Annotated in this window: 48 protein-coding genes and 2 pseudogenes (1 of these 50 running past the window's edge); 36 read left to right on the forward strand and 14 right to left on the reverse strand. The window is 74.4% G+C overall.

The features are described 5' to 3' along the window. The first annotated feature begins 1375 nt into the window (after positions 1-1375). A complete protein-coding gene (locus ABD284_RS15740; RefSeq protein WP_344143975.1) occupies positions 1376-2227 on the forward strand; it encodes a tetratricopeptide repeat protein in 852 nt (283 codons plus the stop codon). Between the two features lie 440 nt (positions 2228-2667). Here ABD284_RS15740 and ABD284_RS15745 read toward each other — a convergent pair whose 3' ends face one another. Next, positions 2668-3882: an NHL domain-containing protein gene (locus ABD284_RS15745; protein WP_344143978.1), complete on the reverse strand. Its 1215-nt coding sequence runs from the start codon at positions 3880-3882 to the stop codon at positions 2668-2670. Positions 3883-4054: 172 nt separating this feature from the next. Then, entirely contained in the window at positions 4055-5302 is a 1248-nt protein-coding gene (nhaA, locus tag ABD284_RS15750; RefSeq protein ID WP_344143981.1) for a Na+/H+ antiporter NhaA, read from the reverse strand. Between the two features lie 271 nt (positions 5303-5573). Here nhaA and ABD284_RS15755 point away from each other — a divergent pair, with 271 nt between their 5' ends. Continuing rightward, a complete protein-coding gene (locus ABD284_RS15755; protein ID WP_344143984.1) occupies positions 5574-6002 on the forward strand; it encodes an NUDIX domain-containing protein in 429 nt (142 codons plus the stop codon). Positions 6003-6096: 94 nt separating this feature from the next. Here ABD284_RS15755 and ABD284_RS15760 read toward each other — a convergent pair whose 3' ends face one another. Then, positions 6097-7122, reverse strand: a complete 1026-nt coding sequence (locus ABD284_RS15760) for an MBL fold metallo-hydrolase (protein WP_344143988.1) — start codon at positions 7120-7122, stop codon at positions 6097-6099. A gap of 747 nt (positions 7123-7869) precedes the next feature. Here ABD284_RS15760 and ABD284_RS15765 point away from each other — a divergent pair. Together ABD284_RS15765 and ABD284_RS15770 are read left to right on the forward strand one after the other, a co-directional pair. Then, positions 7870-8046, forward strand: a pseudogene (locus tag ABD284_RS15765) (hypothetical protein); the annotation flags it as partial. A 407-nt stretch (positions 8047-8453) separates the two neighbouring features. Further along, a complete protein-coding gene (locus tag ABD284_RS15770; protein ID WP_344143991.1) occupies positions 8454-8981 on the forward strand; it encodes a single-stranded DNA-binding protein in 528 nt (175 codons plus the stop codon). Between the two features lie 378 nt (positions 8982-9359). On the opposite strand, the gene ABD284_RS15775 is transcribed toward ABD284_RS15770, so the two are convergent. From ABD284_RS15775 to ABD284_RS15790, 4 genes are all read right to left on the reverse strand, one after another. After that, a complete protein-coding gene (locus tag ABD284_RS15775) occupies positions 9360-10394 on the reverse strand; it encodes an HAD-IIA family hydrolase (protein ID WP_344143994.1) in 1035 nt (344 codons plus the stop codon). Positions 10395-11137: 743 nt separating this feature from the next. Then, positions 11138-11443, reverse strand: a complete 306-nt coding sequence (locus tag ABD284_RS15780; protein ID WP_344143997.1) for a DUF1015 domain-containing protein — start codon at positions 11441-11443, stop codon at positions 11138-11140. Beyond that, positions 11374-12486, reverse strand: coding sequence for a DUF1015 domain-containing protein (locus ABD284_RS15785; RefSeq protein ID WP_344144000.1), 1113 nt, complete (start codon positions 12484-12486; stop codon positions 11374-11376). Before ABD284_RS15785 ends, ABD284_RS15780 begins: the two co-directional genes overlap by 70 nt. A 259-nt stretch (positions 12487-12745) precedes the next feature. Continuing rightward, a complete protein-coding gene (locus ABD284_RS15790) occupies positions 12746-13096 on the reverse strand; it encodes an SCP2 sterol-binding domain-containing protein (protein WP_344144002.1) in 351 nt (116 codons plus the stop codon). Positions 13097-13304: 208 nt separating this feature from the next. On the opposite strand from ABD284_RS15790, the gene ABD284_RS15795 reads away from it, so the two are divergent. Both ABD284_RS15795 and ABD284_RS15800 read left to right on the forward strand, forming a co-directional pair. Further along, positions 13305-14216: an accessory factor UbiK family protein gene (locus tag ABD284_RS15795; RefSeq protein WP_344144004.1), complete on the forward strand. Its 912-nt coding sequence runs from the start codon at positions 13305-13307 to the stop codon at positions 14214-14216. Positions 14217-14320: 104 nt separating this feature from the next. Continuing rightward, entirely contained in the window at positions 14321-14554 is a 234-nt protein-coding gene (locus tag ABD284_RS15800) for a hypothetical protein (protein ID WP_344144362.1), read from the forward strand. A gap of 144 nt (positions 14555-14698) precedes the next feature. On the opposite strand, the gene ABD284_RS15805 is transcribed toward ABD284_RS15800, so the two are convergent. Continuing rightward, entirely contained in the window at positions 14699-15652 is a 954-nt protein-coding gene (locus ABD284_RS15805; RefSeq protein ID WP_344144006.1) for a helix-turn-helix transcriptional regulator, read from the reverse strand. 64 nt (positions 15653-15716) lie between these two features. On the opposite strand from ABD284_RS15805, the gene ABD284_RS15810 reads away from it, so the two are divergent. The 12 genes from ABD284_RS15810 (at position 15717) to ABD284_RS15865 (ending at position 32059) form a co-directional block, all read left to right on the forward strand. Then, positions 15717-17993: an ATP-binding cassette domain-containing protein gene (locus tag ABD284_RS15810; protein ID WP_344144008.1), complete on the forward strand. Its 2277-nt coding sequence runs from the start codon at positions 15717-15719 to the stop codon at positions 17991-17993. Positions 17994-18293: 300 nt separating this feature from the next. After that, on the forward strand, positions 18294-19094 hold the full coding sequence (locus ABD284_RS15815; RefSeq protein WP_344144010.1) for a TlyA family RNA methyltransferase: 801 nt from the start codon (positions 18294-18296) through the stop codon (positions 19092-19094). A gap of 148 nt (positions 19095-19242) precedes the next feature. Beyond that, a complete protein-coding gene (locus ABD284_RS15820) occupies positions 19243-19665 on the forward strand; it encodes an SDR family oxidoreductase (protein ID WP_344144012.1) in 423 nt (140 codons plus the stop codon). A 111-nt stretch (positions 19666-19776) separates the two neighbouring features. Continuing rightward, complete coding sequence (locus tag ABD284_RS15825; RefSeq protein ID WP_344144014.1) at positions 19777-20715, forward strand: NAD kinase; 939 nt, start codon at positions 19777-19779, stop codon at positions 20713-20715. 77 nt (positions 20716-20792) lie between these two features. After that, positions 20793-22493, forward strand: a complete 1701-nt coding sequence (gene recN / locus ABD284_RS15830) for a DNA repair protein RecN (protein WP_344144016.1) — start codon at positions 20793-20795, stop codon at positions 22491-22493. A gap of 177 nt (positions 22494-22670) precedes the next feature. Further along, the gene (steA, locus tag ABD284_RS15835; protein ID WP_344144018.1) at positions 22671-23885 is read left to right on the forward strand and encodes a putative cytokinetic ring protein SteA; all 1215 of its coding nucleotides are present in this window, start codon (positions 22671-22673) and stop codon (positions 23883-23885) included. Continuing rightward, positions 23882-25003, forward strand: a complete 1122-nt coding sequence (locus ABD284_RS15840) for a copper transporter (protein WP_344144020.1) — start codon at positions 23882-23884, stop codon at positions 25001-25003. Before steA ends, ABD284_RS15840 begins: the two co-directional genes overlap by 4 nt. A gap of 233 nt (positions 25004-25236) precedes the next feature. Next, a complete protein-coding gene (locus ABD284_RS15845) occupies positions 25237-26025 on the forward strand; it encodes a hypothetical protein (protein ID WP_344144022.1) in 789 nt (262 codons plus the stop codon). A 680-nt stretch (positions 26026-26705) separates the two neighbouring features. After that, positions 26706-27722: a TerC family protein gene (locus ABD284_RS15850; RefSeq protein ID WP_344144024.1), complete on the forward strand. Its 1017-nt coding sequence runs from the start codon at positions 26706-26708 to the stop codon at positions 27720-27722. A gap of 235 nt (positions 27723-27957) precedes the next feature. Further along, a complete protein-coding gene (gene uvrA / locus ABD284_RS15855; RefSeq protein ID WP_344144027.1) occupies positions 27958-30792 on the forward strand; it encodes an excinuclease ABC subunit UvrA in 2835 nt (944 codons plus the stop codon). Positions 30793-30843: 51 nt separating this feature from the next. Next, on the forward strand, positions 30844-31383 hold the full coding sequence (locus ABD284_RS15860; RefSeq protein WP_344144029.1) for an RDD family protein: 540 nt from the start codon (positions 30844-30846) through the stop codon (positions 31381-31383). Between the two features lie 49 nt (positions 31384-31432). After that, positions 31433-32059 (forward strand): RDD family protein, encoded by a 627-nt coding sequence (locus ABD284_RS15865; protein WP_344144032.1) that lies wholly within the window; start codon positions 31433-31435, stop codon positions 32057-32059. A 213-nt stretch (positions 32060-32272) separates the two neighbouring features. On the opposite strand, the gene ABD284_RS15870 is transcribed toward ABD284_RS15865, so the two are convergent. After that, positions 32273-32614, reverse strand: coding sequence for a hypothetical protein (locus ABD284_RS15870; protein WP_344144034.1), 342 nt, complete (start codon positions 32612-32614; stop codon positions 32273-32275). A 669-nt stretch (positions 32615-33283) separates the two neighbouring features. Between ABD284_RS15870 and ABD284_RS15875 the strand changes: the two genes are divergently transcribed. Further along, complete coding sequence (locus ABD284_RS15875) at positions 33284-33697, forward strand: Rieske (2Fe-2S) protein (RefSeq protein ID WP_344144346.1); 414 nt, start codon at positions 33284-33286, stop codon at positions 33695-33697. A gap of 44 nt (positions 33698-33741) precedes the next feature. Here the strand turns inward: ABD284_RS15875 and ABD284_RS15880 are convergent, their stop codons facing one another. Beyond that, entirely contained in the window at positions 33742-34935 is a 1194-nt protein-coding gene (locus ABD284_RS15880; protein WP_344144037.1) for a mechanosensitive ion channel family protein, read from the reverse strand. A gap of 255 nt (positions 34936-35190) precedes the next feature. Between ABD284_RS15880 and uvrC the strand changes: the two genes are divergently transcribed. The 10 genes from uvrC (at position 35191) to ABD284_RS15930 (ending at position 45697) form a co-directional block, all read left to right on the forward strand. Continuing rightward, positions 35191-37320, forward strand: a complete 2130-nt coding sequence (uvrC, locus tag ABD284_RS15885; RefSeq protein ID WP_344144039.1) for an excinuclease ABC subunit UvrC — start codon at positions 35191-35193, stop codon at positions 37318-37320. Then, positions 37310-38209, forward strand: coding sequence for an RNase adapter RapZ (rapZ, locus tag ABD284_RS15890; protein ID WP_344144042.1), 900 nt, complete (start codon positions 37310-37312; stop codon positions 38207-38209). Before uvrC ends, rapZ begins: the two co-directional genes overlap by 11 nt. 121 nt (positions 38210-38330) lie before the next feature. Then, positions 38331-39356 (forward strand): gluconeogenesis factor YvcK family protein, encoded by a 1026-nt coding sequence (locus tag ABD284_RS15895; RefSeq protein ID WP_344144044.1) that lies wholly within the window; start codon positions 38331-38333, stop codon positions 39354-39356. Positions 39357-39439: 83 nt separating this feature from the next. Further along, a complete protein-coding gene (locus ABD284_RS15900; RefSeq protein WP_344144046.1) occupies positions 39440-39868 on the forward strand; it encodes a DUF488 domain-containing protein in 429 nt (142 codons plus the stop codon). A 331-nt stretch (positions 39869-40199) separates the two neighbouring features. Further along, complete coding sequence (whiA, locus tag ABD284_RS15905; protein ID WP_344144048.1) at positions 40200-41180, forward strand: DNA-binding protein WhiA; 981 nt, start codon at positions 40200-40202, stop codon at positions 41178-41180. A gap of 289 nt (positions 41181-41469) precedes the next feature. Then, positions 41470-42474 (forward strand): type I glyceraldehyde-3-phosphate dehydrogenase, encoded by a 1005-nt coding sequence (gene gap, locus ABD284_RS15910; protein ID WP_344144051.1) that lies wholly within the window; start codon positions 41470-41472, stop codon positions 42472-42474. A 110-nt stretch (positions 42475-42584) separates the two neighbouring features. Next, on the forward strand, positions 42585-43772 hold the full coding sequence (locus ABD284_RS15915) for a phosphoglycerate kinase (protein ID WP_344144054.1): 1188 nt from the start codon (positions 42585-42587) through the stop codon (positions 43770-43772). A 66-nt stretch (positions 43773-43838) separates the two neighbouring features. Beyond that, positions 43839-44615 carry a triose-phosphate isomerase gene (gene tpiA, locus ABD284_RS15920; RefSeq protein WP_344144056.1) on the forward strand — a complete coding sequence of 259 codons (777 nt, stop codon included), beginning with the start codon at positions 43839-43841 and terminating at the stop codon, positions 44613-44615. Positions 44616-44948: 333 nt separating this feature from the next. Then, the gene (gene secG, locus ABD284_RS15925) at positions 44949-45185 is read left to right on the forward strand and encodes a preprotein translocase subunit SecG (RefSeq protein ID WP_311545597.1); all 237 of its coding nucleotides are present in this window, start codon (positions 44949-44951) and stop codon (positions 45183-45185) included. Between the two features lie 140 nt (positions 45186-45325). Next, entirely contained in the window at positions 45326-45697 is a 372-nt protein-coding gene (locus ABD284_RS15930) for an RNA polymerase-binding protein RbpA (protein ID WP_311545596.1), read from the forward strand. Positions 45698-45746: 49 nt separating this feature from the next. Here ABD284_RS15930 and ABD284_RS15935 read toward each other — a convergent pair whose 3' ends face one another. After that, on the reverse strand, positions 45747-46514 hold the full coding sequence (locus tag ABD284_RS15935; RefSeq protein WP_344144061.1) for an IclR family transcriptional regulator: 768 nt from the start codon (positions 46512-46514) through the stop codon (positions 45747-45749). A 30-nt stretch (positions 46515-46544) separates the two neighbouring features. Then, positions 46545-46730 (reverse strand): hypothetical protein, encoded by a 186-nt coding sequence (locus ABD284_RS15940; RefSeq protein ID WP_344144063.1) that lies wholly within the window; start codon positions 46728-46730, stop codon positions 46545-46547. Between the two features lie 74 nt (positions 46731-46804). Here ABD284_RS15940 and ABD284_RS15945 point away from each other — a divergent pair, with 74 nt between their 5' ends. The 7 genes from ABD284_RS15945 to ABD284_RS15975 all read left to right on the forward strand — a co-directional run bounded on the left by ABD284_RS15945 (position 46805) and on the right by ABD284_RS15975 (position 56994). Further along, positions 46805-47800: a LysR family transcriptional regulator gene (locus tag ABD284_RS15945; protein WP_344144065.1), complete on the forward strand. Its 996-nt coding sequence runs from the start codon at positions 46805-46807 to the stop codon at positions 47798-47800. A 128-nt stretch (positions 47801-47928) separates the two neighbouring features. Further along, the gene (hutH, locus tag ABD284_RS15950) at positions 47929-49476 is read left to right on the forward strand and encodes a histidine ammonia-lyase (protein ID WP_344144067.1); all 1548 of its coding nucleotides are present in this window, start codon (positions 47929-47931) and stop codon (positions 49474-49476) included. A gap of 25 nt (positions 49477-49501) precedes the next feature. Then, positions 49502-51172 (forward strand): urocanate hydratase, encoded by a 1671-nt coding sequence (hutU, locus tag ABD284_RS15955; protein ID WP_344144349.1) that lies wholly within the window; start codon positions 49502-49504, stop codon positions 51170-51172. A 68-nt stretch (positions 51173-51240) separates the two neighbouring features. Beyond that, positions 51241-52476 carry an allantoate amidohydrolase gene (locus tag ABD284_RS15960; RefSeq protein WP_344144069.1) on the forward strand — a complete coding sequence of 412 codons (1236 nt, stop codon included), beginning with the start codon at positions 51241-51243 and terminating at the stop codon, positions 52474-52476. Positions 52477-52830: 354 nt separating this feature from the next. After that, entirely contained in the window at positions 52831-54288 is a 1458-nt protein-coding gene (locus tag ABD284_RS15965; protein ID WP_344144071.1) for a formimidoylglutamate deiminase, read from the forward strand. A 180-nt stretch (positions 54289-54468) separates the two neighbouring features. Further along, entirely contained in the window at positions 54469-55701 is a 1233-nt protein-coding gene (gene hutI / locus ABD284_RS15970) for an imidazolonepropionase (RefSeq protein ID WP_344144073.1), read from the forward strand. A 201-nt stretch (positions 55702-55902) separates the two neighbouring features. Then, positions 55903-56994 carry a GNAT family N-acetyltransferase gene (locus ABD284_RS15975; protein ID WP_344144075.1) on the forward strand — a complete coding sequence of 364 codons (1092 nt, stop codon included), beginning with the start codon at positions 55903-55905 and terminating at the stop codon, positions 56992-56994. A 159-nt stretch (positions 56995-57153) separates the two neighbouring features. On the opposite strand, the gene ABD284_RS15980 is transcribed toward ABD284_RS15975, so the two are convergent. Then, positions 57154-57453 carry a hypothetical protein gene (locus ABD284_RS15980; RefSeq protein WP_344144077.1) on the reverse strand — a complete coding sequence of 100 codons (300 nt, stop codon included), beginning with the start codon at positions 57451-57453 and terminating at the stop codon, positions 57154-57156. Continuing rightward, positions 57380-57671 (reverse strand): annotated as a pseudogene (locus ABD284_RS25810) (type II toxin-antitoxin system RelE family toxin) (its annotated part continues 110 nt past the right edge of the window); the annotation flags it as partial. The pseudogene ABD284_RS25810 and the gene ABD284_RS15980, both read right to left, overlap by 74 nt.

Here is a 57671-nt window from a genome sequence, read left to right on the forward strand (position 1 = left end):
TCTCTTTGCGCCGATGGTACTGCCTTCATGGTGGGGGTGGGAGAGTAGGTTGCTGCCGCATTTTTTGTTGGTGGGGGTGTGGCCCGTTTGTTCGGGTTGCGCCCCCGCCTTTTTTTATGCCCGAAAACAGCGGGCGGAGCCGAAGAGAAGCTGTGTGCGCGAACCCGCCGCCACCTGCACTTTCACTTCGTGGGTGTTGTATCGTGTTCGTAATCGGACCGACGGTGATCACCGGCTCGTCACGTCTAGCCACTGACGATGCGGGGGGCACAGCCATGTTTTCGTCGGTTACTTTCTGTCATGTTGCGAATACTGATCCGCGTTCCGGCTGCGTGCCGGAGATCGCGTCAAGAAGGGAATCAGGTGCACGTTCAGGCGCCGATGCGCGGCGTTATCTGGGAGCTGGTCGGCGGTACGGACCGACCGCTTGAGCGGCATGGATCCATCGGTCTCTCGCCGATGGCACGCACTGCGGGGTCGGTCGCGACCGCAGCCTGCGCTTCCGTACAGAGCAGATGAGCCCTCCCGGTCCGCTGCCACCCGTGCCGGAGCGCCGGAGTTCGCCGCGTCGGTGACCGGCTGAACAGCCAAGCGTGGTCAAGGCACGGGGTCCGGTCCGGAAACCGTTCTTCCCCCAGGGGCCGTCCCCGGTCTTGTGGGCTGCCGCCGGATCTCAGTGGTGACGAGGCGTTCATCGCCGCGGTCCGGCGGCAGGACGGGCGATTCCGGCACCGCATGCGGGTAGAGTGAGAGACCTGGGATGAAACAACGCGCTGCTACCGACGAGTGGCAGCGCTTTTGACTGTTTACGGACGGAAGCATGACTGACGACAGCCGCGGGAGCCGCAACGGCTCGGGACCACGCAACTCTGGAGGCGGCCATCGTTCCGGTGGTCCGAGCGGCGGCGGCCGAGGCGCGGGCAACGGGGGGCGGCCCCGGTCCGGCGGCGGTCGTTCTGGAGGCTTCCGCGGCGGCCGTGACGGCGGTCGAGAGGGAGGGCGCGACGGCGGTCGCGGCTTCGGCCAGTCTGGCCGTGGCGGCGGTTCCGGCCGCCGCGACGACGGCGGCGCAGGCGCCGGACGTCCTCGCGGAGAAGGCGGCGGGCGGCGCGACGAAGGCCGCGGCGACCGGGAGTTCCGCGGTGGCGGCCGTGACGGCCGTGCGGGGGACCGCCGCTCCGGCGGACGCCCCGACCGGGACCGGGGCGACGCCCGCGGCCGGCCCCAGCGCGGTCCGGGCGGCGGCCAGGGCGGCGCGCGCTCTGGCTCTCAGCAGCGGGGGCCCCGTGAAGGCGCCCCCCAGCTCCCCGACGACGTCGCGTTCAGTGAGCTTTCCCCGGAGGTCCGCAGGGAGCTGAACAGCCTGCCCAAGTCGTTGGCCGAGATCGTGGGCCGACACCTGGCCGCGGCCGCCCGGCTCCTGGAGGACGAGCCCGAACGAGCCTATGAGCACGCCTCCTTCGCCCGGCGCAGGGCCTCGCGCCTGGGCGTGGTGCGGGAGGCCGCAGGCATCTCCGCCTACACCGTCGGCAAATGGCAGGAGGCCCTCTCGGATCTGAGAGCGGCCCGCCGGATGACCGGCCGCGACAACTTCCTGGCGATGATCGCCGACTGCGAGCGCGGTCTCGGCCGGCCGGAGAGGGCGCTGGAGATCGCCCGCGAACCGGAGGCCGACGACCTTCCCGTGGAGGACCGCGTCGAGCTGCGCATCGTCGCGGCCGGCGCCCGGCACGACCTCGGGCAGCCCGAGGCCGCCGTGGTCGAGCTGCAGATCCCCGAGCTGAAGGAGCGGCGGGCCCGCCCGTGGGTCGCCCGCCTCTTCTACGCCTACGCCGACGCCGTCCTCGCGTGCGGCCGCCGGAAGGACGCCCGCGAGTACTTCGCGCGCGCCTCGGCGGTGGACCGCGAAGGACTGACCGACGCCGACGAGCGGCTCGCGGAGTTGGAGGGTGTCGAGATCGTCGACATCGGTGAGGACGTCGTCTGGACCGACGCCGAGGACCCCTTCGCCGACGACGGCGAGGAGTTCGAGGAGCAGGAGCCGGAGGAGCCGCGTCCACCCCGCCGTGCGGATCAGGCCACCGCGCCCGCGACCGCTCCGGCACCTGAGGACCACGCGCCCCCGTCCCCGCCCGAACCGGGGGAGCCCGGCGCCGCTGAGGACAGCGGCGCCGAGGAGGCCGCGGACGGGCTCCACGGGGCCCCGGGGAGCGGCTCCGAGCGCTGACCGGGCGCTGCCGCCGTCACCGCGTGGGCGCCGGCCGGTCCCGCCCTCCCCGCGCCTCCGCCCGTGGAACGGCGCTGACGGCGCCGACTCCGCCTACTTCCCGAAGCCGGCTGCGCTCGCCCGGTCATCTGCCCCCACCGGGCGCAGGGAGCCGATCGGCGACGCCGCTTGGCCGGTCGAGGACGTACCCGGTTCGGACGCCGTCAGCACCTGCCTGCGCGAGCCGGCAGTGCTCGGCGGCCTGAACCCGTCCGGTGACCTCGAGGTTCTCGCCGTCCTCCGGCGGAGTCCGGACGACGTCCGGCGGCGCGCACCGTCCGACGGGCTCGGGCTCCCGGTTCCCCGGGGGCGCACGCCCCGTAGAACCGGCGGTCCGGCGGTCGCGGTCCGGTCGCGGCTCCTCCCGCGGTGCTGCCCGCCGTCTGCCCCTGCGCGGCCGTTCAGTCCGTCAGCTCTCCCACGGCCACTGCCACGTCGTTGACGACCCGGATGCGGTGGTTGTGCGTGTCGGCGATGTAGAGATCCCCGCCGGCGCTGATCGCGAGGCCGCCGGGGGAGTCCAGGGCCGCCTGCCGGGCGGGTCCCCCGTCGCCGCTGAAGCCGTGGGCCCCGGTGCCGGCGACGACGACCGGCTGCCGGCGGCCCGGCACGTAGGCGAGGACGCGGTTCCTCGCGCCGTCGGCCGCGTAAAGCGTGCCGCTCTCGGGCGCGACCGCGAGCGCCTGCGGGTTCCTCGGCAGATCCGGGTTCCACGCCGGGCCGACGGTGTGGTCGTAGCCGTCGATCTTGCGCAGGCCCAGCGTGGCGTCGACGAAGTAGACGGATCCGTCGTCGCCGACGGTCAGCCGTCCGAGATCGCCGAACTCGCCGTCCGGCGGGGTGCCGCCCTCCCAGGAGCCGGCGTCGGGGGCCGCGGCGCCGTTGCCGGCCACCACGCGGATGTGTTCGGCGTCGGGGTGCCCGGTGTCGCGCCCCCGGTGCGGTCCGACCGCGACGACGCGGCCGTTGCCGCTGTCGGCGATGTAGAGGGTGTCGTCGGGTCCGACGGCGACGCCCGAAGGCCACCACAGCCCGCGCAGGCGTTCGGCCTCGCGCTCGCGCATGTCGATCGCCGTGCCGTCGTCGCGGCCCGCCAGGATCTCGATCGAACCGTCCGTGAGGTCGACCGCGGCCACCTGGTTCTCCAGCATCGCCGCGATGTAGAGGGTGTCGCCGTAGGCGTCGACCGCGAGGTCGGTGACCTCGGGCAGCGCCACCTCCGTGGCGCTCTCCGCTCCGGCCCAGTCGCGGCTGCCGCCGCCGGCGACGGTGTTGACGGTGCCGCTGTCGGGGTCGACGCTGCGGACCCGGTTGTTGTCCGTGTCGGCGATGTAGAGCGTGCCGTCGGCGGAGAACGCCAAGGCGCGGGGCGCGTTCAGCCGGGCCGATCGGGCGTCGCCGGCATCGCCTCCGTACCCGCCTTCGAGCCACCCGGTCTGCCCGCTGCCCACGACGGTGTCGATGGTGCCGGGCTCGTCGGACTCGGTCGGCGCCCCGCAGCCCGCCGGCGCGAGGGCGAGGGCCGCGAGCGCCAGCGCGCGGATCCGGCGGCGCGCACCGGCGCGCACCGCGCCGGACCCGCTGCGGGAGCGGGCGGCCGACCGGCCGAGGGGCATCGGCGGATCCTCCGGGGAGAGGCGCACAGGCGAACGGGGCGGATCAAGGTCAAAGTACCCGGATCCGGTCCGGCCATTCCACCGGGAGGCGCTGCCGGCACGGGTGCCGCGCCGGTCGTGCGCGCGCAGAGTGCGCCGAGTCCACCGGCGGGGCGGCCACCCGTGTGCGGTCTCAGCCGCTGTGCGCCTCTGCGCTGTCAAGGACCCCGTTGCGCTGGTAGTGCGCGCTGCGCCAGCCGAGCATGCCGGCGGAGAGCAGGGTCGCGGCCAGCGACGCGAACAGCACACCGCCCTTGGCGTTGTCCAGCATCGCCTCCGCGCCCGGGTAGGCCAGCTCGGTGATGAGCAGCGAGACGGTGAATCCGATCCCCGCCAGCACTGACATGCCTGCGAGGTCCCACCAGCTCAGCGTCGGGTTGAGCTCCGCCCGGGTCAGCTTCGTCGTGAGCCAGGCGCCGCCGAGGATGCCGACGAGCTTGCCGACCACCAGACCGAAGAAGACGCCCAGGGCGACGGTGTCGGTGATCATCCTCCCGAGTTCGCCGAGCGCCACGCCCGCCGACATCAGGGCGAAGATCGGCAGCGCCAGGGCCGTCGACCAGGGGCGCAGCATGTGCTCGGCCCGATGCAGGGGCGACTCGCGCTCGCCCGCGGCGGTGGAACTGCGCATCAGCATGCCCATGGCGACGCCCGCGATCGTGGCGTGGACGCCGCTCTCGTGCATCAGCGCCCAGATCGCCAGCGCCAGCGGCACGTACACGACCCAGTTGGGCACGGGCGAGCGGTCGAGGGCGCCGGCGGGCCCGCGTCCGCGCTGGAGGTAGCCGAACACGCCGAGGAGCCCCAGGGAGCCCAGGAGCGCCGGGAAGTGCAGTTCGTCGGTGTAGAAGACGGCGATGACCATGATCGCGCCGAGGTCGTCGACGATGGCCAGGGTGAGCAGGAACGTGCGCAGCGCCGGCGGCAGATGGCGGCCGATGATCGCCAGGACGGCCAGCGCGAACGCGATGTCGGTGGCCATCGGGATGCCCCAGCCCGAGAGGCCCGCGGGCTCGGCGGCGTTCACGCCGACGAAGATCAGCGCCGGAACGGCCATCCCTCCCGCGGCGGCGACGATGGGCAGCATGGCCCGGCGCGGGTTGCGCAGCTCGCCGTGGACGAACTCCTGCTTGAGCTCGGCGCCGATGATGAAGAAGAACAGGGCCAGGATTCCGTCGGCGGCCCAGTGCTCGATGGTCAGATCCAGGTGCAGCGGCGCCGAGGGGCCGACGGTGTAGCCCCGGATGGTCTCGTAGAGCTCCGCCCACGGGGAGTTGGCCCAGACGAGCGCCACCAGGGCCGCGCCTATGAGCAGGAAGCCTCCGACGGAGTCCTTGCGAAGGGCGTCGGCGAGCGCGTTCGCGCCCGTCTTGGTCACCATGGTCGAACTCCCGAGTCGTCAGTACGCGTTGCAGTACATCGCCGACCAGACTTCCCGGCACACCATGCGTGTCTCTTCTCGACTTCGCCTGGACAACCTTGCCGTATGGCGAGGGATCTGTCCAAGTCGTCCCAGCTCACGCAGTATCGAAAAGCGCGGGTGAACAGGGAGTTCCTGAATTCTAGGAGAATACGGTTACACCGCACCGCCCGGGGCCGCCCCCGGAGGGCGGGCGGGTCCGCACCGCCAGCCACCGCCGAGGTAGCCAGCCATGACGCAGCAACCGCCGCTGAACGGCGCCGCCGTGCACCTGGGCCGGCTACCCGCCGCCCACGACTCCGTGGTGTGCCTGCTGTTCGACGGCGCGCGGCCGGTCCTGGTGCGCCACAGCAGGCGCGCCTGGGAGTTCCCCGGCGGCCACGCCGAGGCGGGCGAGGACGTCGAGACCACCGCCCGCAGGGAGGCGCGCGAAGAGGCCGGCGCCGAGCTCGGCGAGGTCCACGTCGACGGCTACTACGTCCTGGCCGGCGGACACACCACGGTCGTCACGCACGCGCCGGTGGCGGCGCGACGGCCGCTGGACGGCGCGTTCGAGACCGACGAGGTCCGCGCGTTCGACGTCCTGCCCGCTGAGCTGTCCTGGGACGACGGGATCTACGCCTACCTGCTGCGCGAGCTGGGGCTGCCCGGCGCGCCGTGAGCGGCCGCGGCGCCGAAGCGGAGTCCGGGGCGGCGCCGCGGCCGCGGGAGCGCACCGCGAGCCGGCTGTGCGGACGCCCCGCGACCCCCGCGGCTCAGCCGCGTCCGGAGTCCCCTCCGGCCTCTCCGGCGCTTCCGGTCTCGGCCGCCTCGCGCTGGTCGGCGGCGACCCGGTCGAGCCAGTGCGCGATGCCGGAGACGTTGCCGTGCACCCCGCTGAGGACCTCCATGACCTCGGCTGAGTCCGCGGAGAGGGTGTCGGGTGCGGGTGCGTAGCGGTCGCGGACCTGCTCGCGGACCATGGCCACCGCGTGGTCCAGGTCGGGGGAGTCGGCCCGTGCTCCGCGCACCGCCTCCACCCACACCCGCAGCTCCTCCTCGGCGGCCGCCAGCGTCTCGCCGACCGCATCGACCGCGCCGAAGTGCGAGAACATCAGCCGCTGCGCCCCGATGCCGTCGAACAGCCGCAGCGACGCCAGCGCCGCCTCCAGGTCGAAGTCCGGCGGCGGGGTCGCGGGACGCACGTCGCCGGTGGCGGGGTTGTAGACGCCCAGGGCGTCGCCCACGTACAGGTCGCCGGTGGCGGAGTCGACCAGGCCCATGTGGTGCTTGGCGTGGCCGGGCGTGTAGTGGCTGACCAGGCGCCGGCCGCCGCCCAGGTCCACCTCGCCGGTCTCGGCGACCGAGCGGATGCGGGCGGCGTCGGTGGGGCGCAGGTCGCCGAAGAGGACGTCGAGCCGGTCGCCCCAGACCATGCGGGCGCTGCGCATCAGCCGCGAGGGGTCGGCGAGGTGCCGGGCGCCGCGTTCGTGGACGACGATCTCGGCGTCGGGGAACATCGCCGCGATGTCGCCGACCCCGCCCGCGTGGTCGAGGTGGATGTGCGTGACGACGACGGTCGCCAGGTCGCGGACGCCGATCCCGAGCGCTTTCAGCGCGTCCCGCAGCACCGGGGCGGACCCCGCGGTGCCCACCTCGACGACGCACGGCCGCTCGGTGCGGAGCAGGTAGCTGGAGGTGATTCCGGGATAGCCCGCCATCAGGGTGTCGATTGCGAAGATGTCGTCGCCCAGGGGGGTGATCCCGCCGGGCAGTGCGTTGAGGTCCACGTCGTCGTGCACCTGGCGTCTCCTTCCGCTCGCGAACGGCGGCCCGCCGCACGGGCCGACGCGGGTCCTCGGACCCGGTCCGTGCGAGCGCGCGGATCCCTTTGCGCAGGCCCGGCCGGGTGTCCGGTGCCGAATCTAGTTCACCGGCGGTCGGCCCGAACCGGTCGGGGGCGGCCGCAGACCGCCGGGAACGGCTGTGCCGGCCCGTGCCAGGGCGCGGCGCCCGAGCGCGGCCGGAAGGCAGCGCGCGCGGCCCGCCGCGCGTACCCGACCCGGTGGGCGATCGCGGCCAGGGTGGCGTCGGTCTCCTTGAGTAGACGGGCGCCCCGACTGAGGCGCCAGCGGTTGGCTCATCGGCGGCCGGCCCACCACCGCCGCCCACCACCGCGGTGAAGCGCTGCGAGAACGCCGCGCGGGACATCCCCGCGGCCTCGCTGAGCCGGCTCACCGTCCACTGCCGCTGAGGGGCCTCATGGATCTCCCGCAAGGCGGCGGCGATCGCCGGGTCGTCGCTTTTCGGCCACCCGGCCGCGCCGTCCTGTTCGCGATGACGGTGCTCGGCCCGGTGGCGGGTGCCGCCCGGGGCGCGTTCGACGGGACCGACGCTGTCGCCTCGTACCGCAAGCCGTTCCTCGGCGCCTACTCCCCGGATGGGGAGGTTCCCCGGGGGCCGGCTCTGGTCGGCGGAGGCGGCCCACCTCGTGAACCGCGGCGAGAGCACCATGCTCGCCGTCGCCGGGGAGGCGGACGCATGCCGGGCGGGACTGCCGGGCCGCGGTCGAGCGGATGCTCGACCTGCACGGCGCGAGCGGCTTCGACAACGCGAACGTGCTCCAGCGGTGTTGGCGAGACGTCGCCGTCGGCAGCCGCCATCCCCACCTGCCCCCCTACCTCGCGGCCGAGACCTTCGGCACGGGGCTTGCCGCAGCGGCGTGAGACTCGCCTGGAGCAGTCCGCCGGACACCGCTTTTGGGGGCGTAGTGGACGGACGTGGCGGACGGGAACCCGGTCCGGCTGCGTGAATTGCGGTGTGCTCGGCCGGTTCACGCAGGTCCCGGACCCCGCGGCGAGGACGGGCCCCGATCCGGTCCGACGCGACGCGTTCGCCTCGGACGGCGACGCGCACGAGGCCGACGCGCGTGGACCTCACCGGACGCCCCACCGAGTCCGATCGCGCGCCTGCACCGATATGCGGACCCCTCCTCGAAGCGGGTTTTCCACAGGAAGCGAATCGCGCTTTCCGCCGGGGGTGTGCGCGCCGGATTCTGGACGTGCCCGGCCGGTCCGCCCCGGCGGCCCGGCCGCCGCAGCGGACCTTCGACGCTCCAACGCAGGGAGGAACCATGCCTGACACGACCGCCACCACGGCCGCCACCCCGGTACCCGCGACCGTTCCCGCCGAACCGGCCGCCGCCGGCGGCCCCGGCACCGGACGCTCCGCCAAGACGGCGCCTGCTCGCAGGGCGGCCGGCGGGGCGGCCGGCAGGACTGCCCGCGGGAGCGGGCGCGAGCCCGGCCACCGCAACGAGGTCGTCGTCGCCGGACGCATCACCGCCGAGCCCTGCGTCCGCGAGCTCGCCAGCGGCGACCGCCTGACGACCTGGCGGGTCTCGATCGCCCGCGCTCCCGCGCAGCAGCGCCCCAACCAGGCGGCCGATCCCATCACCTGCGTCAGCTTCCAGGAGGCCGTCGAGGAGCGCACCCGCGAGTGGCGGCTCGGCGACGTCGTCCAGGTCAGCGGCGCGCTCCGCCGGCGCTTCTGGCGGTCGCCGAAGGGTTCGGCCAGCGTCGTGGAGATCGAGGCCCGCACCGTCCAGCGCATCAGCCGCTGCCCCGACCCCGCCGCCTCGGCAAAACCCTCCCAGAGCTGACACCGAGTTGGCCCCTGCCCCGGGCACCCGGTGCCCGGGGCAGGGGCGGGCCGCGGTCGGCGATTCCCGGAGCGGCTGCCGTGCGCGCCGGACGCTGATGGCCGGACCGGCCGGGGCGCCTCTGCGGGGAACAGCGGGCGGGCCAGGCCCCGTGCCGGCGGCGACGAGGCCGCTGCGCGAGGTGCGGCTCGCGCAGCGGCGCGCCGCGGATTTCCGTCGCGGCGGTCCGCCGGTGGTGCGGACCGCGTCGGAGGGCGCCCCGTTCGCGCGGGGGCGAGCCCCTTCGTCCGCCGGGGCCCGTGCGGCGCCCGGGCACGTGCAGCCGCCCGGAAAGCGGAAAGCGGAGTCCGGTCCGGGGGAGGGGCCCGGAGGCCCGTCTCAGGCTTCGTCCGGGAGTCCCAGTTCGGCGAGGGCGTCGTCGGCGAGGTCCTGCCGAGGCGCGGAATCCGGATGGGCGGCCCATGCGCACGCGCACACGGCGCGCAGGCCGTCGAGGCGCCCGCCCCGACCCGACAGGCGGAGCCGGTCCTTGCGCAGCTCGGCGGTCCACCCGCCGCACACCGCTCGACCGGGCTCGGTACGGACCGCGGGATGGGTCTGGTTCAGGCCCGACAGGTCCCAGGCGAGATAGGCGGGGCGGTGCTTCGGGGAGGCGGCCACGGCTCGGGCGGGCGTCGTCACGCCGGAGAAGACCAGCAGGCTCGCGACACCGCGCACGGCGGCGCTCTCGACGTCGGTGTCGAGCCTGTCGCCCACCACCAGCGGAGTCTGCGCACCGGTGCGCAGCACGCCCTCCTCGTGCAGCGGCCGCTGCGGTTTGCCCGCCACCAGCGGCTCCTGGCCGGTGGCGTGGGCAATCACCCGGGTGGCCGCTCCGTTGCCCGGCTGAACGCCGAAGTCCAGGGGCGCGGTCGCGTCGCCGTTGGTGGACACGAACAGCGCGCCCGCGGCCACTGCGAGGGCGCCCTGGACCATCAGGTCGTAGTTCAACCGGGGGGAGTAGCCCTGAACCACGGCAGCCGGCCGGTCCGAGGCCACCGACACCGGACGCAGGCCGTGTCGGCGCAGCGCCAAGCGCAGCCCCGTGTCCCCCACGACCAGAACCGCCGAACCGGCCGGGACGTGCTCGGCGATCAGCCGCGCGGCGGCGTCCGAGGAGGTGACCACGTCCTGCGGCGCGGCGGCGACGCCCATCCCGCTGAGCCGCTCTGCGACGCGCGCCGGTGTGCGCGCGGCGTTGTTCGTCACGAACGCCACCCGCATGCCGGCCGCCCGCGCCTTGTCGACGGCCTCGGGCGCGGCGGGCACGGCGCGGGAGCCGACGTAGACGACCCCGTCGAGGTCGAGCAGGGCCGCGTCGTACAGCTCGTTCAGCGGCCTCTCGGCGCTGAGCAGGGTCGTACCCTCGGTCATCTGACTCCTTCGTGGTCGCCCCGCCTGCGGGCGGGTGCGGGACCGGTTCCGGCGGGGCGGCTGCCGGATCCGGCGGTCCGGCGTCCGGCCGAGCGCGACGCGGTGGACGCGCCCCGCGAGCCGCCGCCCTGTCCCATCCGGCCGGCAGCATCGCGGACGGGACGCCGCGAGGCCTCGGGGTCTCGCAGCCGGAGCCGCGTTCCAGACCGATCGGCCCGGTCCGGCCGGACGGCGCGGGCACCCTCCGCACGCCGGTCCCGCCCGCGGACGGGCGGCGCCTGCCCCCGGCTCCCACCTTAGCCAGGGCGCCGCCCAGGGCTGGGTGTCGGCCCGTATCACGCCGCTGGTTTGGCAGCCGGCAGACCGGTGGACCCAAGTGCCGCCCGGTCGCTGCGGGCGCCGGCTTGTCCATGGTGGACTGCGGGGCCCCTGCCTCGCCTGTGGGCCGTGGCCGCGGATCGGCCACCCGGGGAAACGGCCCCCGGCCGCGCCGCCCGTGCGGCCGCCTCGGCGCTGCGGCGCCGCAATGCCGGCGGCACCGGCGTCCGGCGGTCGTGGGCGACGCCGCGCCGATCCGGACGGGCCGGCCCCTGATCGGCGACCCCCTCCTGTCCGAGGAGGACGGTGACCGCCGGCTACGGCACCGCGCACCATGGCGTCCGTTGCCTTCACCTGCTTCGGTGAGCTGGTGGGCGCCGCCGTCTCGGTGGTCGTTGCAGTCGGCCCGCCGCTTGGTCGCGGGATCAGCTGAAGCCCGTCCCCCCGGTGCGCAGGACGAGGCCGGTGCGGGGCTTGGGGCCGAAGGACGTCGTCTTGCGCGGTGTCAGCTCGCCGCCGGCGGCGACGGCGTAGACGTCCTTCACCGGGACGGGGCCCAGCAGGACCGCGGTGTCGGTGTCCGGCCGTGCCGCGGCAACCGCGGCCGCGGGGTCGTCGTGCACGAGGTCGACGTCGTCCTCGCCCAGCCCCCACACCCCCATCAGGAACTGCAGGGCGGCGGTGGGCAGCGCACGCCAGCCGGGGGAGCGGTCGGGATAGGCCGCGGCCATCCGCGCGGGGTCGACACGGAGCAGGAACCGCTGCCCGCGGGACGGGTCGGCCAGCACCAGCGCAGGGCCGTCGGCGTCGGCCGGCAGAGCGCCCCGCCGGCCGCCGCGGCCGGTGCCGGGTGCCCCGCGGCGTCCCCGTGCAGCGGCACGGCTTCGGCCACGGCGGAGGCCGCCGCCACCGCGGCCTCCGTGGCCAGTCCGCGCAGGACCCGGTGGATGGCCCCCAGGTGGGGCGGCGAGGAGTCTGAGTCCACCAGCAGCGCGAGTCCGTGGTCCCAGGGTCCCGGTCCGTGGCGGCGGGCCTTGAGCCGCTGGTAGGCGGCGTAGCGGTGGTGCCCGTCGGCGATGAGCGCGGTGCGGGCGGCCAGGTCTGCGGCGATCTCGCCGTGCAGCCCGGTGTCGGTGACGGCCCACAGCCGGTGGGCGGCCCCGTCCGCGGTCGCGGTGTCCACGATCGGGTGCGGCCAGGTGCCGGCCACCGTGTCGGTGATGCGTGCGGCGGCTCCGGTGCCGCCGCGGTACAGGAGCAGGATCGGTTCCAGGTTGGCCTGGGTGGCGGCCATGAGCCGCGCGCGGTCGAAGACCGGGCCGGGTGCGACGTGCTCGTGCGGCCGCACGACCGGGCTCGACGGGTCGGGCAGCCGCAGCGCTCCGATCAGCCCGCGCTGGCGCTCGCCGCCGGGCAGGGACTGCTCGTAGACGTAGACGGCCGGTTGCCGGTCGCGCACCAGGATGCCGTCGGCGAGCCAGCGGCGCAGCGTCCGCGCGGCGGCGGCGTAGCGGTCGGCGGCGGTGATGGGCGGGCCCGACCCCGGCCGCTGGCCCACGGTGACCGGCGGCACGGTCAGCCGCGCGGCGTTGTGCGGTTCCGCGCGGGTCAGGTCCGCGAAGGAGGCCGCGTCCAGCACGTCGTAGGGCGGCGCCAGCACCCGGGCGATGTCGAAGTCGGGGGAGTCGAGCATCCGGCCCGCGTCGGGGTCGGCGTAGCGCACCCCGCGCAGCGGCGCCAGTTCGAGGGCGTCCGCGCCCCTGTGTGTCCGCACGCTGGCACGATACCCGTCCGCGTGCGGCGTCTCCGCCGCCCGCGGGAAGCGCGCGGGAGCGGCCGGTGCCGGCCGGCGGCGCAAGCTTCGGCGGCCGTGGCCCCCTGGGGCCGCACCTATGTGCCGCCTCGGCGCCCGCAGCGGCGAGCAGCCGATTGCGGGCCGCCGCTTGCAGGCCACCGGGGACTCGGGCGACGGCGCTGCGGTGTCCACGGGGACCGGGAACGACCGCCCTCGATCGAGAAGGACGGTCCGACGGTCACAGGAGCTTGCGCAGCCGCATCAGGTCGCCGAAGCTGGCGTCCAGCTTGACCCGGCCGCCGAACATGGCCTTGGCGAAGTCCAGCCGGTCCTCGGACAGCGCCACGAGGTCGTCGCTGGAGACGCTGATCCCCACCTGGGCGCGCCGCGCGGCCGCGTCGGTCCCGCGTTCGACCACGTCCTGCAGTCCGTCCTCGGTCAGCCGCATGTCGAAGACGGCGTCCAGGTCGGTGACCGTGAGACTGACGGTCCGCTCGGCGATGTGCTTGCGCCGGTCGGCGGGGTCGACCTCCATGATGCGCTCCGAGACCTTGCCGACCGCCGCGCGGCACTCTTCAAGACTGGCCATGGGCCCAATGATGCCTTACCGCCCGTGCCCGGGCGCCGTCGTGCGCTTTCGCGCCCCCGAGGGTGCGCGGGCGTCGGGAAGGCCGCTCGACCCTGCGAAGTCGCGCCCGTAGAGGCCGCACGCCCGGTAGCGTTTACGGCTGCGTCCCACTCCGCTGTGGAACCGCCGATTCTTCCGCTTCTCAGGCATCAGCAAGGAGCAAGCCACCATGCTCGTCGACGCGGTGCGCGCCTATTTCGAAGCCGTCAACGGACTCACCGAGCTGACCCGCAAACGCGCTGTCGCCGCGGCCAAAGTCATCCTCAAGGCGGGCGAGGAGCGTCCCGCCTCCGCGGCGCCGCCCGGCGGGCCGTCCGCGGCGGGGGAGCCCGCCGAAGGCGGACCGCGCGCGGGCTCTCCCATCCAGTCGCTGGCCGGCGAGCTGATCGAGACCGCCGATGCCAACCGCGACGCGCTGAACTCGCTGGTCAGCAGCGAGGTGGAGCGCGCCCTGGAGCGCATGGAGCTCGTCAGCCGCGCCGACTACGACCGCCTGGCCCGCCGCGTCGCCGAGCTGGAGCGTCGCCTGGCCGCCCAGCGCGCGCAGCCGCGGCCCGTCCCGCTGCAGCCCGCCGTGCAGCCCGCTGTGCAGGCCCGCGCGGAGGCCGCCGCGCCGGCGCCGGAGCCGCAGCCGCAGCCGGGCACAGACTCGGCGACCGCGGCACCCGCGGAAAGCGCCGAGGAGGAGGCGGCGCGGGCCGCGGCGGATGCCGAGAACGCCGCACCGGCCGTTGAACCGGCGGAGGAGGCTCCCGCGGACGGCGGCGCGTCGGCCACCTCCTCCGGCTCCGGCGATGCCGCGCAGTCCACCGGCGAAGGCGCGCCCTCGCCGGCCGACGGCGCCGAGGCGGAGGCAGCCGACGGTGACGGAGGCGAAGGCGGCGAGCCCGGTTCCTCGGCGCGCAGTAGCGGTTCGGAAAACGGGCAGGCCGCCAAGAAGAAGCCGTCGTCCACCGCAAAGGGCCAGCAGCGCTCCACAAAGGCCAAGGCCGGTTCCGGCCGCGGCGGGACCGCCACCAAGACCAGCGGCGCTAAGCGCACCGGCAGCCGTGGTAAGAACAGCACGAAGAACGACCAATAGCCACAGCACGGCCGGAATCGCACAATAGGACCGGTGCCGCGGCAGCGCGTCGGCTCCGCGGCGGCAGCACGGCAATGCGCGCACAGATGAAGGGCGGCGCGGAAGTGACGGACGCAACCCCCCTGGCCCACACGGAAAAGGCCGGAGACGCACACGCGGCCACTGAGGAACAGCAGGCGGCGGGAATCGCCGAACGCACCCTGCAGATGGCCCGCGATCGCCTGGCGGCCCTCGACGACATGCCCACCGCCGACCACGTCGCCGTCTTCGACGAACTGCACCAGAAGCTGTCCACCGTCCTCAACGGCCTCGAACAGGACGACGGTCCCCGAGGCTGACGGCCGGTCCCTGTGACCCCGCCGATTGCACGGCGCTCGGCCGCGGGGCCCGTGTGCGCCGGCCGCTCGAGGAGTCCGAGCGGCCGGCCCGCGGAGGCGACCGCGCCCCGTGCCCGCTGCCGCGCCCGGTCCCCGCGGCGCGGTTCAGCCGGCGGCCCGGGAGATGCGCTCGGCGAGCTCGCGGGTGAACTCCACCAGCTGCGGGGGACCCTCGACGGTGTAGGGCACGCCGACCATCGCGACGGTGATCGCGATCCACTCCCACGAGTCGGCGGCGGTCACGAAGCGGCAGGAGTCGGGGCCGACGGCCTCCAAGGAGCCGGCCTCGGCCGTCAGCCGCTCCGAGACACGCTCCACGGGAGCCGCGAACCGCACCACTCCGCGGTGCCGGCTGATCGGGAAGCGTGCGCTGTCCTGCACGAAGCTGACGGCGTCGCCGCTGGGAAGCGCGCGCGGAGCGAACGTGGTGGGCTGCACGGCGAGGTCGGCCATACGGTCGAGCCGGAAGGTGCGCCAGTCCCGGCGGTCGCGGTCCCAGCCCAGCAGGTACCAGCGCCGTCCCAGCAGCACCTGTCGGCAGGGCTCGACGCGGCGCTCGCCGCGGAGGCCGGAGCGGTCGACGTAGGAGAAGCGCACGTGGTTGCGCGCGTGGGCGGCCGTGGCCAACCGCTCCAGGGTGCGCAGGTCGGGGGAGGCGGGGGCGCGGGCGGCGGTCTCGGTCGAGGCGGAGACGGCTTCGACGCGGTACCGCAGCCGGGGCGGCAGCACCTGCTCCAGCTTGGCGAGGGCGTTGCCCGCGGCGTCCGCGGCGTCGGCGACCCCGGCCCACGAGGCCAGGCGCAGCCCGACCACCGCGGCCACCGCCTCTTCGTCGGTGAGAAGCAGCGGCGGTATGGCCCGACCCGCCACGAGCCGGTAGCTGCCCCCCGGCCCGCGCGTGGACTCGACCGGATAGCCCAGGTCGCGCAGCCGGTCGATGTCGCGCCGAAGCGTCCGCGGTGACGCGCCGACGCGTTCGGCCAGCTCCCGCCCCGTCCATGTTCGGCCGCTCTGCAACAGCGACAGCAGCTCCAGCATGCGCCCGCTCGGTCCGCCCATCACACTCCAAGTGTGCGCCGGATTGCGGCCGGAATCCGACCGCAACTCCTCCTACCGTCGCCGCATGGCACACGACCGCATCCGCATCGCCGGTGCTCGCGAGCACAACCTCAAGGACATCGCCGTCGACATCCCCAAGGGCCGCCTGACAGTCGTGACCGGCGTGTCCGGATCGGGCAAGTCGTCGCTGGTGTTCGCCACGATCGCCGCCGAGTCCCAGCGCCAGCTCAACGAGACCTTCACCGCCTTCGCGCGCAACAGGCTGCCCCGCTACGGCCGGCCCGACGTCGACGAGATCGACGACCTGGCGCCGGCGATCGTCGTCGACCAGCGGCGGCTGCGCGGCGACGCCCGCTCGACGGTGGGCACCGCCACCGACATCTACTCGCTGATGCGGCTGCTGTGGTCGCGCGCGGGCCATCCCCGCATCAGCCCGTCCAACCGGTTCTCGTTCAACGACCCCCGGGGCATGTGCCCGCGGTGCGCCGGTCGCGGCACCGTGCGCACCGTCGACGTGGACGAGCTGGTGGATCGCGGCCGCTCGCTCAACGAGGGGGCGATCCGGTTCCCGACGTTCCACGTCGGCGGCTGGATGTGGCGCACCTACGCCGACTCCGGGCTGTTCGACAACGACAAGCCCCTGGCCGACTACACCCCCGCCGAATGGGAGGCGTTCCTGCACGGTGCCGCGGCCGAAGTGCACCTGCCCAGCCGGGGCGGGCCGGTGCCCACCGCCTACGAGGGGCTGCTGCCCCGGTTCGAGCGCATCTGGCTGCCCAAGGACCCGGACGCGCTCAAGCCCAAGGCCCGCGAGGCCTTCGACCGGGTGGTCACCGAGGCCCGGTGCGCGGACTGCCGGGGCGCCCGGCTCTCCCGGGAGGCGTTGTCGAGCAGGATCGACGGGCTCGGCATCGCCGAGGGCGCCGCGATGGAGGCCGAGGAGCTGGCGGAGGCGGTGCGGGGCCTGCGCGCGGGCGACGCCGCCCCCGTGGCCCAGGCGCTCGCGGACCGGTTGGACCACATGGCGGGGATCGGGCTGGGATACCTGTCGATGGACCGTCCCACCTCGACGCTCTCCGGCGGGGAGTCGCAGCGGGTGAAGACCGTCCGCCACCTCGGCAGCAGTTTGACCGGCATGCTCTACATCTTCGACGAGCCCAGTGTGGGCCTGCACCCGCACGACGTCGCCCGGCTCACCCGGCTGCTGGGCCGGCTGCGCGACAAGGGGAACACGGTGCTGGTCGTCGAGCACGACCCCGACGTCGTCGCGGTGGCCGACCACGTCGTGGACATGGGCCCGGGCGCCGGCGAAGCCGGAGGGCGGGTGGTCTACCAGGGCGGAGTGGCGGGGCTGTCCGACGCCGCCACGCCCACCGGCCGGGCGCTGCTCGACCGGCCCGCGCTCAAGACCGCGCCCCGCGGCCCGACGGGCCTGCTGCCGATCCGCGGTGCGGACCGGCACAACCTGCGGGGCGTCGACGTGGACATCCCCCTCGGCGTGCTCACGGCCGTGACCGGTGTCGCCGGCTCGGGCAAGAGCACCCTCGTCCACGGTTACCTGCCCCGGGTCTGCCCGCAGGCCACCGTGATCGACCAGCGCGGCATCAGGGTCTCGCGCCGCTCCAGCCTGGCCACCTACACCGGCGTCCTGGACACCGTCCGCCGGCTGTTCGCCCGCGAGAACGGGGTGAGCGCATCGCTGTTCAGCTCCAACGCCGAGGGCGCCTGCCCGGCGTGTGACGGGCTCGGGCGGATCTACACCGACATGGCGTTCCTGGACCCGGTCGTCAGCTCCTGCGAGGCCTGCGGAGGCACCGGCTACACCGCCGAGGCGCTGCGGTACCGCCTCGGCGGACGCACGGTCGCCGAGGTGCTGGCCCTCAGCGTCCGCCGGGCACTCGACGTGTTCCCGCAGCCCGCGGTGCACGCCGTGCTCGCACGACTGGACGAGGTGGGGCTGGGGTACCTGGCGCTGGGGCGGACCCTGAACACCCTCTCCGGCGGCGAGCGGCAGCGGCTCAAGCTGGCCGACGAGCTGAGCGGCGGCGGGGGCGGCGTCTACGTGTTCGACGAGCCCACGACCGGGCTGCACATGTCCGATACCGCCGACCTCGTCGCACTGCTGAACCGGATGGTCGACGGGGGCGCGACGGTGGTCGTCATCGAGCACGACCTCGACGTGGTCGCCCGGGCCGACTGGATCATCGACCTCGGGCCCGGACCGGGACGCCACGGAGGCGAGGTGGTGTTCCAGGGCACGCCCGCCGGGCTGCTCGCCGAGGCCGGGTCCGAGACCGCGCGGCACCTGAGGCGCGCGGTCGGCACCGCGCAGCCGGCGTAGGCCGGCGGCCGCGGCGGGGGCCGCCGCCCCGCGCGTGTGCGGCACCGGGCGGCGCCGACCGCCGGGCCGGCGCCGCGGCCGGACGCCCCCGGGATCTCGTATGCTTTGCCCTACCGGTGTCGCGCCCTGCGGCGCCGCAGGCGTGTGCCGGCCGGAGGGCTTCCCGCGCGGCACCGCGCGGCCCCGGTCGCGCGTGAGCGGGTGAGTACGCGCCCGCCCGAGGCAGCGGGCGCGCCGCCCCGCCCCGCCGGTGCGGGGAGCGTCCCGCAGATCCCCGAAAGGTGGGTGCACTCGATCCCCATGGTCAGGCGCAGCCGGCTGGACGCCGAACTCGTCCGCCGCGGCCACGCGCGCTCGCGCGGCCACGCGGGCGAGCTGATCGAGGCCGGGCACGTGCTCGTCGGCGGCGTGCCGGCCGGCAAGGCCGCCACGCAGGTCGGCCTGGACCAGGCGATCGTGGTCAAGGCCCCCGAGGACGAGCCCGCCTACGTCTCGCGCGGCGCGCACAAGCTGGTGGGCGCGCTGGAGGCGTTCGGGATCGACGCCGCGGGCCGGCGCTGCCTGGACGCCGGCGCCTCCACCGGCGGTTTCACCGACGTGCTGCTGCGGCGCGGCGCCGCGTCGGTGGCCGCGGTCGACGTCGGGTACGGGCAGCTGGCGTGGTCGCTGCGCAGCGACGACAGGGTGGCCGTCGTCGAACGCTGCAACGTGCGCGACCTGGAGCCCGCGCAGGTGGGTGAACCATTGCCCGACCTGGTGGTGGGCGACCTGTCGTTCATCTCGCTGACGCTCGTGCTCGCACCCCTCGTGCGCTGCGCCGCGCCCGGCGCCGACTTCGCGATGATGGTCAAGCCCCAGTTCGAGGTCGGCAAGGAGCGGGTGGGCGCGGGCGGCGTGGTCCGCGAACCCGACCTGCGCGCCGAGGCGGTGCGCACCGTGGCCGAACGGGCCCGCGAGCTGGGACTGGGCACGGCGGGGGTCGCGGCGAGCCCGCTGCCGGGCCCCTCGGGCAACGTGGAGTACTTCCTCTGGCTGCGCGCGGGCGAGCCGCCGTTGTCGGAGGAGCGCCTGCGCCGCGCGGTGGCCGAGGGCCCGCAGTAGCGGACCCGGCCCACCGGGCCGCCCGGCGCCCGCGGCCGGAACCGCGGCCCGAACTGCGGCGCGCCGCGGCGCCCTGGGGCCGGGGCCGCGGCGCCCGCCCTCGGCCCCGGCGCCTGCCCGGTCGCAGCGGCGGACCGGTGAGCGCCGTGTGGCCGGTTCCGGCAGCCGCGGGGCCGCCGTCGACCGCTGCGCGGCGGAGCCGGGCAACCCCGAGCCGCTGGGGAAGGCGGTCTCCGACCTCGGCGGCGCGGGCACCGCCGTGGGCGTCGCGGGCAAGGCGCACGACGCCGAGCACCGCGACGAGGTCGTCCGGCGGACGCTTGCCGAGTTCGGCTGCATCGACGTCCTCGTCAACAACACGGGCACCAACCCCGTGTTCGACGCGATCGTCAACGCGGACCCCGCCGCGATGGCCAAGATCCGCCGCGCGGCGGAGCCGGGCCGGTGCGCGGTGCCGGATCCGAAGTCCATACTTCGAGTCAAGCGGGCCTTTCCCCTCCGGCGCCACCCCGGATCGGCGGATGTGGATAACGTCGTTGTGGGACACGCCCACCCAGGGCGGGTAGCGTGACCCGGCCGGTGCGAGCCGGTGCCGCGGACCCCGCACCGCCGGTCGCGCCGTGGCACGCCCGGGCCGCCGGCGGTCGAGGGCGGTGTTGCCAGGAGAAGTTGAGGAGACCCGATGACCAGCCCCGTATCGGACGGACGCAGCGTGCTGCTGCTGGCGCACACCGGCCGCGCGGCGGCCATGCGGAGCGCTCAACTGGTCCACCGCAGCCTCACCGAGGCGGGGCTGACCGTGCGGATGCTGGCCTCAGAGGTCGACGAACTGAAGCTGGCCGGCTGCGACCTCGACCCGGTCGAGGCGGTGGGCGGGCTCGACGCGGCCGAAGGCGCCGAGCTGGTGATGGTCCTGGGCGGCGACGGCACCCTGCTGCGCGCCGCGGAGATCGCGCGCCCCGCCGGCGCCCCGCTGCTGGGCGTCAACCTCGGGCATGTGGGCTTCCTCGCCGAGGCCGAGCGCGAGGACCTCGGCGCCACGGTGCGCAGCGTCGTCGACCGCGACTACGACGTCGAGGAGCGCATGACCCTCGACATCGCCGTCTACAACGGCGGCCGCAACGCCACCGCGCCCCCCGTGCGCACGTGGGCGCTGAACGAGGCCACTCTGGAGAAGGCCAGCGCCCGGCGGATGCTGGACATGGTCTTGGAGATCGACGGCCGCCCGCTGTCCCGCTGGGGCTGCGACGGCGTGGTGTGCGCCACACCGACCGGCTCGACCGCGCACGCCTTCTCCGCCGGCGGGCCCATCGTCTGGCCGGAGGTCGAGGCGCTGGTGATCGCTCCGATAAGCGCCCACGCCCTGTTCGCCCGGCCCATCGTGGTCTCGCCCGATTCCACCGTGGCCTTCGAAGTCGTTCCCGAGACCACGGCAGGCGTGCTCTGGTGCGATGGACGCCGTATGGTCGAATTGCCCGCAGGGGCACGAATCGAGGTGACCCGCGCTGAACTGCCGGTCCGCCTCGCGCGCCTGCAGCGGGCGCCGTTCACCGACCGGCTGGTGGCCAAGTTCGCCCTGCCGGTCGCCGGCTGGCGCGGGCGCTCCGAGTACGACGCCTAGCCGGCCGCCGAACGCAGACGCCTCGCCCGAGCGCGTCCCGACCGCAAGCACGCCAATGGTGAGCAGGAGAGGATTCGGTGCTCGAAGAAGTCCGCATCCGAGGTCTCGGCGTCATCGACGACGCCGTGCTGGAGCTGTCGCCCGGTCTCACCGTCGTCACCGGCGAGACCGGCGCCGGAAAGACCATGGTGGTGACCGGGCTGGGGCTGCTCTTCGGCGGCCGCGCCGACCCGCAGCGGGTCCGTCCGGGCTCCGACCGCGCGTCCGTTGAGGGGCGGCTGACCGTGCCCACGCGGGGCCGGGTCGCCGACCGCGTCGCCGAGGCGGGCGGCGAACTCGACGAGGACGTCCTCATCCTCACCCGGACCGTCTCCGCCGAGGGGCGCTCCCGCGCCACCCTGGGCGGACGCTCCGCGCCGGTGAGCGTGCTGTCCTACCTCGCCGACGACCTCATCGCCGTCCACGGCCAGTCCGACCAGCACCGCCTGCTGCGCCCCGAGCGCCAGCGCGCCGCCCTCGACCGCTACGCCGGCGAGCCGCTCGCCCGCGCGCTGCGCTCCTACACCGGCGCCTACCGCCGCCACCGCGAGGTCACCGCGTCGTTGGAGGAGCTGACCGCCCAGGCGCGCGAGCGCGCGCAGGAGGCCGACCTGCTGCGCTTCGGCGTGGAGGAGATCGCCGCGGCCGAACCGGTCTCGGGCGAGGACGCCGAACTGCTCGCCGAGGAGTCCCGCCTGGCCCACGCCGACTCGCTGCGCATGGCCGCAACCACCGCACACGAAGCCCTCACCGGCGACCCCGCCGCCGAGGTCCAGGCCGACGTGGTGGGCCTGCTGGCCGCCGCCCGCCAGGCGCTCACCGCGGTCCGCGAGCACGACACCTCCCTCGCCGCGGTCACCGACCGCCTGGACGAGGCCAGCTACGTGATCAGCGACGCCGCCACCGAGCTCGCCTCCTACGCCGAGTCCGTCGAGGCCGACCCCGCGCGCCTGGCCGCCGTCCAGGAGCGCCGCGCCCAGCTCGCCCAGCTCTCCCGCAAGTACGGCGAGACCACCGACGACGTGCTGGCCTGGGCCGAGGACGCCGCCAAGCGCCTCGCCGAGCTGGAGGGCGACGACGAGCGCATCGAGGGGCTGCACGCCGAGGAGGCCGAACTGCGTGAGCAGCTCACCGGCCTCGCCGACGAGCTGACCGAGCTGCGCGGCCGGGCCTCCGAGGACTTCGGCGCCGCTGTCACGGAGGAGCTCACCGCCCTGGCCATGCCGCACGCCCGGGTCAGCGTCAAGCTCACCACCGGCGAGGACTTCGGGCCGCACGGCCGCGACGACGTGGAGGTTCTGCTCGCCCCGCACCCCAGCGCACCGCCGCTGCCGCTGAACAAGGGCGCCTCCGGCGGTGAGCTGTCCCGCGTGATGCTGGCCATCGAGGTCGTCTTCGCCGGAGCCGACCCCGTGCCGACCTTCGTCTTCGACGAGGTCGACGCCGGCGTCGGCGGCAAGGCGGCGGTGGAGATCGGCCGCCGCCTGGCCCGGCTGGCGCGCAGCTCGCAGGTCATCGTCGTCACCCACCTGCCCCAGGTGGCCGCCTTCGCCGACGCGCACCTGGTGGTCGAGAAGTCCAGTGAGGGCATCGTGACCGAGAGCGGCGTCACCCGCCAGGACCGCGACGGCCGCACCCGGGAGCTGTCCCGGATGCTCGCCGGCCTGGAGGACTCCGAGCTCGGCCGCGCCCACGCCGAGGAGCTGCTGACGATCGCCTCCGCGGACCGGGAGGCCTGACCGCCCGCCGGTGCACCCGGGCGACGGCGCACCGGCCCGGGGCCGGACGGCCGCGCGCGGGGCGCCGCGCAGGCCTCCGCTGCGCCCCGAACGCACGATGTGTCCGGTAATGGTGCCGACACTCCGAGTAGTCGAACCTGCTCGGCGCGGGCGGGCGGCTGTGGCAGCATTCCGGCGATGAAGGTCCCGGAAGCGATCGGCGCCCGTCTCAGCCGGATCGGCCGCGCGCGAGGCGGCGGCTCCGACGGAGTCACCGCACCCGTCCGGTGCGACCGCCGGACCAAGCACCTCGCCAAACGGCTGCGGCCGGGCGACATCGCCGTCATCGACCACGTCGACCTCGACCGGGTCAGCGCCGAGGCGCTGCTCGACCGCGAGGTCGGCGCCGTCCTCAACACCGCGCCCAGCATCAGCGGGCGCTATCCCAACCTCGGGCCCCGGCTGATCGTCGACGCCGGGATTCCGCTGGTCGACGACGTCGACCCCGAGGTCTTCGCCCGCGTGCACGAGGGGGAGCGGCTGACTTTGGAAGGCGGCACCCTCCTGCGCGGCGGGAGCGTGCTGGCCACCGGGACGGTGCAGACGCCCGAGGGCGTCACCGCCGCGATGGACGCCGCCCGTGCGGGTATCGGGGTCCAACTGGAGGCGTTCGCCGCCAACACGGTGGAGTACCTGCGCAGCGAGCACGACCTGATCTTCGACGGGGTCGGCGTGCCCTCCGTGGCGACGCCCATGGAGGGACGGCACGTCCTCGTCGCCGTGCGCGGCTACCGCCACAGCGAGGACATCGCCGCCCTGCGCTCCTACATCCGCGAGTTCCGCCCGGTGCTGATCGGTGTCGACGGCGGCGCCGACACGCTCATCGAGGCCGGCCACCGGCCCGACATCGTGATCGGCGACTTCGACTGCGTCTCCGACGAGGCGCTCTCGGGCGGCGCCGAACTCGTGGTGCACGCCGGCCGCGACGGTCGCGCCTCCGGCCTCAAGCGGGTGCGCGGCCTCGGCCGCGAGGCGGCCGCCTTCCGCGGGGCCTGCACGGCCGAGGACGCCGCGATGCTGCTCGCCGACGACGCCGGGGCGTCGCTCATCGTGCTCGCCGGCAGCCACTCCGACCTGGAGGAGTTCCTCGACCGGGGCCGCGCCGCCATGGCGGGCATGTTCCTCACCCGGCTGCGCGTGGGCGGCAAGCTCGTCGACGCCCGGGGCGCCGCCCGGCTCCACCGCAGCCGCATATCACCGTGGTCGCTGCTCGCGCTGGCGGGCGCCGCCCTGCCGGCCGTGGTCGTGGCGGCCTTCACCGCGCCGGCCGGGGTCGGCTACGCCGACCTGCTCGCGCCGCGCTGGCACGTCCTCGCCGAGTACGCCTACAGGCTGACGGGACTGTTCACGTGATCGACTTCCGCTACCACCTGGTGTCCGTCATCGCCGTCTTCCTCGCCCTGGCGGTGGGTATCGCGCTGGGCGGCGCCCTGCTGCGCGGCCCGCTGACGGCGGCGCGGGGCGACGGCGCCAAACAACCGCCCGAGGGGGGAGAGCGCCCGCACTCGGGGGACGACCTCGCTGAACGGCTGAGCGCCGGCGGCGACCGGCTCGCCGACGCCTACGCCGGTGCGATCCTGCACGACCGCCTGGCCGGGGTCAGCGTCGCCGTGGTCGAGGCGCCCGGCACCGACCGCAAGCTGCGCGAGGGTGTCGTCGAACGCATCGAGCAGGCCGGCGGCACCGTGCCGGGGCGCCTGGCCCTCACCGACACCTACCTGGACACCGGTGAGGCCGTCTTCGTGCGCGAGCTGACCGACCAGCTCGCCGCGGACGCCGGCCTGCCCCAGGGCAGCGCCTACGACCGCGCCGGAGCGCTGCTGGGCGGCGCGCTGCTGCGATCCGGAGGCGCCGAGTCCGCAGGGGGCGGCTCCGACTCCGGCTCCGAATCCGGCTTCGACGCCGCGGCCGCCCTCGCGGGCTTCGCCGAAGCGGGCATGCTCAGCGTCCACGGCGAGCCCGCGGACGCCGCCGACCTCGCCGTGGTGCTCGCACCGGACGGTCCGCTGGCCGCCGGATCCGGTGCGGCCTCCGCGTCGGCGTCGGCGGGCCCCGGCGACGGCTCGGCCGCCGACAGGGCCATGCTCGACACCGCCGCAGCGCTGCACCGCTCCGGCGAGGCGGCGGTGCTCGTCGGCGGCCCCGACTCCGCGGGCCCGGGCGGCCTCGTCCGCCGCGCCCGCGCCGAGCAGGCCCCCTACACCACCGTCGACGCCGCCGGGCGCAGCGCGGGCGACGTCGCCGCCGCCCTGGCGGTGGCCGCCGCGGCCGAGGGCCGCACCGGCGCCTACGGGGTGGCCGAGGGCGCCGAAGCCTTCCTTCCTGCACCGCTGCCCGGCTCGCCCGGCGCGGACGGCGGGCCGGACAGCGCCGGCGGCGCCGAGGAGGCGGACGGCGAAGGGAAGCCCGACAGCGGCGGCGGTTCACCGGAGCCGGCCCTCGACCCGCACCGCCGCCCCGACCGGTCCTGAACGGCCGTACGCTCCGGCCGAACGGGCCGCCGGGCGCGCGGCGCCCCGTTCCGTCCGACGCGCCGCGGGCAGCGGGCCGCCGCCCCGCAGCACGAACCGGGCCGGTCGCCCGGGGCGGTCACCGCACCGCCGCACCGGCCCCGGGCGCCGCGCCGGATGCCGGGCCCGCACACCGGGGACCGCCCGCGACCGCCACGCACCCGAAGCCCCCGAGTACACCGAGGACACCGGCGATGGCCCCGATTCCGTCTGCGCACCGCATCCCGGGCTTGCGCGAGCGCCTGCGCGCCGCCCGGGCCGGGCTCGCCGGCGCAGCGCTCGGCGCAGCCGGAGCGCGCATCGCCTACCGGATCCTCCGCCGCCCGCCGCAGCGCGGCACCGTCGACGACGTCTTCCGCACCGCAGAGCACACCCGCGACGTCTGGTACCGCACCACCCCCCGCGGCGAGAACGTCACCCTGCTCGAAGGACCCGCGCTGGCCTTCGGCGTCTGCGCGGGCGCCGCCCTGGCGCCCCGAACGCCGCGCAGCGTTCGCGCCGCGGTGGTGCTGGCGGCCGCCGGATCGGCCGCCTTCGGCGCCTACGGCGACCTCTCCGGCGGCTTCGGCGGCCGCGGCGCGGCGGCGCACATCGCCGCCCTGGCCCGCGGCCGTATCACCACCGGGGCGGTCCAGGCCGCCGGAACCGGCGCGGCCGGTCTCGCCGCCGGCGCGGTCCTGGGCCGGGGTGCGACAGCGGGGGCGCTGGCCGACGGCGCCCTGATCGCCGGAGCCGCGAACCTCGCGCACCTGCTCGACACCGGGCCGGGCCGCGCGGCCCGCTTCGCGCTGCTGGCGGGAGCGCCCCTGCTGTGCGGCCGCGCCGCCGGCGTCGCCGGGGCCGCACTCGGCGCGGCGGCGGCGCTGCTGCCCGAGGACCTGGCCGAGCGCGCCGCGCCGGGCGGCCTCGGCGCGAGGGCGCTGGGCGCCGCCGTGGGAACCGCGGCGGCCGCACCGCCGCCCTGTGCGCCGTCGCCGCGCTGACCGCGGCGGCGGGGTACGCCGGCAGCGACGGCGCACGCGCACCGGGAGGCCTCCTCCGCCGCCTCGGCCGGCGGGGCCGCAATGCCGCGCACGCGCCCGGACCGGTTGCGGCCCGTGCGCCGGTGCCGGGCGAGGGCCGCCCGCGGACCGGAGCCCCGCAGGAGCGCGCCGGGCCCCGGCACCGTTCCGCGCGTTCGAGCACCCGCTCCGCCCGCTTCGGCCCGGCGGGGGGCCCGGGCGCGCCCGGGCCGGAGGCTCCTCCCGCCGGGCGCGGCGGCACGGGAGCAGGCGGCGGATACGCGTAGGTCCGCCGTTTCGGGACAGTCGTCCCACAGGAAACGGTGCAGCGTCTCGCCTACTCCAGGCCTGTGACCAGGAGGGATCGTCGAGTGAATTCTTCGCCGCAGGGCCCGAGCCGTTCCTCCCGGGCGGCCCCGGTGGCATCATGGACGTATAGGGGGAACCTTCGCGCCGCCCCGCGCGTTGGCTCCTTCGGCAATTGCGAGGGGAGTATCCCTTACGCGGCGGCGTCGTCACCACGGTGGGCCCATGAGCGCACCCGGTGCCGCCGGTCCAGTCGGGCCCCCGTTCGGGGAGCCCTGTCCGGGCGGGAAAGACCTCCGGTGTACACGTGTGCCCGCAGCTCCACGGCACGGGCACGGCAACCGGAGGAGTAGTCCGTGGACATTCCGCTGTGGGTATGGCTGGCCACGATCGGTGGGATGATCGCCATCCTGGTGATCGACCTCGCGATCGTCGACCACCCCTGGAGCAAGAAGTCCGGCCCGCGCGAGTTCGGCATGAAGCAGGCGGCCTGGTGGGCCGTCTTCTACATCGGGATCGCCATCCTCTTCGGGCTGGGGCTGTGGTACTTCGGCGGCACGACGGTCGCCGGCGAGTACTTCGCCGGCTTCCTCACCGAGAAGAGCCTCAGCGTCGACAACCTGTTCGTCTTCTACCTGATCATGAGCGCCTTCGCGGTGCCCCGCAAATACCAGCACGAGGTGCTGCTGGTGGGCATCGTGATCGCCCTGATCATGCGCGGCGTGTTCATCGTGATCGGCGCGCAGATGATCAACGCGTTCAGCGAGGTCTTCTACGCGTTCGGCGCCCTGCTGATCTACACCGCCGTGAAGATCGTCCACGACCACGTCAAGGGCGGCGACGAGGACAAGGACTTCACCGACACCTTCGCCGCGCGGATGGTGCGCAAGTTCTGGCCGGTCACCGAGGACTACCACGGAGCCCGCCTGACGGTGAAGCTGAACGGCCGCCGCCACGTGACGCCCATGCTCATGGTGATCGTGGCGATCGGCGTGACCGACCTGATGTTCGCCGTCGACAGCATCCCGGCGATCTTCGGCCTGACCCAGGACCCCTACCTGGTCTTCACCGCCAACGCCTTCGCGCTGCTGGGGCTGCGCCAGCTCTACTTCCTGCTGGCGGGGCTGATGGACCGGCTCGCCTACATCAGCTGGGGCCTCGCCTTCATCATGGTCTTCATCGGCGTGAAGATGATCCTGCACGCGCTGCACGAGAACCACGTCCCCGTACCAGAGATCGGCACCGGGCTGTCGCTGGGCGTCATCACCGGCGTGATGGTGATCACGGTCGTGGCCAGCCTGATGCGCTCGCGCGGCCGGCTCGGCGACGGCGACAAGTCCAAAAGCGTGACGTCGGGCTCGACCTCGGAATGAGCGCCGATCGAACGGCTGTTCGGCTATAGTGTGTTCCCCCGGCGGTCCGCCGCCGGGGGCGGTGCCCGATGCGGAAGTTTCTCCGGCGCCGAGTCGTTACCGTAAAGGGCCGGGGCCCGGCGGCGCCCTGCGCCGATACCGCATTCCCCGGCGAGCCGCAGCGCGCCCGGCGCGGGCCCGGGCCTTGCGTGCGCCGCCGCACGCGCGAGCCGAAGCCGAAGGGTGAAGAAAGCACATGGCCGACGAGCTGGTGATCCGGGGCGCCCGGGAGCACAACCTCAAGGACGTCAAGGTCGACCTCCCGCGCGACTCCATGATCGTGTTCACCGGCCTGTCCGGGTCGGGCAAGTCCTCCCTCGCCTTCGACACCATCTTCGCCGAGGGCCAGCGCCGATACGTGGAGTCGCTGTCCGCCTACGCCCGCCAGTTCCTCGGGCAGATGGACAAGCCCGACGTCGACTTCATCGAGGGGCTCTCGCCCGCGGTGTCCATCGACCAGAAGTCCACCAGCCGCAACCCCCGCTCCACCGTCGGCACCATCACCGAGGTCTACGACTACATGCGGTTGCTGTGGGCGCGCATCGGCGTCCCGCACTGCCCCCGCTGCGACCGCGAGATCGCGCGCCAGACACCCCAGCAGATCGTCGACCGGGTGCTGGAGCTGCCCGAGGGCACCAGGTTCCAGGTGCTGGCGCCCGTCGTGCGCGGACGCAAGGGCGAGTACGTCGAGCTGTTCAAGGACCTGCAGACCAAGGGCTTCACCCGCGCGATGGTCGACGGCGCGATGGTGCGCCTGGACGAGGCGCCGACCCTCAAGAAGTACGAGAAGCACGACATCTCGGTGGTCGTCGACCGGCTCACCGTCAAGGAGTCGGCCAAGAAGCGGCTGACCGACTCGGTCGAGACCGCGCTGCAGCTGGCCGGCGGCACCATCGTGCTCGACTTCGTCGACGAGGCCGAGAACAGCGCCGAGCGCGAGAAGGTGTTCTCCGAGCACCTCTACTGCCCCTACGACGACCTCTCCTTCGAGGAGCTGGAACCCCGCTCGTTCTCGTTCAACTCGCCCTACGGCGCCTGCCCCGACTGCGCCGGCCTCGGCACCCGCATGGAGGTCGACTCCGAGCTGCTGGTGCCCGACCCCGCCAAGACGCTCAACGAGGGCGCCATCGCGGTCTGGGCCAACGGCCACGCCCTGGAGTACTTCGGGCGGCTCATCCAGGCGGTGGGCGACGCGGTCGGCTTCGACATGGACACCCCCTGGGAGCGGCTGCCCAAGGCGGGGCGCAAGGCGCTGATGGAGGGCCACGAGACCCAGGTCCACGTGCGCTACCGCAACCGCTACGGCCGCACGCGCTCCTACTACACCGGCTTCGAGGGCGTCATCCCCTGGGTGAAGCGCCGCCACGCCGAGAGCGAGAGCGACACCGGGCGCGAGCGCCTCGAGGGCTACATGCGCACCGTGCCCTGCCCCACCTGCGACGGCCGCCGCCTCAAGCCCGTCGTGCTGGCGGTGACCGTGGGCGGCGCCTCCATCGCCGAGGTCAGCGCGCTGCCCCTGAGCGAGTGCGCCGAGTTCCTGCGCGACCTCAAGCTCAGCGAGCGCGAGCAGGTCATCGCCGCCCAGGTGCTCAAGGAGATCAACGCGCGGATGGGATTCCTGCTCGACGTCGGCCTGGACTACCTCAGCCTGGAGCGGCCCGCCGGGTCGCTGTCGGGCGGCGAGGCCCAGCGCATCCGGCTGGCCACCCAGATCGGCTCCGGGCTCGTGGGCGTGCTCTACGTCCTGGACGAGCCCTCCATCGGCCTGCACCAGCGCGACAACTTCCGGCTGCTGGACACCCTGCGGCGGCTGCGCGACATCGGCAACACCCTCATCGTCGTCGAGCACGACGAGGACACCATCCGCCAGGCCGACTGGGTCGTCGACATCGGCCCCGGCGCCGGCGAGCACGGGGGCGACGTCGTCGTCTCCGGCACCGTCGCCGACCTGCTCGCCAGCCGGTCCTCCATCACCGGCGACTACCTCACCGGCCGGCGCAGCATCGAGATGCCCAAGACCCGCCGCCCGCGGGTCAAGGGCCGCGAGCTGGTGGTCAAGGGCGCCCGCGAGAACAACCTGCACGACCTCGACGCGTCGTTCCCGCTGGGCGTGTTCACCGCGGTCACCGGCGTCTCGGGCTCGGGCAAGTCCACCCTGGTCAACGAGATTCTCTACAAGGCCCTGGCCAAGGAGCTGCACGGCGCGAAGGCGGTGCCCGGCCGCCACACCCGCGTCAACGGCCTCAACCAGGTCGACAAGATCGTCCACGTCGACCAGAGCCCCATCGGGCGCACCCCCCGGTCCAACCCCGCCACCTACTCCGGGGTCTTCGACCACATCCGCAAGCTGTTCGCGCAGACCACCGAGGCCAAGGTGCGCGGCTACCAGCCGGGCCGGTTCTCCTTCAACGTCAAGGGCGGCCGCTGCGAGGCGTGCGCGGGCGAGGGGACCATCCGCATCGAGATGCAGTTCCTGCCCGACGTCTATGTGCCCTGCGAGGTCTGCCACGGCGCCCGCTACAACCGCGAGACGCTGGACGTGCACTACAAGGGCAAGTCCATCGCCGAGGTGCTCGACATGCCCATCGAGGAGGCCCTGGACTTCTTCGAGCCCATCTCGGCCATCCGCCGGCACATGCAGACCCTCAACGACGTCGGACTCGGGTACGTCCGCCTGGGCCAGCCCGCGACCACCCTCTCCGGCGGCGAGGCCCAGCGCGTGAAGCTCGCCTCCGAGCTGCAGCGCCGCTCCACCGGGCGCACCGTCTACGTGCTCGACGAGCCCACGACCGGACTGCACTTCGAGGACATCCGCAAGCTGCTGGGCGTGCTCGACCGGCTCGCCGACAGCGGCAACACGGTCATCGTCATCGAGCACAACCTCGACGTCATCAAGACCGCCGACTACGTGCTCGACATGGGGCCCGAGGGCGGGTCGCGCGGCGGAACCGTCGTCGCCGCCGGCACCCCCGAGGAGGTCGCGAAGGTCGAGGAGTCCTACACCGGGCGGTTCCTCGCCAAGCTCGTATAGTCCTCCCAGCGCCGACCGCCGGCGCGTCCGCCCAGGAGGAGGAGCCCGACCATGAGTGAGGACACCCCCGCCGAGCGCCCGGCCGGGCTCGCACGGCGCGTGGCCGCCAGGCTGATCGACGTCGTCGTGCTCGCCGGCATCGCGATGCTGTTCTCTGCGCTGGTGGTCACCACCGTGCCCGGGGCCGAGAACCCGGCGCGCATGGAGATGCTGCCGGGGCTCATCCTCTCGGTGGGGCTGTTCGTGCTCTACCTCGCCTACGAGGCCGCCTTCACCGCCGTCTACGGCGCCACCCCCGGCAAGCTCTACCTGCGGCTGCGCGTCGTCGCCGCCGACCCCGCCGTCGGCGCGCCGCGCGCGCCGGTCTCCGCGGTGCTCAAGCGCTCGGTCGTCCTCTACGTCTCCGTGCTGCTCAACTTCGTTCCGGTCGTGAACTACCTCTCGCTCATGGTGTCCGTGTACGCCGTGATCTCCGCGTTCGTCGACCGCCCGCGGCACCGCGGACTGCACGACAAGGCGGGCGGGACCGCGGTCGTCACCGGGCCGTCCGGCGCCCCCGACCAACGCGGGGGCGGGCGCTCCGGCCGATAGGGTCGAACCGCCGCCGATTCAGGCGGCACGCAAGGAGGTACAGGTCCCGATGAGCTTCCCGCCGCCGTGGAACGACGGTCCCGCCGCGCCCGGGCACACCGACCGGCCGCCGCCCTACCGGCCGCAGCCCCCGCCGTACGTGCCGCCCGCCGGCGCCGCGGCCCCGGGCGGGGAGCGGGAGCGCCACCGGCCGGCCTCGTGGGGAGAGCGCGCCGTCGCCCGGTTGATCGACGTGCTGGCGGTGGGGATCCCCGTCGTCGTCATCGCGGTGCTCGTATCGATGGTGTGGGCGGGCGCGCAGACCCTGTCGGGCTACGGCGCCGCCGCCGAGCGCAACGCCGGGATCGTCTACGGGATCGTCGGGTTCGTCATGTTCGTGGCCTACGAGACCGTGTGCGTCCACAGGTGGCGCCGGACCCTGGGCAAGCATCTGATGCGGCTGCAGGTGGCGCCGCTGAGCGGCGCGGGGCGCCAGGGGCCCATCCCGATGGCGTCGATGCTGGCGCGGGCCGCGGTGTTCAACCTGGCGAACCTGGCCGCCGCGAGCGTCGGGTGGGCGCTCCTGTGCTTCCTGCTGATGCTCGTGCCGTGCATCCTGTGGCCGCTGTGGGACCGCCCCCACCACCAGGCCCTCCACGACAAGATCGCCGGCACCGTCGTCGTGCGCACGGGCTGAGGCCGGCCGGCTGGTGTCACCCTCAAGCAGTTCTCGTGCTGGCTCGGCGCAGCTGAGGAGTCCCTGCCTCAGCGGTGGCAGCGGATCGGCCGGATGATGCCGGCCCGGCGTCGCGCCGCAAGCCCCGCTACGACGAGGCGGTCTGATCCCGCACGGCAACGCGCCCCGGCCTTCCCGAGTGGGAGGGCAGGGGCGCTCTCGTCATGTCCTGGGTCAGGCGTCGGCGAGTTCGATTCCATCGCGAGTCAGGCCGCGAGTCGTCTTGAACTCTGGCCAGGACTCGGTGCCCCCGCCTGCCGCATGCAGGGCGGTTCGCACCGTGTTCAGGAAGAACATGGCCGCGTCGTTTCCGGTCTCGGCCTCGATCACCATCGACACGTTCATGGTCCGATCAGTGAGGCTGGCAGCAACGTCAGAGTCGCTGATGTTCTCATTGACGTCCTCAAGCTCAAAGAGTTCGTCGGTGACGGAGTCTGTGAAGGAGTCGAAGTTCTCGGAGGTGTCGAGCCCATCGGGGGCGGTGAAGCCCAGGCCGGTTGTGAGGTGGAACTTCACGTCAGTCCTCCCAGCAGGTAGCGCGCCTGAGTTGGCCTTTGGCGTTCCTCAGGTAGTTGGGGTCTGAGGGCGTGAGGCGGATGGTCTTCTTACACTTCCGTGGGCACGGACAGTAAAGTTTAAAGTACTTTCCGTCTACAACGCGCCATCCCTTGTTCTCCGCGTCTCGTAGCAGGGCTTCAAACTCGCGGTCAGGGTGCCTGCGACGTCCCAATGCCCGTCCGTTCAGTCTAGATTGCCCGAATTTCCCTGGCGCGAGCGGGGTGGGGCGTCACAGCAATGACTTACCCAACACGGTCAGGTAGGACACGAGTTTGTAGGGATCCTCCCGCGCGCATGCGCGGTTGACCGGATGCGGCCAACGTCGCCCCCTCGCCGAACCTGCCCCACCGGCGCGGGGGCGGCGGGCCGCGCCGGTGGGAAGACATGGACGGTCCCCGCGCGGCTGGCTGGATCACGTTTGGAACCCGGCGTAGAACCACGGGCTGGTGCCGTCGTCGGGACCGTCCTGGTAACGGTGCGGGTGCCGCAGGTCGGGCTCGGAGGCCGCTGTGCGCCTTGTGGTGCCCGGTCGCACACGGCATCATCGTTGTACTACAGTTTGTAGTAATGAGGCGAGCCGAGGAGAGGAGCGGTGTCATGTGCGCGGGGCTGGGGTGCGCCGGCGGGATCAGCAGGCGCAGGCTGATCGGTGCTGCGGGAGCCGCCGGCGCCGCCGCGCTCGGCGCGGCCGCCTGCGGATCCGGCGAGGGCGGGCCCGCGCCCCACGACGCGCTGCGGGGGACCGTGGTGGCCCAGACCGGCGACATCCCGGTGGGCGGGGGAGACGTCGTCATCAAGGGCAAGCTGGTCGTCACCCAGCCGGAGAAGGGCGACTTCAAGGCGTTCAGCGCCGTGTGCACGCACGCGGGCTGCACGATCCAGGAGGTCGAGCGCAACATCCACTGCCTGTGCCACGGCAGCGAGTTCGACATCGCCACCGGCGAGGTGCGCCACGGTCCGGCCGACAGCCCGTTGGAGGAGCTGTCGATCACCGTCGACGGCACCGACATCGTCCTCGACGAGAAGGAGCGGGGGGCCTAGTCCCCCCGCCTCCGGCCGGGTCCGCGGAACCGGCCGATGCCGGCTCAGCCGTCGGCGTCGGAGGAGCCGTCGCCGTCGCGGGTGTGCGAGCCGCCCTGGGGGCCGGCCGTGAGGGAGCCGTCCGGGCCGGGCGACCCGGTCTGCTCGGCGCGGGGGCGGCGGACCGCGGAGTCGGGGAACACCGCGGCGTAGGGCTCAGCCTCCTGGGCGGTGAGGAACTCGGTGCGGCGGCGGGGCAGCGCGTGGGGGATGTACTCGTTGATGTAGGTGATCAAGTGCTCGCGCAGGTCGCAGCACAGGTCCCAGCGGGCGTCGGAGTCGGCGGTGGTGACCACCGCCCGCAGCTGTACGATCCCGTCGTCGAGGATGTCGGTGGCCTGCAGGGACCAGCGGCGGCCGTCCCAGAGGGGGTGGTGGTTGACGTACTCGCCGACCTCCTCGCGGATCTTGCCGATGGGGGCCTCCCAGTCGACCTGGAACAGCACCCATCCGGTGATGGAGGCGCCGTGCTTGGTCCAGTTCTCGAAGGGGGTGGTCGCGAAGTAGGAGACCGGTACCACCAGGCGGCGCTCGTCCCACATGCGGATGGTCACCATGGTGAGGCTGAGCTCCTCCACGCGTCCCCACTCGCCCTGGAAGACCACGATGTCGTTGATCCGCAGCGCGTTGCTGAACGCCAGCTGCAGGCCGGCGAAGATGTTGCCGAGGGTGGACTGCGCGGCTATGCCGGCCACGACCGACAGCAGTCCGGCCGAGGCCAGGAGTCCGGCGCCCAGCCCCTGGACCGCGGGGAAGGTGAACAGGATCGCCGCGAGGGCCAGCACGCCGATGATCGTCGCGACGATGCGCCGCAGCAGGCGCACCTGGGTCTGCAGCCGCCGCGAGTGGTGGTCGTCGTCGCCGTTGTTGGCGGCGAGCCGGTCCAGCACCGTGTCGGTCACGGCATAGGCCACCCCCAGCGCGAACCACGTCATCGTGCCGATCATCAGGATCGTCATGAAGTGGTCGATGATCGGGAAGAGCGCCCTGTCGGTCATCTCGTCCCGGTCGGGCAGGGAGATGTTGACGCCGACGACCACCGCGGCCGCATAGGCCGAGACCCGGCAGTGCCGGACCAGCGGCGTGGCCAGCGGCGACACCTTGGTGAGCTGGTGGGTGAGCACCCAGTGCGCCACCGTCACCACGAGGACCGCGATCAGGACGGCGACGCCGATCCCGGTCCACTGCGTGAAGCTCACGGATAGAGCCCCCCTCGCTCTCAGATGATGCGGTCGGTATCCGCCAAACTAGACTACGCGGATACCGAATCGTGACGTTTAGTCCGTGATCAAGCCCATGCGCGGTCGGGTCCGGGCAACCGCCCACAGCTTAGACGCGGGTGCCCGGCTGACCCCCGGAACCGGCCGCACAACGGGCCTTTGGTCCCCTTAGCGGTCGTCCACAGGCCGCCCGTCGAGTGGCCGAGCACCCCTGCGGCCGATCACAATGGAGTCATGGCAGCCCAACCCCACCTTCGTCCCCGCCCCGGTTCGATCCCCACTTCGCCGGGGGTCTACCGGTTCCGCGACGGCAACGGGCGGGTCATCTACGTGGGCAAGGCGAAGAACCTGCGCGCGCGGCTCTCGTCCTACTTCCAGGACTTCGCGGCGCTGCACCCCCGCACCCAGACGATGGTCTCGACCGCCGCCGACGTCGACTGGACGGTGGTGGGCACCGAGGTCGAGGCCCTCCAGCTGGAGTACTCCTGGATCAAGGAGTACGACCCCCGGTTCAACGTCAAGTACCGCGACGACAAGAGCTACCCCTACCTCGCGGTCACCATGAACGAGGACGTCCCCCGCGTCCAGGTCATGCGCGGCGCCAAGCGCAAGGGGGTGCGCTACTTCGGCCCCTACGGCCACGCCTGGGCCATCCGCGAGACCGTCGACCTGCTGCTGCGCGTCTTCCCCGTGCGCACCTGCTCGGCGGGGGTCTTCCGCAGCGCCCGCAACGCCGGGCGCCCCTGCCTGCTGGGCTACATCGACAAGTGCTCGGCGCCCTGCGTGGGCCGCGTCGACGCCGAGGAGCACCGCCGCCTCGCCGAGGACTTCTGCTCCTTCATGGCCGGCGACACCAGCCGCTTCATCCGCAGGCTGGAGCAGCGCATGCGCGAGTCCGCCGCGGACCAGGAGTACGAGAAGGCCGCGCGCATCCGCGACGACATCCAGGCGCTGCGCACGGCGCTGGAGAAGCAGGCGGTCGTGCTGGGCGACTCCACCGACTGCGACGTCATCGCCCTGGCCGAGGACCAGTTGGAGGCGGCCGCCCAGGTCTTCTACGTCCGCGGCGGGCGCATCCGCGGCCAGCGGGGCTGGGTCGTCGACAAGGTCGAGGACGTGGGCACCGGTGAGCTCGTCGAACGCTTCCTCGCCCAGACCTACGGCAACGGCGGCGAGCCGGACGGACGGGCCGACGGCGGCGACGGCCCCGGCGGCGCGGCCATCCCCCGCGAGGTCCTGGTCTCGGCCGAGCCGGCCGACCGCGACGCCGTGGTCGAATGGCTCAGCGAGCGCCGCGGCTCCGCCGTCGACCTGCGGGTCCCTCAGCGGGGCGACAAGAGGACCCTGCTGGAGACCGTCGCCAAGAACGCCGACCAGGCGCTGGCCCGGCACAAGACCCAGCGCGCCGGCGACCTCACCACGCGCAGCCGTGCGCTGAGCGAGATCCAGGAGGCGCTGGGCCTCGACGAGGCTCCGCTGCGCATCGAGTGCTTCGACGTGTCCAACCTCATGGGCGAGCACGTGGTGGCCTCCATGGTGGTGTTCGAGGACGGCCTGGCCCGCAAGTCGGAGTACCGCCGCTTCAGCATCCGCGGCTCCGGGCGCGCCCAGGGGGCCGAGCAGAACGACGTCGCATCGATGTACGAGGTCCTCAAGCGCCGGTTCGCCCGCTACCTCGAGGAGAGCCGCCGCACCGGCGAGCTCGACCGGCTCGGCGCCGGGGCCGAGGAGGACGAGGGCGCCGCCGCCCCGGCCGCCGGGGGCGCCGGCGGGGCCGACCCGGCGGGCGCTCCCGGCGCCGCCCCCGAGGCCGAATCCGACCGGCAGGCGCCGTCCAAGTTCGCCTATCCCCCTAACCTGGTAGTGGTCGACGGGGGCCGGCCGCAGGTCCAGGCCGCGCGGCGGGCCCTGGACGACCTCGGCATCGACGACATCGCGGTGTGCGGGCTGGCCAAGCGGCTGGAGGAGGTGTGGCTGCCCGACGACGACGATCCGGTGATCCTGCCGCGAACGGGCGAAGGGCTCTACATGCTCCAGCGCGTTCGCGACGAGGCCCACCGGTTCGCCATCACCTACCACCGCCAGAAGCGCGCCAAGGCGCTCACCGGCAGCGCACTCGACGAGGTGCCCGGCCTGGGGCCGGCGCGGCGCAGCGCGCTGCTCAAGCACTTCGGGTCGGTCAAGAAGCTGGCGGCGGCCACTGAGGAGGAGATCGCCCGGGTGCCCGGCATCGGCAAGACCACAGCCGGAGTCATCCACGCGCGGCTCTCCGGCCAGGAGCGGGAAGGAAACCATGACAGGGGCGGGGTCCGCACGGGGGAAAGCGGCGCGGCAGACGGAAGTGGTCAGCACAATGGGGGATGAACAGCCGACGGGCAGTCTCAGCGGAGAGCTCCCGCCCGAGATCGTCGTCGTCACCGGCATGTCGGGCGCCGGCCGCAGCACCGCCGCCCGCGCACTCGAGGACCTGGACTGGTTCGTTGTCGACAACCTGCCGCCGGGGCTCCTGCCGACCATGATCGACCTGGCCGGGCGCACCGAGGGGGCGGTGCCGCGGGTGGCCGCGGTCGTCGACGTGCGCAGCATGGCCTTCACCGAGGACCTGCTCTCCACGGTCGAGGAGCTGCGCGGGCGCGGGATCACCGCCCGCGTGGTGTTCCTGGAGGCCGGCGACGACGCCCTGGTGCGCCGTTTCGAGAGCGTGCGGCGCCCCCACCCGCTGCAGGGCGACGGCCGCCTCACCGACGGCATCGCCCGCGAGCGCGAGACCCTGCGCGCCGTCCGCGGCGCCGCCGACCTGGTCATCGACACGTCCCAGCTCAACGTCCACCAGCTCAAGGCCAGGGTCATCGGCTTCTTCGGCGAGGCGGAGGAGGCGCGCCCGCGCGCCAACCTGGTGTCGTTCGGCTACAAGCACGGCCTGCCGGTGGACGCCGACCTCGTGCTGGACTGCCGCTTCCTGCCCAACCCGCACTGGGTCCCCGAACTCCGGGCGATGAACGGGCGCGACGCTCCGGTGCGCGAGTACGTGCTGGCCCAGACCGGCGCGAAGGAGATGATCGACTCCTACACCGAGGTGCTGCGCCTGATGATCGAGGGGTACCAGCGCGAGGGCAAGCACTACATGACCTTCGCCGTCGGCTGCACCGGCGGCAAGCACCGCAGCGTGGCCATGGCCGAGCAGTTCGGCGAGCGGCTGCGCGAGCAGGGGCTCGAAGTCCACGTCGTCCACCGCGATCTCGGCCAGGAATGAGGCGGCCGGTCCCCGCGGACCCGGCGGCGAACGCGAACCAGGACGGACGCCGGCGGGGCACGCTCTAGCATTGGCCCGATCGCGCCCGCCGCAGACCCGATGACGAGGTACCCACAGGCACATGTCAGACAACTTCCCCGCCGACAGCGGCGGGAGCCCGGCAGACGCCGCGGCCGCCGGGGCCGCGGCCGACGATCCTCCGGGCGTGAGCCCGCCGCGAGTCGTGGCGCTGGGCGGAGGGCACGGCCTGCACGCCTCGCTGTCCGCGCTGCGCCGGGTCACCACCGACGTGACCGCCGTCGTGACCGTGGCCGACGACGGCGGTTCCAGCGGGCGGCTGCGCGAGGAGCTCGGCGTGCTGCCGCCGGGCGACCTGCGCATGGCGCTCGCGGCGCTGTGCGGCGACGACGAGTGGGGCCACACCTGGAGCGAGGTCGTCCAGCACCGCTTCCGCTCCGAGGGCCAGCTGCACGGCCACGCGGTGGGCAACCTGCTCATCGTGGCGCTGTGGGAGCTGCTGGGCGATTCCGTGGCCGGACTGGACTGGGTGGGCCAGCTGCTCGGCGCGCACGGCCGCGTCCTGCCGATGTCCTCGGTCCCGCTGGACATCGTCGCCGAGGTCGAGGGAGCCGATCCCGCGCACCCCTTCGAGATCAGCACGGTCCGCGGCCAGGTGGCCTGCGCCAGCACCCGCGGCCGTGTGCGGTCGATCTCGCTGGTGCCCGAGGCGCCCCCGGCCTCGCACCAGGCGGTCAAGGCGGTGCGCGAGGCCGACTGGGTCGTCTTCGGTCCCGGTTCCTGGTTCACCAGCGTTCTGCCGCACCTGCTGGTGCCCGAACTCGCCGAGGCCCTGGTCGAGACGCGGGCCCGCCGCATGGTCGCGCTGAACCTCTCGCCGCAGAAGGGCGAGACCGACGGCTTCCGGCCCGAGACCTACCTGGAGGTGCTGGCCGCGCACGCGCCGCGCCTGGGTATCGACGCGGTCCTGGCCGACAGCGGGGTCGTCGGCGACACCACCAGGGTCGGCGAGGTCGCCAAGGAGATGGGCGGCCGGCTGGTCGTGCGCGACGTGGCGGCCGGCGACGGCTCGCCGCGCCACGATCCCGACCTGCTCGCCGCCGCCTTCGACGACGTCTTCCGGGACTGACCGCGCCCGCGTCCGCGCAGGGCACCGCGGGCGGGCGCGGGCCCGTGCGCGCGGGGCCCGCATGCGGGAGGTTGGCACGGTGCGTGAGCGGGCATGCAGCCGACGTGGGCGAACAGCAGGCCGGCGACGGCGGCGGAGTCGACATCCGCCTCATCCGCGTGCGCGACACCCTCGGCCAGGACCCGCCCGGCCGCGCGTTCCTGGTCGACCGGCTGTGGCCGCGCGGGGTGCGCAAGACGTCCCTGCACTACGACGCGTGGTTGCAGGACGTGGCGCCGAGTACGGAGCTGCGCCGGTGGTTCCACGCCGAACCCGGCCGGTGGGAGGAGTTCGCCGAGCGCTACCGCGCCGAGCTTGCCGACAACCCCGAGGCCCTGCGCCCCCTCCGCGACGCCCTCGCCGAGGGGACCGTCACCCTGCTCCACGGCGCGAGCGACACCGAGCACAACCACGCCGTGGTGCTGCGCGACCACCTGCTGGCGACCCGGGGCGAGGCGGCCGGGCAGCAGTAGGCCGCCGCCCGCCCGGTCCGCGGGTGCGTGCCCCGGGCGCCCCCGCTCGCCCTCCCGCACCGGTGCCGGGCGCCTGGAGGCGGCCGCCGGCCCTCCGCCGAGGGGCGGCCCATCCCACAGCGGACGCGGGCAGACCGATCGGACGCGCCGCCCCTTTCGGCAGAGACCGGCACGGATCGGAAAACGCGACTCGCCGTGACGAGCAGGGATTTTGGACACGCGGCCGAGGGCGTGGCCACGGCCCTTGCGTTCAGTACGCTCGGGGAGGAGGAGCGCACGGTCGGCGGGCCGCGCTGGTATGTGGAGTTCGAGTAGCGAGGGGACGGCGTCCATGGCGATGACCGGCGTGGTGAAGGACGAGTTGAGCCGGCTGACCGTTCTCAAGCCGTGTTGCCGCAAGGCCGAGGTCTCCACGATCCTCCGCTTCACGGGAGGGCTGCACCTGGTCAGCGGCCGCATCGTGATCGAGGCCGAGCTCGACACCGGCGCGGCGGCGCGCCGGCTGCGCAAGGACATCTCCGAGGTCTTCGGCCACGAGTCCGAGGTCGTCGTGCTCTCGCCCAGCGGCCTGCGCAAGGGCAACCGCTACGTCGTGCGGATCATCAAGGACGGCGAGAGCCTCGCCCGCCAGACCGGGCTCATCGACAACAACGGCCGCCCGGTGCGCGGCCTGCCCCGGCACGTGGTCGCCGGCGGCGCCTGCGACGCCGAGTCCGCCTGGCGCGGCGCCTTCATCGCGCACGGCTCGCTCACCGAGCCGGGCCGCTCGATGTCGCTGGAGGTCACCTGCCCCGGCCCCGAGGCCGCGCTCGCGCTGGTGGGCGCCGCTCGCCGGCTCAAGGTGCAGGGCAAGGCGCGCGAGGTCCGCGGCGTCGACCGGGTGGTCGTGCGCGACGGCGACTCCATCGGGGCGCTGCTGACCCTGCTGGGGGCGCACGAGAGCGTGCTGACCTGGGAGGAGCGCCGGATGCGCCGCGAGGTCCGCGCCACGGCCAACCGGCTCGCCAACTTCGACGACGCCAACCTGCGCCGCAGCGCCCGCGCGGCGGTGGCGGCGGGCGCCCGGGTCGAGCGGGCCCTGGAGATCCTGGGCGACGAGGCGCCCGACCACCTGGTGGCCGCGGGCCGGCTGCGCCTGGCGCACAAGCAGGCGTCGCTGGAGGAGCTGGGCCAGCTGTCGTCGCCGCCGCTGACCAAGGACGCGATCGCCGGGCGCATCCGCCGGCTGCTGGCGATGGCCGACAAGCGCGCCGTCGACCTGGGCATCGACGGTACGGACGCGAACCTGACCGCCGACATGCTGGTGCCCTGACACGGTCCGCGCCTCCGGGTCGGATGCGCCGCCGGTGTTGGCTTTTGTGAGCACGGAAGCCGACCGGGAAACTTCGGAAAATGGTCTAGACCTCTGGCTGGCAGGGGTGCGAGCATGGTCCGGGCGCCGATGCCTTCCGGGCGGGCTCCGCGACGGGGCCGCGACGGTCCGCACTGCGGTGGAGCGATAGGCTCGGAAGTGGAATTACGGCGCTCAACTTCCGCGGTCGGGCCCTCTGTCGGTCGGCCGTGACGGCAGTACCTTCCAACACGTGAGGAGTTTGGTTACCGTGACCATCCGTGTAGGCGTGAACGGTTTCGGCCGGATCGGCCGCAACTTCTGGCGCGCGGCCCGCGCCGCCGGCAGCGAGGTCGAGATCGTCGCGGTCAACGACCTCACCGACAAGGCCACGCTCGCCCACCTGCTCAAGTACGACACCGTGCTGGGCACGCTGGACGGCGACGTCGAGGTCGGCGGCGACAGCATCCGGGTCGGCGACACCACGATCAAGACCCTCGCCGAGCGCGACCCCGCGCAACTGCCCTGGGGCGAGCTGGGCGTGGACGTCGTCGTGGAGTCCACCGGCATCTTCACCAAGGCCGAGGACGCCCGCAAGCACATCGATGCGGGCGCCAAGAAGGTCATCGTCTCGGCTCCGGCCAAGGGCGAGGACCTGACCCTGGTGATGGGCGTCAACGACGACAAGTACGACGCCGCCCGGCACCACATCATCTCCAACGCCTCCTGCACCACCAACTGCGTGGCGCCGATGGCCAAGACGCTGCTGGACAACTTCGGCATCGTCAAGGGCCTGATGACGACGACCCACGCGTACACCAACGACCAGGTCATCCTGGACTTCCCGCACAAGGACCTGCGCCGCGCCCGTGCCGCCGCGCAGAACATCATCCCCACGACCACGGGCGCCGCCAAGGCCACCGCCCTGGTGCTCCCCGAGCTGCAGGGCAAGCTCGACGGCATCGCGATGCGCGTGCCGGTGCCCGACGGCTCGGTCACCGACCTGGTCGTGGAGCTGGAGCGCGAGGCCTCCGCCGAGGAGGTCAACGCCGCGTTCAAGGCCGCCTCCGAGGGCGAGCTCAAGCAGGTGCTGACCTACACCGAGGACCCGATCGTGTCCTCCGACATCGTCGGCAGCCCCGCTTCCTGCACCTTCGACTCCAGCCTGACCATGGCCTTCGGCAACACGGTCAAGATCATCGGCTGGTACGACAACGAGTGGGGCTACTCCAACCGCCTCGTGGACGCGGCCAAGCTGGTCGGCTCGCGCCTGTAGACCGGACGACCGACCCCGGACGTGCCGGCGCACGCGGCGCCCCCGCCCGATGGGCCGGGGGCGCCGCGCGCCGTGCCGGTACGGCCGCATCCCCGCAGAAGGAGAGCTCCATGCGCACGATCGACGACCTCGACGTCTCCGGTAAGCGCGTGTTCGTCCGGGCGGATCTGAACGTGCCCCTCGACGGCGACCGCATCACCGACGACGGCCGGATCCGCGCCGGCGTGCCCACCATCAGCGCACTGCGCGAGCGCGGCGCCCGCGTCGTGGTGGCCGCGCACCTGGGCCGCCCCAAGGGCGCACCCGACCCCGCCTACTCCCTGCGCCCGGTGGCCGCGCGACTGGGCGAGCTGCTGGGCACCGAGGTCGCCTTCGCCACCGACACCGCGGGGGAGTCGGCCCGCGCCGCCAGTGCCGCACTGGCCGACGGCGAGGTCGCCCTCGTGGAGAACCTGCGCTTCGAGCCGGGCGAGACCAGCAAGGACGACGCCGAGCGCGGCGAGTTCGCCGACCGTCTGGCCCAGCTCGCCGACCTCTACGTCGGCGACGGCTTCGGCGCCGTGCACCGCAAGCACGCCAGCGTCTTCGACCTGCCGAACCGGCTGCCGCACGCGGTGGGCGGCCTGGTGCTGGCCGAGGTCGAGGTGCTGCGCACCCTCACCGGCGACCCCGCCCGCCCCTACGTGGTGGCGCTGGGCGGCTCCAAGGTCTCCGACAAGCTCGGCGTGATCGACAACCTGCTGGGCACCGCCGACCGGCTGCTCATCGGCGGCGGGATGGCCTACACCTTCCTCAAGGCGAAGGGCTACGAGGTCGGGTCCAGCCTGCTGGAGGCCGACCAGGTCGACACGGTCCGCGACTACCTCGACCGCGCGGAGAAGCAGGGCGTGGAGATCGTCGTCCCGGTCGACGTGGTCGCCGCCGAGTCCTTCTCGGCTGACGCCCCCCACGGCCCGGCCGACGCCGACGCCATCCCCGCCGACCGCATGGGCCTGGACATCGGGCCCAAGACCCGCGAGCTGTTCGCCGCCAAGCTGGCCGACGCCCGCACGGTGTTCTGGAACGGCCCGATGGGCGTCTTCGAGATGGCACCCTACGCCCAGGGCACCAGCGCGCTGGCCCGGGCGCTGCTCGACTCCGGCGCCTTCACCGTGGTGGGCGGCGGCGACTCCGCGGCCGCGGTGCGCGCGCTCGGCTTCGACGAGGCGGCGTTCGGGCACATCTCCACCGGCGGCGGCGCCAGCCTGGAGTACCTGGAGGGCAAGGCCCTGCCCGGTATCGAGGCCCTGGACGACTGACGACCCCGCGCCGGCGGCCCTGCTGCGGGCCGCCGGCGCCCTTTTCTGCAGCTGAGGAAGACACCAATGGCAGAGCGCAAGCCGCTGATCGCGGGCAACTGGAAGCTCAACAACAACCACCTCGAAGCCATCGCGCTGGTCCAGAAGCTCGCGTTCTCGCTGAAGGACACCGACTTCGACGCCGCCGAGATCGCCGTGCTGCCGCCGTTCACGAACCTGCGCAGCGTGCAGACCCTCGTCGACGGCGACAAGCTGCGGATCGTCTACGGCGCCCAGGACGTCTCCGCCCACGAGAAGGGCGCCTACACCGGCGAGGTCTCCGGGCCGATGCTCGCCAAGCTGGGCTGCACCTACGCGCTGGCGGGCCACTCCGAGCGCCGCGAGTACCACCGGGAGGACGACGCCCTCGTCAACCAGAAGGTGAAGGCGGCCTTCGCCGCGGACCTCACCCCCATCCTGTGCCTGGGCGAGGGCCTGGACGTGCGCAAGGCCGGCGACCAGGTCTCCCACACGCTCGCGCAGCTTGAAGGCGCGCTCAAGGACGTGACCGCCGAGCAGGCCGCCCGGCTGGTCGTGGCCTACGAGCCGGTGTGGGCGATCGGCACCGGCGAGGTCGCCACCCCCGACGACGCCCAGGAGGTCTGCGGCGCCCTGCGCGGGCGGCTGGGAGAGCTGTACTCCGACGAGGCCGCCGGGACCGCCCGCGTCATCTACGGCGGCTCGGTGAAGTCCGACAACATCGCCGGGATCATCGGCCAGGAGGACATCGACGGCGCCCTGGTGGGCGGCGCGAGCCTCAAGCCCGACGAGTTCGCCAAGCTCGCCCGGCTCGGCCGGGAGTGACGGCGGGGCCGGTCGGCGCGCGCCGGCCGGCCCCTCGGCGGCGGCAGCGCCGCAGCGCAAACGGGTGCCCGGCCGCCGGACGCCCGGCCGGACCCCGCCGCACCGGCCGGTACCCCACCGGGACGGCCGCGGAGGGGCCGCGCACGGGTTAGAATTCGCGGAAGCCCGTCGCTTCGGCGGGTACGTGTCCAAAGGGCACACGGTAGAATCCAGGAAGTGTCCTCGGCCCCCGCCCGTGCATCGGCCGCAGACCCGGTCGCCGCGGCGAGCGAGCGGTTCCGGGGACCCCAAGTCGTCAATTCCCCCACTCGGGGTCGAGTTACGGGTGAGCGTGTGATCCTCGGTCTGTCCATCGTCGTGATGCTCTGCAGCGTGCTGCTGATCCTTATGGTGCTCTTGCACAAGGGCAAGGGCGGCGGCCTCTCCGATCTGTTCGGGGGCGGCGTCACGTCCTCCCTGGGCGGGTCCTCCGTGGTCGAGCGAAACCTCGACCGGCTGACCATCGCCACCGGCGTGATCTGGATCGTCGCCGTCGTGGTCCTCGGGCTGATGCTCAACCAGGGCGCCTAGCCCCGGCCCTTCCGGCCCCCTTCCAACCCCCGCTTTTCCGCCCGCGCCGGTCGCGGGCCCAGCCGCGCGGCACGTCACGCCGTGCGGTGTCTTTTCCGTTTCCCCTAGCCGGGGCGTGTTGTCCGTCGAAGGAGTTTTCCGTGGGTAGTGGCAGCGCAATCCGTGGCAGTCGCGTCGGCGCCGGCCCGATGGGCGAGGCCGAGCGCGGCGAGTCCGCGCCGCGCATCCGGGTTCCGTTCTACTGCGCCAACAATCACGAGGTGATTCCGAGCTTCGCGCACGAGGCCGCGGTCCCCGAGGAGTGGGACTGCCCCCGCTGCGGGTTCCCGGCGGGCAAGGACCCGCAGAACCCCCCGGCGCCCCCGCGCACCGAGCCCTACAAGACGCACCTGGCCTACGTGAAGGAGCGCCGCAGCGAGGAGGAGGGCCGGCTCATCCTGGACGAGGCCCTCGCAAAGCTGCGCGCCGAGCGCGCCGAGGTCGAGGCCTACATCAAGGCCAACGCGAACTAGCCGGCCCCTCGACCCGGGGCGGCCGCTGCGGGCCGGGGTCCCGGTCGCCTCACTCCGGTGCGGGGCTGCGGCCGCCGAGCCTGCGGGTCAGCTCGGCCGCCGCGTCCCGCGCGCCGGCGGCCAGCGCCGCCGCTGTGACCGGGCGCGCGCTGGGCACCGTCAGGCTGATGGCCGCCGCCGGCGCGGCGTTGTGGTCGAAGGCCGCCGCGGCCACCGACGAGAATCCGTCGGTGACCTGCCCCTCCTCCACGGCGTAGCCCGCGCGGTGCTCCCGTGCCAGCAGCTCGCGGAGTTCGCCCGGCGTGGCGGGGCCGCGCCCGGTGCGGTCCACGAACGCCTCCGCGTGGGGGTAGAGCGCGCGCACCTGGGCGCGCGGCAGGTGGGCCAGCAGCGCCCTTCCCGAGGCCGTCAGATGCGCCGGCAGGCGCACGCCCACTCCGGTGACGAGCGTCGGCGCGTGCGGCGGATGCTCTTTGAGCAGGTACAGCGTGTCGGCGCCGTGCAGCACGCCCAGATGGGCGGTCGCCGCGGTCTCCTCGACGAGCCGCCGCAGCAGCGGCCGAGCGAGCCGCTCCAGCGGGCCGTGGCGCAGGTAGGCCGACCCGATCTCGAAGGCCGCCACGCCCAGGCCCCACCGGCGCTCCTCGGGCAGATGGGTGACGAAGCCCTCCTCGGCCATGGCCTCAAGCAGCTGGTAGGCGCTCGACCGCGGCAGCCCCAGCTCGGCGGCCGCGGCCGCGGCCGACACCGGCCCCGGACGCGCGGCGAGGAAGCGCAGCAGCCGCAGTGCCCGCGTGGCCGCCGGGACGTGGCTCATGGCGGAATTGTCCCACGTCCCGGAGCTCGTTCACCGCTGCGCTCCACCGCGCCCGCCGGGCAGGCTCAGCGAGCGGACCTGCAGTCTTCCGCAGGCGCAGCGGGTGTAGACGACCATCCCGGTGGAGGTCGGGTGCCGGGAGACGACCTGGTAGATCTCCTCCTCCGGCCATCCGCAGTCGGGGCAGACCTGTGTGCGGTCCGTGCAGGATTCCATGGATCCAGTCTGGGTGCGCGCCTCAGTTCATGTCTATCTGAACTTTTTTCAAGAAACCGTGTAGCATCGCCTACATGTTCGACCTTCGGCGGCTGCGCGTCCTGCGGGCGGTCCACCACCACGGCACGGTCACCGGCGCGGCGGAGGCGCTGCACCTGACCCCCTCGGCGGTCTCCCAGCAGATCCGCCAGCTCGCCCGGGACCTCGGCGTCACCCTGCTGGAGCCGGAGGGCCGGCGGGTGCGGCTGACATCGGCCGCCCACGTACTGCTCGACCACGCCGACGCGCTCAGCACCCGCTGGGAGCAGGCCGTCGCCGACCTCGCCTGCCACGCCGAGGGCGAGGCCGGTCCGCTGCGCCTGGCGGGCTATCCGACGGGCGTGGCCACGCTGCTGGCGCCGGCCGCGGGCCTGCTGCGCCGCACGCACCCGGGGCTGACGGTGTCGGTGACCGAGGCCGAGGCCGGCGAGTGCTTCGACATGCTGCTGGCGGGCACCATGGACCTCGCCGTCTTCGTGCCCGACCCCACGGTCGCCTCGGCGGAGGACTCCCGGTTCGACCAGCGCCTCCTACTGGAGGAGCCGCACGACCTGCTGCTGCCCGCCGACCACCCGCTGGCCGGCCGCGCAAGCGTCTCCCTGGCCGAGACCGCCCGCGAGGACTGGATCACCCCCGGCGGCGCCTGCAGCCATTACCGGGTGGTGCAGGTCGCCTGCGCGGCCGCCGGGTTCACCCCGCGGATCGTGCACTGGGCCACCGACTGGAGCGGCGCGACCGCGCTGGTGGCGCACGGGATGGGGATCGCCCTGGTGCCGCGGCTGCTGCCCATCGCCACCGAGCACCCGGTCGTGCGGATGGCGCTGGACGGGCGCTCCGTGCCCACGCGGTCGATCCTGGCCTGCCTTCGCAGCGGCAGCGCCGAGCACCCCGCCGTCGTCCGCGGGCTGGCGGCCCTGCGCGAGGTGGCCGCCGCGGCGCCCGTCGGCACCGGGCCCCTGGCGCCGCAGCGGGCCGGGGGAGCGCCCGCTCCGGCGGCCGCGCAGGCGCCCCTGCTCGTCGAGAGCGGCTGATCCCGAGGCCCCGGCCGCCGGCGCCGTCGCCCCCCGGCCCACCCGCGGGCCTGCTCAGCCGAGGAGTCTGAAAACTCGGACAGAACCTGGGTGCCGGGGGTCGCGCCGCAGCTCGCGAACCGCGTGCAATGGGGGCCATGCCCACCTCGATCGACATCGGCCCCTCGGGGCTCGCCCCCGGTGACGTGGTCGCCGCGGCACGCCGCGGCGCGACGGTCCGCCTGACCGACGGCGCGCGCGCCGCCGTCGCCGCCGGGCGCAAACGCGTCGAAGCCCTGGCCGCCGACCCCGCGCCCGCCTACGGCGTCAGTACCGGGTTCGGGGCGCTGGCCACCCGGCACATCGCCGCCGACCTGCGCACCCGGCTGCAGGCCTCCCTCATCCGCTCGCACGCCGCCGGCGCCGGAGCCGAGGTCGAGCGCGAGGTGGTGCGCGCGCTGATGCTGCTGCGGCTGCGCACTCTGGCCAGCGGTGGCACCGGAGTCCGCGTCGAGACCGCCGAGGCGCTCGCCGGGCTGCTCAACGCGGGCATCACCCCCGTCGTGCACGAGTACGGCAGCCTGGGCTGCTCGGGCGACCTCGCCCCGCTGTCCCACGTGGCCCTGGCGCTGATGGGCGAGGGCGAGGTGCGCGACGCCGGCGGCCACCGGCGCCCGGCGGCCGAAGCGCTGCGCGACGCGGGCCTGCGCCCGGTGGAGCCGGCAGCCAAGGAGGGCCTCGCGCTGATCAACGGCACCGACGGCATGCTCGGCATGCTGCTGCTGGCCTGCGCCGACCTGTCCGAGCTGCTGCGCGTCGCCGATATCACCGCCGCCATGAGCGTGGAGGCGCTGCTGGGCACCGACCGGGTCTTCGCCGCCGACCTGCAGGACCTGCGCCCGCACCCCGGACAGGCGGCCGCCGCGGCCAACATGCGCACGCTGCTGTCCGGGTCGCCCATCGTCGCCTCGCACCGCGGTCCCGACTGCGCCCGCGTGCAGGACGCCTACTCGCTGCGCTGCGCGCCGCAGGTCGCCGGAGCCGTGCGCGACACCCTCGCCCACGCCGAGTCCGTTGCGGAGCGCGAGTTGGCCGCCGTGATCGACAACCCGGTGGTGCTGGAGGACGGCCGGGTGGAGTCCAACGGCAACTTCCACGGCGCTCCGGTGGGATATGTGCTGGACTTCCTCGGCATCGCGGTCGCCGACCTGGCCTCCATCGCCGAGCGCCGCACCGACCGGATGCTCGACGTCGCCCGCTCGCACGGGCTGCCCGCCTTCCTCGCCGACGACCCCGGCGTGGACTCCGGCCACATGATCGCCCAGTACACCCAGGCCGCCCTGGTCTCCGAGCTGAAGCGGCTGGCGGTCCCCGCCAGCGTCGACTCCATCCCCAGCTCGGCCATGCAGGAGGACCACGTCTCGATGGGCTGGTCCGCCGCGCGCAAGCTGCGCCGCGCCGTCGAGGCGCTCACCAGCGTGCTGGCGATCGAACTGGTCACCGCCGCCCGCGCGCTGGACCTGCGCGCGCCGCTGGAACCCGCGCCGGCCACCGCCGCCGTGCGCGACACGCTGCGCACCGCGGTGCCCGGGCCCGGTCCCGACCGCCACCTTGCGCCCGAGATCGCCGCCGCAGCGGCGCTGATCACCGACGGCTCCGTCCGCGCCGCGGCCGACGCCGTCGCACCGCTCGCCTGACCCGTCCGAAAGGACAGCGATGACCATGGGAACCGGCTCGGCACCGCGGACCGTGCGCGCTCCGCGCGGCACCGCCCGCACCGCCAAGGGGTGGCCCCAGGAGGCCGCCCTGCGGATGCTGCACAACAACCTTGACCCCGAGGTGGCCGAGCACCCCGACCGGCTGGTCGTCTACGGCGGCAGCGGCCGGGCCGCGCGCGACTGGGCGAGCTTCGACCGCATCACCGCCGTGCTGCGCGAACTGGGCGACGACGAGACGCTGCTGGTGCAGTCCGGCCGCCCCGTGGGCGTGCTGCCGACCCACGAGTGGGCCCCGCGCGTGCTCATCGCCAACGCCAACCTCGTCGGCGACTGGTCGAACTGGGAGGAGTTCCGCCGCCTGGAGGCGCTGGGCCTGACCATGTACGGGCAGATGACCGCCGGCTCCTGGATCTACATCGGCACCCAGGGCATCCTGCAGGGCACCTACGAGACCTTCGGCGCGGTGGCGGCCAAGCGCTTCGGCGCCGACCTGGCCGGCACCCTCACGCTCACCGCCGGACTGGGCGGGATGGGCGGCGCGCAGCCGCTGGCGGTGACCCTGAACGGCGGGGCGGCCCTGGTCGTCGAGTGCGACGCCACCCGCATCGAGCGCCGCCTCGCCCAGGGCTACCTGGACGAGCGCGCCGACAGCCTCGACGAGGCGCTGGCGCTGGCCGAGCGGGCCCGCAGCCGGCGGCGCGCCGTCTCGATCGGCGTGCAGGGCAACGCCGCCGAGACCGTGCCCGAACTGCTTCGCCGCGGCGCACCGGCCGACATCGTCACCGACCAGACCTCCGCGCACGACCCGCTGTCCTACCTGCCCGCCGGGGTGGACTTCGCGGACTGGGCCGACTACGCGGCCCGCGACCCCGAGGACTTCACCCGCCGCGCCCGGGATTCCATGGCCGCCCACGTCGAGGCGATGGTCGGCTTCGCCGACGCGGGGGCCGAGGTCTTCGACTACGGCAATTCGATCCGCGGTGAGGCACGCACCGCCGGCTACGCGCGCGCCTTCGACTTCCCGGGATTCGTGCCCGCCTACATCCGCCCGCTGTTCTGCGCGGGCAAGGGCCCCTTCCGCTGGGCGGCGCTCTCCGGCGACCCCGCCGACATCGCCCGCACCGACCGGGCCGTGCTGGAGCTGTTCGGCGACGACGAGCACCTGGCCCGCTGGATCCGCACGGCAGGCGAGCGCGTGTCCTTCCAGGGGCTCCCGGCGCGGATCTGCTGGCTGGGCCAGGGCGAGCGGGCGGCGGCCGGTCTGCGCTTCAACGAGCTGGTGGCCTCCGGCGAGATCAGCGCGCCGCTGGCCATCGGCCGCGACCACCTCGACACCGGCTCGGTGGCCTCGCCCTACCGCGAGACCGAGGCCATGGCCGACGGCTCCGACGCCATCGCCGACTGGCCGCTGCTCAACGCGCTCGTCAACACCGCCTCGGGCGCCTCGTGGGTCTCGATCCACCACGGCGGCGGCGTCGGGATCGGCCGCTCCCTGCACGCCGGCCAGGTCGCGGTCGCCGACGGCAGCGCGCTGGCCGCGCGCAAGCTGGAGCGGGTGCTGTCCAACGACCCCGCGACCGGCGTGATCCGCCACGCCGATGCGGGGTATGGCCAGGCCGAAGACGTCGCCCGCGAGCACGGCATCCGGCTGCCCATGAGCGAGGACCGGGACTGATGGGCGCGGGCGGCGGCGCACGGCCGCGAGCGGCGGACGACGATGTGCACGCGGGGGACGAGACGCCGATGAGCGACGAGTTCGAGGAGCTGTGGTCCGAGCTGGCCCCGGTGGGACGCAACCGCATCACCGGCGGTTACCGCAGGTTCTCCTGGGGACCCGCCGACACCGAGGCGCGCGGCTGGTTCGTCTCGGCGGCCCGCGCCCGAGGGCTCGACGTCGAGACCGACGGCAACGGCAACCTCTGGGCCTGGTGGGGCGCACCCGGCCCCGAGGCGGTGGTCACCGGGTCCCACCTGGACTCCGTGCCCGACGGGGGCGCCTACGACGGGCCGCTGGGCGTCGTCGGCGCCCTCGCCGCGATCGGCGAGTTGCGCCGGCGCGGACTGCGGCCCCGGCGCCCCCTCGCCGTGACGGTGTTCGCCGAGGAGGAGGGGGCCCGCTTCGGCGTGCCCTGCCTGGGCAGTCGGTTGCTGACCGGGGCGATCACGCCCGAGCGCGCCGGCGGGCTCGCCGACGCCGACGGCGTCACCTGGGCGCGCGCGATGGAGGCGGCGGGCCTCGACCCCGGCCGGCTGGGCGCCGACCACGAGCTGCTGGGCCGCATCGGCGCGTTCGTCGAGCTGCACATCGAGCAGGGGCGGGCGCTGGTCCACTCCGGCGACCCCGTCGGCGTCGCCTCGGCCGTGTGGCCGCACGGCCGGTGGCGGCTGGACTTCTCCGGCCAGGCCGACCACGCGGGCACCACGCGCCTGGCCGACCGCAGCGACCCCATGCTGCCCTTCGCCGAGGCCGTGCTGGAGGCGCGCCGGGCGGCCGAGGCGAACGGCGCCCTGGCCACCGTGGGCAAGGTGCGCGTGTCGCCCAACGGCACCAACGCCGTGCCGTCCCGCGTCCGCGCCTGGCTGGACGCGCGCGCGGCCGACGAGGGGGCGCTGCGTGCGGTGGTCGAGCGGGTCGACGCGGCCGCGCGCGGCAGCGCCGCCGAGCACGGCGTGACGGTGAACGGGTTCCTGGAGTCCAAATCGCCGCTGGTGGAGTTCGACCACCGGCTGCGCGACCGCATCGCCGCCCGCGTCGGCGGCGAGACGGGCGGTCTCCCACTGCTCACCACCGGCGCCGGGCACGACGCGGGCGTGCTGGCCACCGCCGTGCCCACAGCGATGCTGTTCGTGCGCAACCCCACCGGCACCTCCCACGCGCCCGAGGAGGCGGCCACCGGGGCCGACTGCCGCGCCGGTGTGGCGGCGCTGGCCGACGTTCTGGCCGACCTGACCGGCGCCGGCCCGCGCAGCCGGGAGTGAGCGGCGCGGCCGCGGCGCGGTAGGGGGGTCGGTGACGGGTTGGTTTCGCTGCGAGGACGAGGACGAGGGGCTGCGGATGTTCTTCGGGGTCGATGGCGAGGGGTGGGTGTGCCGGCGGGTGGACGCGGGTGGGTCCGGGGTGCGGCCGGTGGTCGCGTCCGTTTTCGCGTTCGCGCGGGTGCTGCGGGCGCGTGATGACGGGGGGTCTGCTGCGGTGTGCCGGTATGCGGGCCGTTTCGGCGTCTCGGCCCGGGCATCGGAGGCACGGCGCGAGCAGCCGCGGTCGGCGAAGGCCGGCTCCGCGAAGTTCGCGCTCCCGCGGGCCCGGGCCCGGCGGATGCCGGGGGCGGAGGTGTGACGGGCCCCGGCGGCGCGCGGCAGGACGCCGCGCGGGGGAGCGGGGGCGCGGGGGCGCGGCGATCCGCGGCGGACCGCTACTGGTGCGAGTGGGCGCTGCTGCACTCCGGGGCGGGCGGCGCGGCCGCGCCCGGGGTGCTCGTCGAGGTCGCCGGCGGCCGGATCACCTCGGTCGCCCGCGATACGCGCCCGCCCGACGGCGCCGAGCGGCTGAGCGGTCTCACGGTCGCCGGATTCGCCAACGCGCACTCCCACGCCTTCCACCGGGCGCTGCGCGGGCGCACGGGCGAGGACGGCGGCAGCTTCTGGACCTGGCGCCGCCGGATGTACGAGGTCGCCGAGCGGCTGGACCCCGACTCCTACCGCCGCCTCGCCGGCGCCGTCTACGCCGAGATGGCGCTGGCCGGAGTCACCTGCGTCGGCGAGTTCCACTACGTGCACCACGCGCCCGGCGGCGTCCGCTACAGCGACCCCAACGCCATGGGCCGGGCCCTCATCGCCGCCGCGGAGGACGCCGGCGTCCGCATCACCCTGCTCGACACCTGCTACCTCGCCGGCGGCCTGGACCTCCGCAGGGGGTACACGCCGCTGGAGGGGCCGCAGCTGCGCTTCGGCGACGCCGGAGCCGACGCCTGGGCCGAGCGGGTCGCCGCCCTGCGGCCGGTCGGCGGCCGCGCCCGCGTCGGCGCCGCCGCGCACTCGGTGCGCGCGGTGCCGCCCGCCGACCTCGCCCGCATCGCCCGGGCGGCGCCCGAGGCCGGATGGGCCGCGGCCCACATCCACCTCTCCGAGCAGCCCGCCGAGAACGCCGCCTGCCTGGCCGCCCACGGGCGCACGCCCGCCGGGGTCCTGGACGAGACCGGCTTCCTCGCCGCCCTGCGCCCCGCGCTCGTGCACGCCACCCACCTCACCGGCGCCGACGCCGACCTGGTCCGCGGCACCGGTGCCGGGGTGTGCCTGTGCCCCACCACCGAGCGCGACCTCGCCGACGGCCTGCCCGAGCTGGAGCGCCTGGGAGGCGTCGCGCTGTCGCTGGGCAGCGACGGACACAGCACCGTCGACATGTTCGCCGAGGCCCGCGGTGCCGAGGAGCACGAGCGCCTGCGCACCGGCCGCCGCGGCACCCTGCCCGCCCACCGCCTGCTGGAGGCGCTGCACACCGGCGGCCACACCGCACTGGGCTGGGCGCCCGAGGCCGACACCGGGGGCGACGGCGGGGCGGGGCGCATCGCCGCGGGTGCGCGCGCCGATCTGGTCAACGTTGCCGCCGACAGCGTCCGACTGGCCGGGTTCGACCCCGCGCGCGCGGCCGACGCCCTGGTGTGGGCGGCGGCCGCCGCCGACGTCCGCCACGTGATGGCCGACGGCCGCTGGATCGTCCGCGAGGGCGCGCACGTGCTCATGCCCGACGCGGCGGCGCGGCTGGACGCCGCCATCAGGGAGTCGGCCCCGTGAACCCCGCCGACGCCCGGCCCGCCCGCTCGCGGGCGGCCACGATCGCGGAGGGGACCCGATGAACACGCCCGCGGACCGCCTCGCGTACGTCGGCGCCGGGCCCGCCCGCGCCTCGCGCGCGAGATCCACCACCCAGCAGCCGAAGGGAGGAACGCGGCGCCCCGGCGCGCCGCGCCGCCGATGAGTACCGCACCACCCCCCGCCCGCCCCGTGCCCCCCGTCTCCTCGGTGCTGATCGACGACATCGGCGCCCTCGTCACCAACGACACCGCGCTCGGCGCCGGCGACCTGGGCGAGGTGGCCGGCGCCGCCCTGGTCGTCGAGTCCGGCCGGGTGGCCTGGTGCGGCCCGCGCTCCCGGGCACCGGCCGCCGACGTGCGCGTGGACGCCGCCGGGCGGTGCGTCATGCCCGGGTTCGTCGACAGCCACTCCCACATCGTCTTCGCCGGCGACCGCAGCCGGGAGTTCGGCGACCGGATGAGCGGGCGGCCCTACGAGGCCGGCGGAATCCGCACCACCGTCGCCGCCACCCGCGACGCGTCCGACGCCGAGCTGCTGGGCAACGCCACCCGGCTGCTGCGCGAGGCCCGCGCCCAGGGCACCACCACCCTGGAGGTCAAGTCCGGCTACGGCCTCAGCGTCGCCGACGAGGAGCGCTGCCTGCGCGCGGCCGCGCGACTGACCGGCGAGGTGACGTTCCTCGGTGCGCACGTCGTCCCGCCCGAGTACGAGGACGACCCCGACGGCTACGTGGACCTGGTCGCCGGCGCGATGCTGGAGGCCTGCGCGCCGCATGCCCGCTGGGTCGACGTGTTCTGCGAGCGCGGCGCCTTCGACGAGGAGCAGGCGCGCCGCGTCCTGCGGGCCGGGCGCGACCGCGGGCTGCTGCCGCGCGTGCACGGCAACCAGCTGGGCCGGGGGCCCGGGGTCCGCCTGGCCGTGCAGGAGGGCGCGGCGTCGGTGGACCACTGCACCCACCTGGAGGACGCCGACGTGGCGGCGCTGGCCGACTCGGCGGCGGAGGGGCCGGCGACGGTCGCCACGCTGCTGCCCGGCGTGGACTTCTCCACCCGCCAGCCCTATCCCGACGCGCGCGCGCTCCTGGACGCCGGTGCCCGCGTCGCGCTGGCCAGCGACTGCAACCCCGGCTCGTGCTTCACGTCCAGCATGGCGCTGTGCATCGCGCTGGCGGTCCGCGAGATGCGCATGACCCCGGAGGAGGCGGTGCGGGCGGCCACCGCCGGCGGCGCGGAGGCGCTGCGCCGGGACGACGTCGGCCGCCTGTCCGTCGGCGCCCGCGCGGACATCGTCCTGCTGGAGGCACCCAACCCCGTGTACCTGGCCTACCGGCCCGGAGTCCCCCAGGTCGCGGCCGTGTGGAAGGACGGCGAACTGGTGGCGGGCCGGCCCTGACCGGACGCACCGCGCACCGCCCTCACGGGGAGGCGAGCGGATCGGGACGGATCAGGGCAGTGGTGCACACGCGGGGTTTCGGCGGAATTTACCGGACGTAGCACGCACGAAACGCGCTCCCCCCACCCTGGAGAGGAACCGGCGCGCCACCGCACGGCGGCGCCGAACCCGGGGCCGAACCCACCCGCGAAGGGGAGACGCATGAGCCTGTGGCGCATCCGCACCGCCGTCGAGGACCGCCCCGGCCGACTGGCCGCCGTGGTCGGCGCGATGGCCGCCCGGGGCGGCAACGTCGTCGGGCTGTCGATCCACGCCGACGCCTCCGGCGTGGTGGACGAGTTCATCGTCGACGTCCCGGGGGAGCACCGCACACTGCTGCGCGAGGTCGCCCGGCACAGCGTCACCGACTCGGTCAGCGCCGTGCCCGCACAGCCCCGCGAGGTCGGCGACGACGTCACCAGGGCGCTCCTGCTGACCTCCCGGCTGCGCAGCGCGCCCAACCGGCTGCCCGAGGTGCTCGGCGAGCTGCTGATGGCCGACGAGGCCCGGTGGACCAACCTGACCCGGCCGGTCCCGGAGTTCCCGGAGGAGCCGGAGACCACCCTGCTCGTGCCGGTGGGCCCGTTGCGCGGTGTCCGGCTGCGGCGCCCCGACCGGCCCTTCACCTGGACCGAGTCGGCGCGCGCCGGTGCATTGGTGCGGTCGGTGCTGCCGCCCACCGGACCGGCGCCCACCGACGGTGCCATCGCGACCCGCGGCGGCGTCGGCCTCGCCGTCGGCCAGGCCCGGACGGCCGACGCCGACGCGATCCAGCGGCTGCACGCCCGCTGCTCGCCCGAGACCACCCGCGGCCGCTACTTCTCCAGCATGCGGCGTCTGGCGCCGAGCATGCTCGGCCTGTTCTGCGACCCGGAGCAGGGCCTGACCCTGCTCGCGCGCCCCCGTGAGGGCGGCGAGCCGGTCGCGCTGGCGCACCTGATGTACACGCTCGACCCGGGCGTGGGCGAGGTCGCCTTCCTGGTGGAGGACTCCTGGCAGCGGCAGGGCGTGGGCACCGCGCTGACCCGGACGCTGACCGCGGTCGCCGCCGACTGGGGACTGGCCGAGGTCCGCGCCGAGACCGTGGCCGGCAACCGGGGGATGCAGCGCATCATGCGCCGCATGGGCGCGTCGGTCGGCGCCCCGCACGACGGCGTGGTCCAGGCGCGCCTGCCGGTGGCCGGCGCGGGTCCCGCCAGGCGCGGTGGCAGGCTGGCCGAGCTGATGACCGAGCCCGGCGCCGCCGGGGCCTGAACCGAGGAGCCCTTCCGAGAAGCGGGCGGGGGAGGCCGGTGAAATGGGGCACCGGCCTCCCCCGCCTCATGTCCGTTGTCCGTGCCGCCGCGCGGCGCGGGACGCGGGCGGCGGCACAGCGGGGCCGCTGCGGATGCGGCGGCGCGGGGGCCGACCGGTTCAGGAGTCGTCGGAGTCGTCCGCAGCGGAGGCCGAGGAGGCGGAGTCGTCGCCGGAGGCGTCCGCGCCGGCCTTGCCGTCGCCGGCGTCGCTCTTCTTCGCGCGGCGCTTCTTCACCGGCCGCGAGTAGTCGACCAGCGGCTCGTAGAGGGTCTCGTGCTCCTTCTTGCACTCGTCGCAGGCGTCGACCTCGCGGACGGACCCCTCCCAGGCGAACTGGATGACGTCAGTCGCCTCGACCTTCTCCTCGCGGACGGCGTGCGGATCGCAATACTTCAGCGTGAAGACCTCGGTGACCACGGCGGTGCGTCCCTTCGGTAGTGGGTCTGCATGTTCGTACTCGTGGCCGAATCATACACCTGTACGAAGAGTGGAGGCTGGGGATTGTTCGGCGCCCGGCGGCTTCGCCGGGCCGGTCGGCCTCTCGCTGGGCCTCGCGCCTGCCATCGGCCGACACGGTGCCGACGAGGACTCTATCGCCGTCGATACTGTACAGAATCCGGTGGCCGCCGACGCGG

This window comes from Streptomonospora arabica (genome assembly GCF_039531585.1).
In the GTDB taxonomy this organism is placed as follows: domain Bacteria; phylum Actinomycetota; class Actinomycetes; order Streptosporangiales; family Streptosporangiaceae; genus Streptomonospora; species Streptomonospora halophila.

Bases quoted from the DNA above. Each gene is read 5' to 3' on its own strand.
- ABD284_RS15745 (WP_344143978.1), bottom strand. From the start codon at position 3,882: ATGCCCCTCGGCCGGTCGGCCGCCCGCTCCCGCAGCGGGTCCGGCGCG.
- nhaA (WP_344143981.1), bottom strand. From the start codon at position 5,302: ATGGTGACCAAGACGGGCGCGAACGCGCTCGCCGACGCCCTTCGCAAG.
- ABD284_RS15755 (WP_344143984.1), top strand. From the start codon at position 5,574: ATGACGCAGCAACCGCCGCTGAACGGCGCCGCCGTGCACCTGGGCCGG.
- ABD284_RS15770 (WP_344143991.1), top strand. From the start codon at position 8,454: ATGCCTGACACGACCGCCACCACGGCCGCCACCCCGGTACCCGCGACC.
- ABD284_RS15775 (WP_344143994.1), bottom strand. From the start codon at position 10,394: ATGACCGAGGGTACGACCCTGCTCAGCGCCGAGAGGCCGCTGAACGAG.
- ABD284_RS15780 (WP_344143997.1), bottom strand. From the start codon at position 11,443: ATGGCCGCGGCCTATCCCGACCGCTCCCCCGGCTGGCGTGCGCTGCCC.
- ABD284_RS15790 (WP_344144002.1), bottom strand. From the start codon at position 13,096: ATGGCCAGTCTTGAAGAGTGCCGCGCGGCGGTCGGCAAGGTCTCGGAG.
- ABD284_RS15795 (WP_344144004.1), top strand. From the start codon at position 13,305: ATGCTCGTCGACGCGGTGCGCGCCTATTTCGAAGCCGTCAACGGACTC.
- ABD284_RS15805 (WP_344144006.1), bottom strand. From the start codon at position 15,652: ATGGGCGGACCGAGCGGGCGCATGCTGGAGCTGCTGTCGCTGTTGCAG.
- ABD284_RS15810 (WP_344144008.1), top strand. From the start codon at position 15,717: ATGGCACACGACCGCATCCGCATCGCCGGTGCTCGCGAGCACAACCTC.
- ABD284_RS15815 (WP_344144010.1), top strand. From the start codon at position 18,294: ATGGTCAGGCGCAGCCGGCTGGACGCCGAACTCGTCCGCCGCGGCCAC.
- ABD284_RS15825 (WP_344144014.1), top strand. From the start codon at position 19,777: ATGACCAGCCCCGTATCGGACGGACGCAGCGTGCTGCTGCTGGCGCAC.
- steA (WP_344144018.1), top strand. From the start codon at position 22,671: ATGAAGGTCCCGGAAGCGATCGGCGCCCGTCTCAGCCGGATCGGCCGC.
- ABD284_RS15845 (WP_344144022.1), top strand. From the start codon at position 25,237: ATGGCCCCGATTCCGTCTGCGCACCGCATCCCGGGCTTGCGCGAGCGC.
- uvrA (WP_344144027.1), top strand. From the start codon at position 27,958: ATGGCCGACGAGCTGGTGATCCGGGGCGCCCGGGAGCACAACCTCAAG.
- ABD284_RS15860 (WP_344144029.1), top strand. From the start codon at position 30,844: ATGAGTGAGGACACCCCCGCCGAGCGCCCGGCCGGGCTCGCACGGCGC.
- ABD284_RS15865 (WP_344144032.1), top strand. From the start codon at position 31,433: ATGAGCTTCCCGCCGCCGTGGAACGACGGTCCCGCCGCGCCCGGGCAC.
- uvrC (WP_344144039.1), top strand. From the start codon at position 35,191: ATGGCAGCCCAACCCCACCTTCGTCCCCGCCCCGGTTCGATCCCCACT.
- rapZ (WP_344144042.1), top strand. From the start codon at position 37,310: ATGGGGGATGAACAGCCGACGGGCAGTCTCAGCGGAGAGCTCCCGCCC.
- ABD284_RS15895 (WP_344144044.1), top strand. From the start codon at position 38,331: ATGTCAGACAACTTCCCCGCCGACAGCGGCGGGAGCCCGGCAGACGCC.
- whiA (WP_344144048.1), top strand. From the start codon at position 40,200: ATGGCGATGACCGGCGTGGTGAAGGACGAGTTGAGCCGGCTGACCGTT.
- ABD284_RS15915 (WP_344144054.1), top strand. From the start codon at position 42,585: ATGCGCACGATCGACGACCTCGACGTCTCCGGTAAGCGCGTGTTCGTC.
- tpiA (WP_344144056.1), top strand. From the start codon at position 43,839: ATGGCAGAGCGCAAGCCGCTGATCGCGGGCAACTGGAAGCTCAACAAC.
- ABD284_RS15935 (WP_344144061.1), bottom strand. From the start codon at position 46,514: ATGAGCCACGTCCCGGCGGCCACGCGGGCACTGCGGCTGCTGCGCTTC.
- ABD284_RS15940 (WP_344144063.1), bottom strand. From the start codon at position 46,730: ATGGAATCCTGCACGGACCGCACACAGGTCTGCCCCGACTGCGGATGG.
- ABD284_RS15945 (WP_344144065.1), top strand. From the start codon at position 46,805: ATGTTCGACCTTCGGCGGCTGCGCGTCCTGCGGGCGGTCCACCACCAC.
- hutH (WP_344144067.1), top strand. From the start codon at position 47,929: ATGGGGGCCATGCCCACCTCGATCGACATCGGCCCCTCGGGGCTCGCC.
- hutU (WP_344144349.1), top strand. From the start codon at position 49,502: ATGGGAACCGGCTCGGCACCGCGGACCGTGCGCGCTCCGCGCGGCACC.
- ABD284_RS15960 (WP_344144069.1), top strand. From the start codon at position 51,241: ATGAGCGACGAGTTCGAGGAGCTGTGGTCCGAGCTGGCCCCGGTGGGA.
- hutI (WP_344144073.1), top strand. From the start codon at position 54,469: ATGAGTACCGCACCACCCCCCGCCCGCCCCGTGCCCCCCGTCTCCTCG.
- ABD284_RS15975 (WP_344144075.1), top strand. From the start codon at position 55,903: ATGAGCCTGTGGCGCATCCGCACCGCCGTCGAGGACCGCCCCGGCCGA.